Source organism: Arthrobacter stackebrandtii, from assembly GCF_017876675.1.
In the GTDB taxonomy this organism is placed as follows: domain Bacteria; phylum Actinomycetota; class Actinomycetes; order Actinomycetales; family Micrococcaceae; genus Specibacter; species Specibacter stackebrandtii.
The window spans coordinates 3036331-3093671 of sequence record NZ_JAGIOI010000001.1; the positions used below are offsets into that span (position 1 = coordinate 3036331).

General features: G+C 66.0%; 49 protein-coding genes, 1 tRNA gene and 2 pseudogenes (2 of these 52 only partly in view). 35 read left to right on the forward strand and 17 right to left on the reverse strand.

Annotated elements, in window-relative coordinates:
- From JOF48_RS13185 to JOF48_RS13195, 3 genes are all read left to right on the forward strand, one after another.
- Positions 1–1082, forward strand: the 3' portion of a protein-coding gene (locus tag JOF48_RS13185; RefSeq protein WP_209681390.1) for a mannitol dehydrogenase family protein. Its footprint begins 364 nt before the window's first position; 1082 of the gene's 1446 nt are visible here — the last part of the coding sequence; its start codon lies off the left edge, out of view; it ends in the stop codon at positions 1080–1082.
- Positions 1083–1169: 87 nt separating this feature from the next.
- Positions 1170–2399, forward strand: coding sequence for a D-mannonate dehydratase ManD (manD, locus tag JOF48_RS13190; protein WP_209681392.1), 1230 nt, complete (start codon positions 1170–1172; stop codon positions 2397–2399).
- Complete coding sequence (locus tag JOF48_RS13195) at positions 2396–2917, forward strand: gluconokinase (RefSeq protein ID WP_342591243.1); 522 nt, start codon at positions 2396–2398, stop codon at positions 2915–2917. Before manD (JOF48_RS13190) ends, JOF48_RS13195 begins: the two co-directional genes overlap by 4 nt.
- Before the next feature lie 76 nt (positions 2918–2993).
- On the opposite strand, the gene manD (JOF48_RS13200) is transcribed toward JOF48_RS13195, so the two are convergent.
- The 5 genes from manD (JOF48_RS13200) to JOF48_RS13220 all read right to left on the reverse strand — a co-directional run bounded on the left by manD (JOF48_RS13200) (position 2994) and on the right by JOF48_RS13220 (position 8555).
- Entirely contained in the window at positions 2994–4220 is a 1227-nt protein-coding gene (manD, locus tag JOF48_RS13200; protein ID WP_209681393.1) for a D-mannonate dehydratase ManD, read from the reverse strand.
- Positions 4221–4329: 109 nt separating this feature from the next.
- Positions 4330–5151 (reverse strand): carbohydrate ABC transporter permease, encoded by an 822-nt coding sequence (locus JOF48_RS13205; protein ID WP_209681395.1) that lies wholly within the window; start codon positions 5149–5151, stop codon positions 4330–4332.
- Positions 5151–6107 (reverse strand): carbohydrate ABC transporter permease, encoded by a 957-nt coding sequence (locus JOF48_RS13210; protein WP_209681397.1) that lies wholly within the window; start codon positions 6105–6107, stop codon positions 5151–5153. Before JOF48_RS13210 ends, JOF48_RS13205 begins: the two co-directional genes overlap by 1 nt.
- Positions 6097–7470: an ABC transporter substrate-binding protein gene (locus tag JOF48_RS13215; RefSeq protein WP_209681400.1), complete on the reverse strand. Its 1374-nt coding sequence runs from the start codon at positions 7468–7470 to the stop codon at positions 6097–6099. Before JOF48_RS13215 ends, JOF48_RS13210 begins: the two co-directional genes overlap by 11 nt.
- A 38-nt stretch (positions 7471–7508) precedes the next feature.
- The gene (locus JOF48_RS13220) at positions 7509–8555 is read right to left on the reverse strand and encodes a zinc-dependent alcohol dehydrogenase (protein WP_209681402.1); all 1047 of its coding nucleotides are present in this window, start codon (positions 8553–8555) and stop codon (positions 7509–7511) included.
- A 137-nt stretch (positions 8556–8692) separates the two neighbouring features.
- On the opposite strand from JOF48_RS13220, the gene JOF48_RS13225 reads away from it, so the two are divergent.
- From JOF48_RS13225 to soxR, 3 genes are read left to right on the forward strand one after another with little or no spacing between them, the layout of a single operon-like run.
- Entirely contained in the window at positions 8693–9439 is a 747-nt protein-coding gene (locus tag JOF48_RS13225; RefSeq protein WP_209681404.1) for a FadR/GntR family transcriptional regulator, read from the forward strand.
- 35 nt (positions 9440–9474) lie between these two features.
- On the forward strand, positions 9475–10011 hold the full coding sequence (locus tag JOF48_RS13230) for a gluconokinase (RefSeq protein WP_209681406.1): 537 nt from the start codon (positions 9475–9477) through the stop codon (positions 10009–10011).
- Entirely contained in the window at positions 9983–10489 is a 507-nt protein-coding gene (gene soxR / locus JOF48_RS13235) for a redox-sensitive transcriptional activator SoxR (RefSeq protein WP_245346535.1), read from the forward strand. The genes JOF48_RS13230 and soxR overlap by 29 nt, the downstream gene beginning before the upstream one ends.
- Positions 10490–10516: 27 nt before the next feature.
- Here soxR and JOF48_RS13240 read toward each other — a convergent pair whose 3' ends face one another.
- Entirely contained in the window at positions 10517–10930 is a 414-nt protein-coding gene (locus tag JOF48_RS13240; RefSeq protein WP_209681408.1) for a hypothetical protein, read from the reverse strand.
- 71 nt (positions 10931–11001) lie between these two features.
- Here JOF48_RS13240 and JOF48_RS13245 point away from each other — a divergent pair, with 71 nt between their 5' ends.
- The 8 genes from JOF48_RS13245 (at position 11002) to JOF48_RS13280 (ending at position 19288) form a co-directional block, all read left to right on the forward strand.
- Complete coding sequence (locus JOF48_RS13245) at positions 11002–11550, forward strand: TetR/AcrR family transcriptional regulator (protein ID WP_209681411.1); 549 nt, start codon at positions 11002–11004, stop codon at positions 11548–11550.
- Positions 11551–11671: 121 nt separating this feature from the next.
- On the forward strand, positions 11672–12190 hold the full coding sequence (locus JOF48_RS13250) for a flavin reductase family protein (protein ID WP_209681413.1): 519 nt from the start codon (positions 11672–11674) through the stop codon (positions 12188–12190).
- Between the two features lie 325 nt (positions 12191–12515).
- Positions 12516–13862, forward strand: coding sequence for a hemolysin family protein (locus tag JOF48_RS13255; RefSeq protein WP_209681415.1), 1347 nt, complete (start codon positions 12516–12518; stop codon positions 13860–13862).
- Complete coding sequence (locus tag JOF48_RS13260; RefSeq protein WP_209681417.1) at positions 13859–14917, forward strand: hemolysin family protein; 1059 nt, start codon at positions 13859–13861, stop codon at positions 14915–14917. Before JOF48_RS13255 ends, JOF48_RS13260 begins: the two co-directional genes overlap by 4 nt.
- 118 nt (positions 14918–15035) lie before the next feature.
- A complete protein-coding gene (locus JOF48_RS13265) occupies positions 15036–15974 on the forward strand; it encodes a metal ABC transporter solute-binding protein, Zn/Mn family (protein WP_209681419.1) in 939 nt (312 codons plus the stop codon).
- A complete protein-coding gene (locus JOF48_RS13270) occupies positions 15971–16777 on the forward strand; it encodes a metal ABC transporter ATP-binding protein (RefSeq protein WP_342591244.1) in 807 nt (268 codons plus the stop codon). The genes JOF48_RS13265 and JOF48_RS13270 overlap by 4 nt, the downstream gene beginning before the upstream one ends.
- Positions 16774–17649 (forward strand): metal ABC transporter permease, encoded by an 876-nt coding sequence (locus tag JOF48_RS13275; protein ID WP_209681421.1) that lies wholly within the window; start codon positions 16774–16776, stop codon positions 17647–17649. Before JOF48_RS13270 ends, JOF48_RS13275 begins: the two co-directional genes overlap by 4 nt.
- A 94-nt stretch (positions 17650–17743) precedes the next feature.
- The gene (locus JOF48_RS13280) at positions 17744–19288 is read left to right on the forward strand and encodes a lipase maturation factor family protein (RefSeq protein ID WP_209681423.1); all 1545 of its coding nucleotides are present in this window, start codon (positions 17744–17746) and stop codon (positions 19286–19288) included.
- Between the two features lie 3 nt (positions 19289–19291).
- On the opposite strand, the gene JOF48_RS13285 is transcribed toward JOF48_RS13280, so the two are convergent.
- The gene (locus JOF48_RS13285) at positions 19292–19699 is read right to left on the reverse strand and encodes a Fur family transcriptional regulator (protein ID WP_209681425.1); all 408 of its coding nucleotides are present in this window, start codon (positions 19697–19699) and stop codon (positions 19292–19294) included.
- A gap of 135 nt (positions 19700–19834) precedes the next feature.
- Between JOF48_RS13285 and JOF48_RS13290 the strand changes: the two genes are divergently transcribed.
- A complete protein-coding gene (locus JOF48_RS13290) occupies positions 19835–20491 on the forward strand; it encodes an MBL fold metallo-hydrolase (RefSeq protein WP_209681427.1) in 657 nt (218 codons plus the stop codon).
- An 86-nt stretch (positions 20492–20577) separates the two neighbouring features.
- Here the strand turns inward: JOF48_RS13290 and JOF48_RS13295 are convergent, their stop codons facing one another.
- The gene (locus tag JOF48_RS13295; protein WP_209681428.1) at positions 20578–21702 is read right to left on the reverse strand and encodes a PLP-dependent cysteine synthase family protein; all 1125 of its coding nucleotides are present in this window, start codon (positions 21700–21702) and stop codon (positions 20578–20580) included.
- Positions 21703–21790: 88 nt separating this feature from the next.
- Here JOF48_RS13295 and JOF48_RS13300 point away from each other — a divergent pair, with 88 nt between their 5' ends.
- The 3 genes from JOF48_RS13300 (at position 21791) to JOF48_RS13310 (ending at position 24221) form a co-directional block, all read left to right on the forward strand.
- Complete coding sequence (locus JOF48_RS13300) at positions 21791–22684, forward strand: sulfurtransferase (RefSeq protein ID WP_209681429.1); 894 nt, start codon at positions 21791–21793, stop codon at positions 22682–22684.
- Positions 22681–23730 (forward strand): NAD(P)-dependent alcohol dehydrogenase, encoded by a 1050-nt coding sequence (locus tag JOF48_RS13305; RefSeq protein WP_209681430.1) that lies wholly within the window; start codon positions 22681–22683, stop codon positions 23728–23730. Before JOF48_RS13300 ends, JOF48_RS13305 begins: the two co-directional genes overlap by 4 nt.
- Before the next feature lie 62 nt (positions 23731–23792).
- Positions 23793–24221, forward strand: a complete 429-nt coding sequence (locus tag JOF48_RS13310) for an HIT family protein (protein WP_209681431.1) — start codon at positions 23793–23795, stop codon at positions 24219–24221.
- A 762-nt stretch (positions 24222–24983) separates the two neighbouring features.
- On the opposite strand, the gene hrpA is transcribed toward JOF48_RS13310, so the two are convergent.
- The 3 genes from hrpA to JOF48_RS13325 form a co-directional block, all read right to left on the reverse strand.
- A complete protein-coding gene (gene hrpA, locus JOF48_RS13315) occupies positions 24984–29021 on the reverse strand; it encodes an ATP-dependent RNA helicase HrpA (protein WP_209681432.1) in 4038 nt (1345 codons plus the stop codon).
- A 13-nt stretch (positions 29022–29034) separates the two neighbouring features.
- Entirely contained in the window at positions 29035–29877 is an 843-nt protein-coding gene (locus JOF48_RS13320; protein WP_209681433.1) for a hypothetical protein, read from the reverse strand.
- A gap of 110 nt (positions 29878–29987) precedes the next feature.
- Positions 29988–30473 (reverse strand): MarR family winged helix-turn-helix transcriptional regulator, encoded by a 486-nt coding sequence (locus JOF48_RS13325; RefSeq protein ID WP_209681434.1) that lies wholly within the window; start codon positions 30471–30473, stop codon positions 29988–29990.
- Between the two features lie 45 nt (positions 30474–30518).
- On the opposite strand from JOF48_RS13325, the gene JOF48_RS13330 reads away from it, so the two are divergent.
- From JOF48_RS13330 to JOF48_RS13340, 3 genes are all read left to right on the forward strand, one after another.
- Positions 30519–31511, forward strand: coding sequence for an EamA family transporter (locus JOF48_RS13330; RefSeq protein WP_209681435.1), 993 nt, complete (start codon positions 30519–30521; stop codon positions 31509–31511).
- Entirely contained in the window at positions 31399–31920 is a 522-nt protein-coding gene (locus tag JOF48_RS13335; RefSeq protein ID WP_209681437.1) for a GNAT family N-acetyltransferase, read from the forward strand. Before JOF48_RS13330 ends, JOF48_RS13335 begins: the two co-directional genes overlap by 113 nt.
- A gap of 301 nt (positions 31921–32221) precedes the next feature.
- Positions 32222–34090, forward strand: a complete 1869-nt coding sequence (locus JOF48_RS13340) for an HNH endonuclease (RefSeq protein ID WP_209681439.1) — start codon at positions 32222–32224, stop codon at positions 34088–34090.
- A 1-nt stretch (position 34091) separates the two neighbouring features.
- On the opposite strand, the gene JOF48_RS13345 is transcribed toward JOF48_RS13340, so the two are convergent.
- On the reverse strand, positions 34092–34718 hold the full coding sequence (locus JOF48_RS13345) for a class I SAM-dependent methyltransferase (protein WP_209681441.1): 627 nt from the start codon (positions 34716–34718) through the stop codon (positions 34092–34094).
- 155 nt (positions 34719–34873) lie between these two features.
- Between JOF48_RS13345 and JOF48_RS20200 the strand changes: the two are divergent.
- Together JOF48_RS20200 and JOF48_RS13350 are read left to right on the forward strand one after the other, a co-directional pair.
- Positions 34874–35305: pseudogene (locus JOF48_RS20200) on the forward strand (ATP-binding protein); the annotation flags it as partial.
- Positions 35306–35485: 180 nt separating this feature from the next.
- The gene (locus JOF48_RS13350) at positions 35486–38215 is read left to right on the forward strand and encodes an ATP-binding protein (RefSeq protein ID WP_245346537.1); all 2730 of its coding nucleotides are present in this window, start codon (positions 35486–35488) and stop codon (positions 38213–38215) included.
- 21 nt (positions 38216–38236) lie between these two features.
- On the opposite strand, the gene JOF48_RS13355 is transcribed toward JOF48_RS13350, so the two are convergent.
- From JOF48_RS13355 to JOF48_RS13370, 4 genes are all read right to left on the reverse strand, one after another.
- Positions 38237–39706: a carboxylesterase/lipase family protein gene (locus tag JOF48_RS13355; RefSeq protein ID WP_209681445.1), complete on the reverse strand. Its 1470-nt coding sequence runs from the start codon at positions 39704–39706 to the stop codon at positions 38237–38239.
- A 71-nt stretch (positions 39707–39777) separates the two neighbouring features.
- Complete coding sequence (locus tag JOF48_RS13360; RefSeq protein ID WP_209681447.1) at positions 39778–40239, reverse strand: carboxymuconolactone decarboxylase family protein; 462 nt, start codon at positions 40237–40239, stop codon at positions 39778–39780.
- Positions 40240–40381: 142 nt separating this feature from the next.
- Positions 40382–41761 (reverse strand): GH1 family beta-glucosidase, encoded by a 1380-nt coding sequence (locus JOF48_RS13365; protein WP_209681449.1) that lies wholly within the window; start codon positions 41759–41761, stop codon positions 40382–40384.
- A 121-nt stretch (positions 41762–41882) separates the two neighbouring features.
- On the reverse strand, positions 41883–42845 hold the full coding sequence (locus JOF48_RS13370; protein ID WP_209681451.1) for an endonuclease/exonuclease/phosphatase family protein: 963 nt from the start codon (positions 42843–42845) through the stop codon (positions 41883–41885).
- Between the two features lie 216 nt (positions 42846–43061).
- On the opposite strand from JOF48_RS13370, the gene JOF48_RS13375 reads away from it, so the two are divergent.
- The 3 genes and pseudogenes from JOF48_RS13375 (at position 43062) to JOF48_RS13385 (ending at position 44911) form a co-directional block, all read left to right on the forward strand.
- Entirely contained in the window at positions 43062–43667 is a 606-nt protein-coding gene (locus tag JOF48_RS13375; RefSeq protein ID WP_209681453.1) for a PadR family transcriptional regulator, read from the forward strand.
- Positions 43664–44350 (forward strand): annotated as a pseudogene (locus tag JOF48_RS13380) (ABC transporter ATP-binding protein); the annotation flags it as partial. The gene JOF48_RS13375 and the pseudogene JOF48_RS13380, both read left to right, overlap by 4 nt.
- Positions 44351–44599: 249 nt before the next feature.
- On the forward strand, positions 44600–44911 hold the full coding sequence (locus JOF48_RS13385; RefSeq protein ID WP_209681457.1) for a hypothetical protein: 312 nt from the start codon (positions 44600–44602) through the stop codon (positions 44909–44911).
- A 68-nt stretch (positions 44912–44979) separates the two neighbouring features.
- Here the strand turns inward: JOF48_RS13385 and JOF48_RS13390 are convergent.
- Positions 44980–45052: transfer RNA gene (locus JOF48_RS13390), tRNA-Arg, on the reverse strand.
- 157 nt (positions 45053–45209) lie between these two features.
- Between JOF48_RS13390 and JOF48_RS13395 the strand changes: the two genes are divergently transcribed.
- The 9 genes from JOF48_RS13395 to prmC all read left to right on the forward strand — a co-directional run.
- A complete protein-coding gene (locus JOF48_RS13395) occupies positions 45210–46484 on the forward strand; it encodes an MFS transporter (protein WP_209681458.1) in 1275 nt (424 codons plus the stop codon).
- A 219-nt stretch (positions 46485–46703) separates the two neighbouring features.
- Positions 46704–48356 (forward strand): arginine--tRNA ligase, encoded by a 1653-nt coding sequence (argS, locus tag JOF48_RS13400; protein ID WP_209681460.1) that lies wholly within the window; start codon positions 46704–46706, stop codon positions 48354–48356.
- Positions 48357–48359: 3 nt separating this feature from the next.
- A complete protein-coding gene (gene lysA / locus JOF48_RS13405; RefSeq protein ID WP_209681462.1) occupies positions 48360–49808 on the forward strand; it encodes a diaminopimelate decarboxylase in 1449 nt (482 codons plus the stop codon).
- A gap of 36 nt (positions 49809–49844) precedes the next feature.
- The gene (locus JOF48_RS13410) at positions 49845–51179 is read left to right on the forward strand and encodes a homoserine dehydrogenase (RefSeq protein ID WP_209684539.1); all 1335 of its coding nucleotides are present in this window, start codon (positions 49845–49847) and stop codon (positions 51177–51179) included.
- Positions 51179–52282: a threonine synthase gene (gene thrC / locus JOF48_RS13415; RefSeq protein WP_209681464.1), complete on the forward strand. Its 1104-nt coding sequence runs from the start codon at positions 51179–51181 to the stop codon at positions 52280–52282. Before JOF48_RS13410 ends, thrC begins: the two co-directional genes overlap by 1 nt.
- Before the next feature lie 27 nt (positions 52283–52309).
- Positions 52310–53278 (forward strand): homoserine kinase, encoded by a 969-nt coding sequence (gene thrB / locus JOF48_RS13420; protein WP_245346539.1) that lies wholly within the window; start codon positions 52310–52312, stop codon positions 53276–53278.
- Positions 53279–53637: 359 nt separating this feature from the next.
- Positions 53638–55845 (forward strand): transcription termination factor Rho, encoded by a 2208-nt coding sequence (rho, locus tag JOF48_RS13425; protein WP_342591245.1) that lies wholly within the window; start codon positions 53638–53640, stop codon positions 55843–55845.
- 170 nt (positions 55846–56015) lie between these two features.
- Positions 56016–57089, forward strand: a complete 1074-nt coding sequence (gene prfA / locus JOF48_RS13430) for a peptide chain release factor 1 (protein WP_209681468.1) — start codon at positions 56016–56018, stop codon at positions 57087–57089.
- A 4-nt stretch (positions 57090–57093) separates the two neighbouring features.
- A protein-coding gene (gene prmC / locus JOF48_RS13435; RefSeq protein ID WP_425353719.1) for a peptide chain release factor N(5)-glutamine methyltransferase crosses the window boundary here: on the forward strand, positions 57094–57341 show its 5' portion. 622 nt of this gene lie beyond the right edge of the window; only the first 248 of its 870 coding nucleotides appear in the window; it begins with the start codon at positions 57094–57096; the stop codon falls past the right edge of the window.

Genomic DNA, 57341 nt, shown 5'->3' on the forward strand with positions numbered 1-57341 from the left:
AGGCCGCGTACAACCTGGCCGCAGACGGCACGCTGGATGCCGGCAACCCAGCCGTCCAGGCGGATATTGCGGCCTTGCGCGCCATTACCTCCAGTGCAGCCGTGAAGCACGACGGCGGGAACGCGCCTGCCGCTGCAACGGCGGCGGGGCGCCTGGTTCAGGCCCTGGCCGCGCGCCGCGATGCGGGCGCCGGTCCGATCGCGGTGGTCTCCTGCGACAACCTGTCCAACAACGCCATCGCGGCAAGGGCCGCCATCGGCGGGCTCGCCGACGTCGTGGACCCCGCGCTTGGTGCCTGGATCGACGCCAACGTCAGCTATGTGGGCACGTCAATCGACCGCATCACCCCCCGGACAACCGACGCCGAGATTGACCTGGTCGCGGCCGAATGCGGCTATGCGGATTCCTCCCCGGTTGTCACCGAACCCTTCAGCAGCTGGGTCCTGAGCGGGGAGTTCCCTGCCGGGCGCCCCGACTGGGCCAGTGCAGGTGCCGTTTTTGTTGACGACATAGAGGACTACGAGAACCGCAAACTCTGGCTGCTCAACGGAGCCCACTCCCTCATGGCCTATGCAGGCCAGCTGCGCGGCCACGAAACCGTGGCACAGGCGCTGGCGGACCCGGCCTGCGCCGACTGGGTTGAAGAGTTCTGGAATGAGGCCGAGGCCAACCTGCCTGCCGCAGGCCTGGACATCCCGGCCTACCGGGCAGCCTTGCGGGAGCGCTTCAGCAACGCCCGCATTGCCCACCATCTGGCACAGATTGCCCAGGACGGCTCCAACAAGCTGCGCATGCGGGCCGTGCCCGTGTATACGGAGGAAAGGGCAGCCGGCCGCTCCGGCACCGGGGCCCTGCGCATGGTCGCCGCGTGGGTGGCGTTTGTGCTGGCCCGCCATGCAGCCGGAAACGCGGTTGCCGACGCGGCAGCGGCAGCCGACATCGCTGCCGCGCTGGTTTTGCCTGGCGGACAACAGCTGGCCGCCCTGGTCGGCATCGTCGATGCCGGCATGGGCTCGGATGAGGGCACCCTGGCGGCGCTGACGGGTCTGCTTGAAGAGCTCACAAGCGCCCCCGCAAAATAAAACCGGCGAAGCCTGCCACCCGCGGCAACTCCACCACAGAACTTGCCAGTCCCCACGCCCACCCCATTCCCGAAAGGAATCCCCGAAGTGAAAATCGTTTCCGCAGAAGTATTCGTCACCAGCCCCAGCCGCAACTTCGTCACCCTGAAAGTCACCACCGATGAAGGCATCACCGGCATCGGCGACGCCACCCTGAACGGCCGCGAACTGGCCGTAGCCGCGTACCTGAAGGAGCACGTGGCCCAGCTGCTCATCGGCCGCGACCCCAACCGCATCGAGGACACCTGGCAGTTCATCTACCGCAGCTCCTACTGGCGCCGCGGCCCGGTCACGATGGCCGCCATCGCCGCCGTCGACATGGCCCTGTGGGACATCAAGGGCAAGCTGGCCGGCATGCCCGTCTACCAGCTGCTCGGCGGTGCTTCACGCAACGGGCTGCGCGCCTACGGCCACGCCTCAGGCTCCGACATTCCCCAGCTCTTTGACTCCGTCCGCGAACACCTGGAACTGGGCTACAAGTCCATCCGCATCCAGACCGCCGTCCCCGGCATCAAGGCCGTGTACGGTGTTGCCGCCCAGGCCCAGGCCTCGGGCGAGCGCTACGACTACGAGCCCGCCGGCCGCGGCTCCTACCCGCAGGAAGAGGACTGGGACACCCGCGCCTACCTGCGCCACCTGCCCACCGTCTTCGAGGCGGTCCGCAACGAGTTTGGCCCGGAAATCCCGCTGCTGCACGACGGCCACCACCGCATGACCCCCATGCAGGCCGCCAAGCTGGGCAAGTCCCTGGAACCGTATGACCTGTACTGGCTTGAAGACTGCACCCCGGCCGAAAACCAGGAGGGCCTGCGCCTGGTCCGCCAGCACACCACCACACCGCTGGCCATCGGCGAGGTCTTCAACACGGTCTTCGACTTCCAGACGCTCATCAAGGAACAGCTGATCGACTATGTCCGTGCCGCCTCCACACACTTCGGCGGCATCTCGCCGCTGAAGAAGGTTATGGACTACGCCGCCCAGTACCAGATCAAGTCCGGCTTCCACGGGCCCACCGACATTTCCCCCATCGGTTTCGCCGCCCAGCTGCACGTCGGCCTGGCCATCCACAACTACGGCATCCAGGAGTACATGCAGCACTCGGACGCCACCAACCAGGTCTTCGAGCAGTCGATGACGTTCAAGGACGGCTACCTGCACCCCGGCGACGCCCCGGGCATCGGCGTGGAATTCAACGAGGAGGCCGCCGCGGCCTACCCGTACCAGCAGGCCTACCTGCCGTACAACCGCCTGGTTGACGGAACGGTCCACGACTGGTGACTGACGCAACAACTGCTGCACCCGTGCAGCACATTGTGGTGATGGGAGTCTCCGGCTGCGGCAAGAGCACAATCGGCGCCCTCGTGGCGCACGAACTTGGCCTGCCGTTCACGGACGGAGACTCCCTCCACCCAATGGCGAACATTGCCAAGATGGCCGCCGGAACGCCCTTGAACGACGACGACCGGGAGCCTTGGCTGGAGATCGTTGGCAAGGAATTGGCTGGCTCCGCCAACGGATTGGTGGTGGCCTGCTCAGCATTGAAGCGCAGCTACCGGGACATGATCAGGGTGCAGGCACCGGACGTAGTGTTCTTGCACCTTGCCGGGACCCGCGAAGTCCTGGGGTCCCGGCTCGAGGGACGTTCGGGCCATTTCATGCCAACGGCGCTGCTCGATTCGCAGCTTGCCACGCTGGAAGCCCTCGACGCGGACGAGCGTTGCGTGGTGATTGACATTTCGGCGCCGGTCCCCGCACTAGTGAGTGACGCCGTCGTGCGCCTGAAGCACCGCGCCTGACCGGCGCACCGGGTACACAAAAGGCCGCCGGCGGCCCCTGGCAGGGACGGCCGGCGGCCTTTGCGGCGCGGGGAGCTTACCAGTCGTGGACGGTGCCGTCGAGCAGTCGGTTCACGGGCAGGTATGCGGTGGTGTACCCGTAGCTGGCGGCCAGCTCTTCGTTGTAGTCGACGCCCAGGCCCGGGTTGTTGCCGGGGTGGAGCAGGCCGTTCTCAAAGGTGTAGCTGGTCTGGAAGACCTCCAGGGTTTCGGGGGAGTGTTTCATGTACTCTTGGATGCCGAAGTTGTGGATCGCCATGCCGAGGTGCAGTTGCGCCGCCTGGCCCACGGGGGAGATGTCGGTGGGGCCGTGGAAGCCGGACTTGATCTGGTAGATCGCAGCGAAGTCCATGAGTTTCTTCAGCGCCGTGACGCCGCCGGTGTGCGTGACCGCGCTGCGCACATAGTCAATGAGCTGTTCAGTGATGAGCGTCTGGTAGTCGAAGACCGAGTTGAATACCTCGCCAATGGCCAGAGGCGTGGTGGTCTGGGACCGGACCCGGCGCAGTCCCTCCTGGTTCTCGCCGGGCGTGCAGTCCTCGAGCCAGAACAGGTCGTACGGTTCCAGCGACTTGCCAAGGGACGCCGCCTGGTTGGGCGTCATGCGGTGGTGGCCGTCGTGCAGCAGGATCAGTTCCGGACCGAATTCCTCGCGCACCGCGGCGAACACCGAGGGGATGTGGCGCAGATAGGCGCGGGTGTCCCACGTTTCTTCCGCGGGCAGCGGCAACCGCTTGGCGGGCTCGTAGTCGTAGCGCTCGCCGGGGCGCTGGTCGGTGGCCACGCCGTAGATCTGGCCCAGGCCGGGAACGCCGGTCTGGATGCGGATGGCCTTGAAACCCTGGTCCAGGTGGTTGCGGATGGAGCTGAACAAGGCGTCATTGTCGGATCCTGAGGCGTGCCCGTACGCGAGCGCGCCAACACGCGAGGCGCCGCCGAGCAGCTGGTATAGCGGCAGGCCGGCGATCTTGGCCTTGATGTCCCACAGGGCCACGTCGACGGCGGCGATGGCGGCCATGGTAATGGGACCGCGGCGCCAGTAGGCCCCGCGGTAGAGGAACTGCCACATGTCCTCGATGTTGTGCTCGTCCTTGCCGATCAGCAGCGGCACCACGTGCTCGCTCAGGTAGGCCGCGGTGGCAAGTTCGCGCCCGTTGACGGTGGCATCACCCAGGCCGACCACACCGTCGTCGGTGGTGATGCGCAGGGTGACAAAGTTGCGCCCGGGGCTGGTGACCAGCACCTCGGCATTGCGAATGGTCAAGGCAAACTCCTATGGGTTGATTGCAGTACCGGGGTTGATGCCGGTCGTTGGGTGGATGCAGGGGAGGGGCCGGCTGTTGCGGCCAGCCCCTCCGGGAGAAAACGCGGGCTCAGCCCTTGAAAGCACCTTCCGCAGCGCCCTGGACAACCCAGCGCTGGGAGATGTAGTAGACAACCAGCACGGGGATGGCTGAGAGGACGGCGCCCGCCATGATGGGCCCGTACTGCTGCACGTCGCCGGTGCTCATGTGCTGCAGCGCAACGGGCGCAGTCATGACACCCTGCCCCTTGACGAACGTCAGGGCAAGGAACAGCTCGCCCCACGCCATCATGAAGGCGAGGGAGGCTGCCGTCGCCAACGCCGGGGCGGAGACCGGCAACAGGATGCTGAAAAGAGTCCGCATCTTGGTCGCCCCGTCAATCGAGGCAGCCTCCTCCAAATCCACGGGGAAGTCCCGGAAGTGGCCCAGGATCAGCCACGTGCACAGGGGCACGGCGAACGTCAGGTACACCAGGATCAGGCCGGGCAGGGTGTCGGCCAGTCCCAGGTTTCCCACCACAACGCTCAACGGGATGAAGAGCAGCACCATTGGAGTCAGGTAGCTCATGAGGATGAGCTGGCTGGCCACGTTGCGGCCCGGGAACTTGAACCGGGCAATGGCGTAGGCCGCCAGAACGCCCAGGATCATGGCAAGCAGCGTGGTCATGAGAGCAACGATGAGGCTGTTGCCGATGTTGACCAGGAAATGGTCGTTGAACAGGACCTTGATGTAGTTGTCCAGGCTGGAGCGTTCCGGCAGCCAGGACGGGGTCCGATAGATGGCTGACCGGGGCTTCAGCGAGGCGATGATCATGTAATACACGGGCGGCACCACAAGGATGGCAAGGAATGCCATGCCCAGGATGGTGGCCAGGCGTCCACTCTTCTGCATCAGATTTCCTTCTTTCGCCGGCTGAGCAGCATGATGAACAGGGCCATGACGGGCAGGATGACCACGGCGTAGGCGGCGGCCTGGCCCAGTTGGCGGCTTTGCAGGCTCAGGAAGGACAGGACGGGGAATGTCATGGTGGTTGTTGACGGGCCGCCCTGGGTCATGAGCCAGATATTCTCAAAGCCGTTCGCGGTCCAGATGGCCGAGATGACGGCAATCACGGCCACTGTGGCGCGGATCTGCGGAATGGTGATGTTCACGAACTGCTGCCAGGCGGAGGCTCCGTCCATGCGGGCTGCCTCGTAGAGTTCCTTGGGGATGGTCTGCAAGGCGGCCAGGATGGAGATGGCCCAGAATGGGAAACCTCGCCAAACGGTGGCCAGGACCACCGAGATGCGGGCCCATGTGGGGTCGCTGAGGAACGGAACCGGGCTGGTGAACGTTTCCAGCGCCACGTTGATGGCGCCGTACGGTGATTCAAACATGAGCCGCAGGCCCATGAAGGCAACAAAACCGGGCATGGCCCACGGCAGCATGACCAGCAGCCGCCACAGGTTGCGGCCGGGCAGGGGCCGGTTGAGGATAACGGCAACCAGCGTGCCCAGGACCAGCTTTAGCAGGAGTGAGATGCCGACGATCAAGACCAGGTTTGCCGCCGCGGACAGGAATCCGGAGTCGGTGGCGAGCCGGGCGTAGTTGGCAAGACCGATGAACCGGCCGGGGGAGCCGACCATCCTGTCCGTAAAGCTGTACCAAATGGAGGAGATGGTGGGGTATCCAATAAGGATGACGATGACGGCCACTGCCGGAAGGACCAGCAGAAGGCCTAGCCGCGCTTCCCTGCTGGACGCAACAGGCTTCCTGGCGGAGCCGGAGCCGCGTGGTGAGATGCCCGCGGGCCCTGCCGGGGCGGGTGCCCCGGCAGGGGCCGCTGCCTTGCTGGTATTAGCCTGCATGCTGGTCGTAAATCGTCTGGCATGAGGCCTGGGCTTCAGCCATGGCCTTGTCGATTGAGATATTGTCCACCACCACGCGCTGGACCATCCGCGGCGTCGAGAACGCGTTCTGGTAGTCCGAGTAGGCGGCGTTGGCCGTGTCGGGGAAGGCCGGGGCCGTGCCCTTCTCCGCCTGCTCCAGCAGGCCGGCATGGACCGGGCTGTCGGTGAAGACGGGGTACTCCAGCTGTGACTTCAGGACGGGGCCGTACGTTGCGTTCTCCATGAAGCTGGCCATGTACGTGTCATCGGCGAGGGATTCGAAGAGGTCCTGGGCAAGAATCTTTCCGGCATCGGAGGTGCTCGTGGGCACAACGCGGTAGCGCGGGTCTACGGGGGCGACCTGCGCGGCCGGGCCTGCGGGCAGGGCGGAGTAGGCGCTGGCAGCTGCCAGGTCCGGGTCATCCGTCTTCATGGACTGGTACACGCTGCCGGTGTTGACGATGAAGATCGACTGGCCTGAGGTGTAGGAGTTGTTGTCACCGGCGCCGTCCCAGGTGACGGCGGAAGGCGGGAATTGTCCGTCGTCGAATGCACCCTTGATCCAGTTCAGGAAGGTGGCGGTCCCGGGGCTGTCGATGGTGCACTTCTTGCCGGCATCGTCGGCCACACGGCCGCCGAAGGACTGCATCATGGAGGTGGTCAGGTTGCCGTCCAGGACGTTGGAGAGGGCGAAGCCCATGCCATATGTTGTGGGCGGATCCTGGGTGGCTTTGGACTGGTCCAGCAGTTCGTCCCAGGTTTTGGGCGGGGAATCGAAGCCCTTTTCCTTCAACAGGTCTGCCCTGCTGAACAACACGTTGCCAAAGAAACCAAAGGGGACGCCATAGATCTCGTCACCAAAGCTCTTGGCCTTCGTGGCGGTGTCAATGGAATCAAGCCAGCCGCCGTGGGACTCGCCCACGGCCGTGTAGGCATCTGGAACAGGCGAGAGCTGGCCGCCGGTGGCCATGGTGGACATCAGGTCATAGGGCACCGTCATGGCGGTGGGAAGCGACTTCGCTTCAATGGCGCCGGAGGCCTGCTGGACCACCTCGTTCTGGTTGACCTTGATGACCTCTGTCTTGATGCCGAGGTTGTCGCCCCACGCCTTGATGCGGGCAGCTTCGAGGTCGTTGCTGGATTCGGGAAAAGTCAGCCCGATCCAGTAGGTGAAGGTGCCCTGGAAATCCTTGGCGGCCTGGGCCACCGCGGTGGACGCGGTGCCAAGGCCCTCGCCTGCAACTTCGTCGGTCTTGTCGAGGGTGCCGGTGCAGCCGGTGGCCAACAGCGCGACGGCCGCCAGGACGCCAAGTCCCTTGAATATCTTAGAGTGACGCATCATTGTGTCCTTTTGTTGATTGTGTTCTAAAGATTGGTTGGCTAGGAAAGTTGGATGTGGACCTTCAGGGGTGAATCGCCCGCAACAGGTGTTTCAAACACCTCCACGACCTTGTTGAAGGGAATTGTCTGTTCCACCAGCCAGGAGATGTCCAGCCGGTGCTCGTGGAGGAAGTCAAGGGCCGGTGCCAGGCCGCCGGCGAACCGCAGCGTGGACGTCACCCAAGACTCGGCTTGGGAAATGTATTTCACCGGCAGCCCCACACCCGCTGGAAGGTTGCCCACCAGGACCACGAGGCCGGTGCCGGGCCGGGCAGCCCGGAGCGCCGCCTCGACGCCTGCGGGGTGGCCGGAGGCGTCAAAGACAACATCGAAGCGCTCGCCCCGGGCCAGCAGGTCCTTGAGCTGGGCGGTTGTCAGGGCCGTGTCGGCACCATGCTCGACGGCGGTGCCGGCGCGGCGCCAGCTGACGTCGCTCACGGTGACGGAGGCCGCGCCCAGGGTCTTGGCGGCCAACGACGTGAGCTGGCCGATGGCACCCCCGCCGACCACCAGGACCGACTTGCCGGCAACGGAGGTCTTGCGGGCTGCATGCAGTGCAACGGCCATGGGTTCCAGCAGGGCGCCCTCGGTGAGGGAGAAACCCTCAGGCAGCGGCAGGACATGGGTGGCCGGGACGACAAGGTATTCCTGCAGGGCGCCGTCGCGGTGCGGAGTGACCGCGGCGGACCCGAGGTAGCGGGTGTGGGGGCAAAGGTTGTCGAAGCCGCTGCCGCACTGCTCGCACTCGCCGCAGGACAGGCTGGGAACCAGCGCAACCGCGGTTCCCGGCGCAAGCCCGGCGACGCCGTCGCCCGTTGCGGCAACGGTGCCGCTGGCCTCGTGGCCCATGACGAAAGGGGCGTTGACGGTGTAGGCGGCTGTGCCCTGGAAGTAAGCGGCATCTGATCCGCAGATGCCAACGGTGCTGATTTTGACCAGCACCTCGCCGGCTGCCGGCACGGGACGGCTGCGGCGGGTGAGCTGCAGGTTCCCGGGCCCGGTGAGCACCGCGGCTGTCTGGGTTTCGAATGGGGTGTTGAGTGGCATGAGTCACAACTTATACGAGACCTATAAGCCTGTCAACCTATCTGACAGCTTGAGTTTGTATGGCTATGATTGGCTAGTGAAAGTTGTTCCACATTCACCAGCGCCGCCGCCCTCGGGTGGATCCATAAGGGGGACGCGTGCAGACGCCATTGACTCGCACCAAGCTCAGCTTGCAAATTTTTGATGCCATGATGACCCACATCGTGGACAACGACCTGCAGCCTGGCTGCCCGCTGCCGTCCACGGCCGCCCTGTGTGAGCAATTTGCCACGAGCAGGCCCGTGGTCCGTGAGGCCCTCAGTGCGCTGGAAGCTGTCGGCATCGTCGAAGTGCACAATGGCCGCAATGCGGTGGTGAAGGAGCTTGACGGACACTTGATCAAGCTGTTCCTCTCGCGGGTGCTGCACAACAACCAGCGTCCGCTTACCGACATGATGGACGTGCGCATTCCCCTTGAAATCCAGGCTGCGCGCCTGGCTGCCGAGCGTGCAGGCGGCGAAGACTTTCGAGTCCTGGACGACCTGATCGCCAAGATGGATGCCGCCTTGCCGGATACCGTGGGCTACCCGGTCCTGGACATTGCCTTCCACATGGCCATCGCCAGGGCCACCGGCAACGGCGCACTCGAATGGTTTAGTGAAGCCCTTCGCATCGAGCTGACCACCGCCATGGTCGAGGTCCGGCGCTTCCGCGAAGTCAACGACCTTGTGGGAGACGAGCAGCACCAGCATCGCCGGATCGTGGCCGCCATCCGCGCCGGCGACGCGGAAGCTGCTGAAACGGCAATGCGCGAGCACATGCAGACTTCGGCGCAGTACGTGCGGATGATCGAGGATTCCGCCGCCGGCGGGCCCGGTGAGGGGTCCACGCCCCGCACCCGGTAACGTGATCCGGGTCATCCTTTGGTATACAAGAGAGTATGGAACTGCCCTTGAACACCCTGCACAACACTCCCAAAACACGGGTGGTGGTCATGGGCGTCTCCGGCGCCGGCAAGAGCACCATCGGTGCGCTGGTGGCCGACGCCCTGAACTACCCGTTCCTCGACGCCGATTCGCTGCACCCGCTGGAAAACATCCGAAAGATGGCTGACGGCATCCCGCTCGACGACGAGGACCGCTGGCCGTGGCTGGACCTGGTGGGCCACGAGCTGGCCACCACCCAGGCCGCCGGAATCGTCGTTGCCTGCTCCGCCCTCAAACGCCGCTACCGCGACGCCATCCGGGCCAAGGCGCCGGAAACCATTTTTCTCCACCTCGACGGCACGCTAGAAGTGCTCAGCGCCCGTCTCGAGGGCCGGTCCGGGCACTTCATGCCGCCCAAGCTGCTCGCGTCCCAGCTGGAGGCGCTGGAGCCCATGGAAGGCGACGAAGCCGCCGTCGTGGTTGACATTGCCGGGACCATGAACGAAATCCTGGAGCAGGCCGTTGCCGGGATCCGCGGGCTGGGCCGGTAAATCCATGCCCGACGCCGGAGCCTCCCTCCGCGCCCAGGAACTGTTGAGCGTCGGCCAGGTTGCGCAGCGCGGCGGGGTGAGCGTCTCGGCCCTGCATTTTTACGAACGCCAGGGGCTGATTTTCAGCCGCCGTACCTCGGGTAACCAGCGCCGCTTTGAACGCTCGGTGCTGAGGCGCGTGGCCGTGATCCGGGCGGCCCAGCGTGCGGGCATTCCGCTCTCGCTCGTGGTTGACGTCTTTGGTGAGTTGCCGGAGGAGGGGGTGCCCAGCAAGGCTGACTGGCAGCGCCTGTCCGAGCACTGGCAGACCGAACTTGACGCCCGTATTGCCGCGCTGGAGAAGCTGCGGGGGAGCCTGGGCGGCTGCATCGGCTGTGGCTGCCTGTCCCTGGAAGAGTGTGGCTTTGTGAATCCCGACGACGCCGTGGCGGGGCAGCGGCCGGGAGCGCGCGCCTTCGACGGGATTGACCCGGCCTGATTCCACGCCCGCCGGGTGGCCGGAGGCCTACGCCGCCGTCGCCAAGATCGCGGCTGCCAGCGAGCCGAACCACACCACGGGGCTGAACCAGGCGTGGAATATGGTGCGTTTGCCCAGCGCCCCGGACGTGGCCGCCCTGATCGCAGAGAAGTATCCGCGCAACCCCTCGTTGGCTCCGCCCTGCACCGCGCGTGCCCGGCGCACCATGGCCGCGTCCCCGAATCCGATGAAGACGGTGAGAACGCCGAACCCGACCCAGGCCCACAGTGCGGAGCCCGTCGTGAGGAATGCCGTCCAGGGTGCGAGGAACCCGACCATGGCGAGTATGTGCGGGAGGATGAGGCCGGCGTCCTGCCCGCCCGCATGGCGCGTCCAGCTCACCAGCAACGTCACGCCCACGGCCGCCTGGATCAGCCAGGCGGCAAGCACTGCATATCCCATATCGCAAATATTACTACGTTTGCAGTAGAAAAACACTATGGTTGCAGTATTTTTGTGTTAAGGTTGGCCTCATGGCTTCGACCCGTGACCGCGCGCTGACCGCCGCCATTCGCCTCGTTGGCGGGCAGGGCGTGCGTGCACTCACCCATGCCCGCGTTGACGCCGAGGCTGGACTTCCCAAGGGATCGACCTCGAACTGGTTCCGCACCAGGGACGCCCTTGTTGCCGGGGTGATCGTCACCATTGCCGAGCAGGAACGGGCCGAGTTGGCAGCGGTGTTGACGTTCGCCCGCACCGCAGACGAGGTCATTGACATCCTTTCCGCCCTGGTTGAGGATGCCACCGGCACTCACGTCTGCCGCACGCGTGCCAGATATGCCTTGTTTCTGGAAACGGCAGCAACGCCCGACGCCCGGGCGCCGATGCGCACCCAGCGCTCGATGTTCGAGGAATGGACGCGGGGCTTGATGTCCACGCTCGGCGCGCGGGACCCGGATGCCGCGGCCCGCGCCATGCTCGCAGTGTGCGCGGGACTTATCGTCAACCGGCTCACCGTCGCGCCGGAGGGCCCGATCCGCCCCGTAGTTGAGCTTGCCATGCGGGGATGCCTGTCCGCATAGCGGTGAGGCGCCTGTGAGCGGCGTCATGGCTGGGCAATTTGACCTCAACTATGGTTGAGGTTCCAGAGTCGGTTGAAGATCTTGCCATGCCGGCTGGATGTGGTGAGAGGAAGCAATTGTCATGACCGTGCAGCGGGGCGCACCCCAACTGACCTCGGATTTCAAGTCAGCGTTTGGCGGGCACCCTGCCGGAGTTGCCGTCATTACCGCAGGCTCTCCCACGGGCCCTGTGGGCATCACGGCATCCTCCGTGGCCTCCGTGTCTGCCGAGCCGCCGCTGCTGGCCTTTTCCCTCGCTGCACAGAGCGGATCTGCCGCCGCGCTGGCGGTCGCCGAAACCGTGGTGGTCCACCTGCTGACAACGGCGGACCTGGAACTGGCCCGGGTCTTTGCCGATTCCCGTTCCGAGCGCTTCACCGGCACCATGGCCTGGACACGGCTGCCGGGCGGAGAGCCGCTTCTGTCTCACCACGGATTCGCCCTGCGCTGCAAAATCCTCAGCCGCACGCCGGCCGGCGGTTCGCTCCTGCTCGCAGCCGAGGTGGTGGAGATCGTCACGCCCGAAGCCGCCGGTGAGCCGCTTGTCTACCACAGCCGCAACTTCCACGCGCTCGGCGGGCACAGCCTCCTGCTCCGCTGACGCTGTCCCGGGGCCATGGCATCTCCCAGCGGATTGCCAGCCTCTATTCATGTGGCAGCCACCGCGCTTCCGCATCCGGCTGCAGGTGCTCATGTACACTGAAAATCCTATGGAAAGTAAATCTAGGGGCCGGCGCAACGGCTTGCGGAACACCACGGTGTCCACCTGCAGCAGCGTTGCACATGCCGGCAAATCCCGCACACATGACCACAGTTCTTCAACCCCCGAAGTGGCCGGCCCCGGCGCCGACCACCCTCCGCCGGCGGCCAACCCCCGCTGCAGCCAGGCCGCCGACCGGCCCTGCAGCCCGACGGGGGTGTTGTAAATGGAATGGCTGCTCCTAGCCGCAGGCCTCCTGCTCATCCTTGGCACGGGATTCTTTGTTGCCGTTGAATTCGCCCTCGTGGCCCTGGACCAGTCAAAGGTCCAGCGCGCCGTCAACGAGGGTGACAAGGGCGCAGTTCCCCTCCTCCGCTGCCTGAAATCCCTCTCCACCCAGCTCTCCAGCTGCCAGCTTGGCATCACGTTGACCACGCTGCTTACCGGCTTCCTGATGGAACCGTCGCTGGGTGTCCTGCTGGCAGGACCGCTCAGCTCCCTGGGAGTGCCCGAGCCCGCAGTCGCCGGCATCGCCCTGGTCCTGGCCATGGTCATCGCCACCCTGCTGTCCATGCTGATCGGGGAACTCGTTCCCAAAAACATGGCGATCGCCAAGTCCTTTGAAATCGGCAAGGCGCTGGCCCGGCCGCAACTCATCTTCACCGCCGTTTTCAAGCCCGCCATTGTGGTGCTCAACGGCTTCTCCAACAAGGTGCTGCACCTGTTCGGCATGGAAGCCAAGGAAGAAATATCAGGCGCCCGCTCGCCGTCGGAATTGGCCTCACTGGTGCGCCGCTCAGCCGCCATGGGCACCTTGGACGAGGGGACCGCAACCTTTGTGGCCCGCACCCTGAGCTTTTCCGAGCGCACCGCGGCCGACGTCATGACGCCGCGAACCCGCGTGGAAACCATTGAAAGCACCAGGTCGGTCATGGAAATCATTGACGCCGCCCGGCGCACCGGATACTCGCGCTTCCCCGTCATTGGCGAATCGGCGGACCAGATCCTGGGCGTCGTGCACCTGAAGAAGGCCGTCTCCATCCCGTTCCACAAGCGGCAGGACATCGAGGTGGGCGCCATCATGACAGATGTGCTGCGCGTGCCCGAAACCGTCCACCTGGACGCACTGATCCTGGAATTGCGAGAAGGCAACTTGCAGATGGCCGTGGTCCAGGACGAATACGGCGGCACTGCCGGCGTCGCCACCCTGGAGGACCTTGTGGAGGAAATTGTGGGAGAAGTGGCCGACGAGCACGACCGCGCCAAGCCCGGCATCCTGCTGGCCGCCGACGGCACCTGGTTCTTCCCCGGCCTCATGCGTCCCGACGAGGTGTCCGAACGCATCGGCCCGCTCAACGTCCCCGACGAGGCAGGCTATGAAACGGTGGGCGGCTTCATGATGGCCGAACTGGGCCGCATCGCAGCGGTTGGTGACACGGTCGACGTCGAAGGTGGCACCCTGGTTGTTGACCGCGTGGACCGGCGCCGTATTGACCGGATCCACTTCATCGCGGCGCCGGCGGCCGATGCCGGCGATGCAGGCACACCTGCTGAAGGCGGTGATTCCCGATGAGCCCGTGGGCCGGAATTGCCTGGCTGGTGGTGCTGCTGTTGGGCAACGCGTTCTTTGTTGCCGCGGAATTTGCCGTCATGACGGCCCGGCGGAGCCAGATTGAACCCCTCGCCGACGCCGGATCCAAGCGTGCCAAGATCACTCTTGGCGCCATGGAAAACGTCTCCCTCATGCTGGCCTGTTCACAGCTGGGCATCACCGTGTGTTCGCTGCTGATCCTGAACGTGGCCGAACCTGCCATCCACCACCTGCTTTCGGCACCGCTGCACGCGGTGGGCGTCCAGGACAACGTGGCGGCACCGGTCGCCTTCGTGCTGACCCTGGCGCTCGTGACGTTCCTGCACGTGACCTTCGGCGAAATGGTGCCCAAGAACATGAGCGTCTCCGCGGCGGACAAGGCGGCGCTGCTGCTGGCCCCGCCGCTGGTGCTGGTCTCGAAGGTGGTGCGCCCCCTGATCGTGGCGCTGAACTGGAGTGCCAACCACATTGTGCGCCTGTTCGGCATCCAGCCCACGGACGAGGTCTCCTCAACGTTCACCCTCGAAGAGGTGCAGTCCATTGTGGAGGAATCGACCCGCAGCGGCCTGGTGGACGACCAGACGGGCCTCATCACCGGCGCCCTGGAGTTCTCCTCGCAAACCGCCAAGGGCATCATGGTGCCGCTGGCCGGGCTGGTCACGCTGCCGCCGGAGGCAACCCCCGTTGACTTCGAGCACATGGTGGGCAAGACCGGGTTTTCCCGGGTTGTCTTTGCCGACTCCGAAGGGACGCTGCTGGGGTACCTGCACCTGAAAGACGTGTTGCGGATCCCGCTGGACCGGTACCAGATGCCGATCGGCGAGGGGCGCGTGCGCTCCATGGTGAACCTGCATGCCGACGAGGAAATCGAGGATGTGCTGGCCACGATGCAGCAGACCGGAACCCACATGGCCCGGGTCATCGACGGCAATGAGGACACCCTGGGTGTCATCTTCCTGGAAGATGTCATTGAGCAGCTGGTGGGTGAGATCCGCGACGCCACCCAGACCAATGTGCAGGAGCGCCGCAAGGCCTGATGCTTCTTCAGGGGCCCCACTTCGGAGGGCGCCCCGGGGCTTGATGCGAATGATTCCCAATATGCGTTATGCTGGTTCTTATTAGAAACAGTTCTCAATAGCGCCACAAAGGAATCACATGTCACAATCCCGCCGTTCACTGCTCATTCTGGGCGCAAGCCTCGCCGCCACCCTGACCCTGGCGGCGTGCGGTGGCGGCGGGACTGCGGCAGGCTCCGGGCAGGGCGGTGCCGTGCAGGACGGCGCCGTCCCGGTCGTTGCCTCCACCAACGTCTATGGCGACATCGCCAAGGAAATCGGCGGAGAGCATGTCAGCGTCCACTCCATCATCAGCAAGGCCGGCGCCGACCCGCACGGCTACGAAGCCAACGCCCAGGACAAGCTGGCCGTGTCCAAGGCCGTGATCGGCATTGAAAACGGCGGCGGCTACGACGACTTCTTCAGCCAGCTGTCCAAGGGGCTGCTGACCGACGCGGAGATCGTGAACGTCAGCTCACTGTCGGGTCTTGACACTGGCGCGGACTTCAACGAACACGTCTGGTACTCCCTGCCCACCATGGCTAAGCTGGCCGACGAACTTGCCGCCCGCTTCAGCGCCGAACTGCCCGCAGAGAAGGCCTCCTTCACCGCCCAGGCTGAGTCGTTCAAGGCCAAGCTGGACGTCCTCGACACGCGCCTCGCAGCACTCCACAAGACCCCGCGCACCGTGGCCATGACCGAGCCCGCGCCCGCGTACCTGCTGGAGCAGGCCGGCTTCAGCAACACCACGCCGGAAGAGTTCACCCAGGCGGTGGAAAACGGCAGCGACGCCCCGGCCTCCGTGGTCACCGCACTCAAGGAGCAGCTGGCTTCCGGGACCGTGGACCTGCTCGCCTACAACCAGCAGACTGAGAGCCCGCAGACCGAGGAAGTCAAGGCTGCCGCCGAGGCAGCCGGGGTCCCCGTGGCCGACTTCTCTGAAACCCTTCCCCCGGGCTCAAGCTACCTCGACTGGATGGGCGCCAACATCTCGTCGCTGGAGAAGGCCGCCGCGCTGGTGAAGGCCGGCTCCCGGTGAACGCCCCGCCCATCATCAGCCTCAAGCGCGCCACCCTCAAATATGGCAGCCGCACGCTCTGGCAGGACTTGAACCTTGAGGTCCTCCCCGGCGAATTCCTGGCCGTCCTCGGTGCCAACGGCAGCGGCAAGACGAGCTTCCTGAAGATCCTGCTGGGCCAGGCCCCCCTGAGCGCAGGGCAGGTGATGCTCGACGGCGCACCCGCCGGGCGCGGCAGCCGCACCATCGGCTATGTCCCCCAGCAAAAAGGATTTCCCGCGGACACCGCCCTGCGGGCCCGCGACCTCGTGGGCCTGGGCGTGGACGGGCACAAGTGGGGCATCCGGCTGCGCGGCAAGGCCTACCGGCAGCGCGTGGACGAGCTGCTGGAACAGGTTGGCGCCGCCAGCTACGGCAAGATTCCCGTGGGCATGCTCTCCGGCGGCGAGCAGCAAAGGCTGCGGATCGCCCAGGCCATCGCCTCCCGCCCCAAGGTGCTCCTGTGCGACGAGCCGTTGCTTTCCCTGGACCTGAACCACCAAAAGGAAGTCAGCGCACTGGTGGGCCGGCAGGCCAAAGGCAACGGGACCGCCGTCGTCTTTGTCACACATGAGATCAACCCGATCCTGGACCATGTGGACAGGGTGCTGTATCTGGCCGGCGGGCGTTTCATGCTGGGCACGCCGTCGGAGGTCATGCGGACCGAGGTGCTCTCTGAACTGTACGGGACGCGGGTGGAAGTGCTGGAGATGGACGGCCGGCTGGTGGTCGTCGGCACGCCTGACGCGGTCTTCGACGGGCACGCCGGGGAGGTTGCGGCATGAACTGGGCCGACTTCGCCAACGCCGTCTTCAACTTTTCCAACTACGCCGAATTGCTGCCGCTGTTCCGCGACACGCTGCTGGCCGGGGCCATCCTGGGTGTTGTGGGCGGGCTGATCGGCACGTTCGTCATGATGCGCGACCTCGCCTTCGCCGTGCACGGCATCGCCGAGCTCTCCTTCGCAGGGGCCGCCTTTGCGCTGCTCATCGGCGCCGACGTCATCTTCGGCTCGCTCGTGGGCTCCATCCTGGCGGCGCTGCTGCTCGGCGCCATGGGGGTGCGGGCCCGGGAGAAAAACTCCGTCATTGGCGTCATCATGCCGTTTGGCCTGGGCTTGGGCATCCTGTTCCTCTCGCTCTATGAGGGGCGCTCCGCCAACAAGTTCGGGCTGCTAACGGGGCAGATCGTGTCCGTGGATTCCACGCAGCTTTCGGTGCTGGGCGGAACGGCGCTGGTGGTGGTCGCGGGGCTGGCACTGATCTGGCGGCCGCTGACCTTTGCCAGCGTCGACCCCGACATCGCCACGGCGCGCGGCGTCCCGGTGCGCACGCTGTCGCTCGCGTTCATGTTCCTGCTGGGCATTGCCGTGGCGCTGTCCATCCAGGTGGTGGGTGCGCTGCTGGTGCTGGCCCTGCTGATTACGCCCGCGGCCGCCGCCCTGCAGGTCACGGCCGCGCCCCGCATGGTGGTGCTGCTCAGCGTGGCGTTCGCCATGGTGGCCACCGTTGGCGGGATCATGCTGGCCCTGGGCGGCAGCATCCCGATCAGCCCCTACGTCACCACGCTGTCGTTCGCCATCTACGTGGTGTGCCGGGGCATCGGAGCGTGGCGCCGACGCCGCGGCTGGGCGCAGCGGCCCGCCCTGGCGGCGTAGCCGGCCGGTTCCGGACACGGGCGCACCACTCGTGCTGACTTCTGCGTATGGGTTCGGGGTTGGCCCGGCGCCCTTCCCGGTCTAGCGTTGAGGCATGGACTGGCTTCGCGCGGCCACACTACCGGGCGGCTGGCTGGACACTGCGTGGCTCGGCAGCGCCAACTACGACGCCGCCCGATTCATCCTGCAGCGCGGCATCGCGGCCGTGTTTGTCATCGCCTTTGCCTCCAGCGCCCGCCAGTTCCCTGCGCTGCTGGGGGAGCGCGGCCTGCTGCCCATGCCGCGCCGCCCCGCCAGCTGGCCCGGCCCCTCGCCCATCCGTTGGCCGGGCCCAACCCTCTTCCGCTGGCATTACTCCGACCGCCTGCTGCGCGCAGTGGCCTGGGCCGGTGCCGCCCTTGCCGCCTCCGTGGTGCTCGGGCTGCCCCAGTTGGGCCCGCCGTGGCTGCCCATGGTCGCTTTCCTGGCCCTGTGGCTGGGCTACATGTCGATCGTGAACGTGGGTCGGGTGTTCTACGGTTTCGGCTGGGAAATCCTGCTGCTGGAGGCCGGGTTCCTGGCCGCTTTCCTTGGCTCCAACCAAAGCACGACGCCGGTCATCACCATCTGGCTGTTCCGCTGGCTTGTGTTCCGGCTGGAGTTTGGCGCCGGCATGATCAAGATGCGCGGCGACCGCGTGTGGCGTGATTTGACAGCACTGTACTACCACCACGAAACCCAGCCCATGCCGAACCCGCTGAGCTGGTTCTTCCACCATTTGCCGAAGCCGCTGCACAAGGCGGAGGTGCTGGGAAACCACTTCGCCCAGCTGGTGGTGCCGTTCCTGTTGTTCGTGCCCCAGCCCGTGGCCGCCTGGGCCGCCGCGGTGGTGGTTGTGACGCAGCTGTGGCTGGTGCTGTCCGGCAACTTTGCCTGGCTGAACGCGCTGACGCTGGTGCTGGCGTTCAGTGCCGTGGGCGATGAAGCGGTGTCAGGTGCACTGCGGGCCCTGGGCCTGGGTTGGATGCTGCCCGCCGCGTGGGCCGGCCCGCTGCCGGCACCCCCGGCCGTCCCCTTCCCGCCCGGCACCTGGGTGCCGGGTGCTCCGGACTGGTTCTCCGCCGTCGTGCTGGCCATGGGCGGGCTCATGCTGGTGCTGGCGTGGTGGCCGCTGCGGAACCTGTTCTCGAGCCGGCAGCTCATGAACGCCAGCTTCAACCGGTGGCGGCTGGGCAATGCCTACGGCGCGTTTGGCTCGGTCACCCGGGTGCGGCGCGAGGTGGTGGTTGAGGGCTGGGACGGGGCGCGGTGGCTCGAGTACGGTTTTCACGGCAAGCCGGGGGAGACAGGGCGGATGCCGCGGCAGTTTGCGCCGTACCACCTGCGGCTGGACTGGATGATGTGGTTCTTGGCGCTGGGGCAGCCGGGCATGGAATGGTTCCTGCCGTTCCTGGACAGGCTGCTGGCAGCAGATCCGGCCTTGCTGAAGCTGCTGCGGCGGGACCCCTTTGGCGGGCGTGCGCCGGAGCTGGTGCGGGCGCGGGTGGAGATTTACCGCTTCACGACGTGGCGCGAATGGCGGGCCACAGGCACGTGGTGGGTGCGGGCGCCGCTGGGGGTGCTCGTGGCGCCGCGGGGGCTGCGGAACGGGCCGGCCTGAAGGCTATGCGGCCGAGCACTCCGGGCACAGGCCGTAGATTTCCACCGTGTGCTGGACCTGAGTGAAACCGTTGGCCCTGGCGATGGTGGCCGCCCAGCTCTCAACCTCGGGCGCCTCGATCTCCACGGTCTTCCCGCAGTTGCGGCAGAGGAGGTGGTGGTGGTGGCTGGTGGCCGAGCAGCGCCGGTAGACGGCCTCGCCCTCGCCGTTGCGCAGCGTGTCCACCAGGCCCTCCTCCGACATGGAGGCGAGGATCCGGTACGTGGTGGCCAGCGAGACGCGGGTGCCCTGTTCATGCAGCAGGCGGTGGAGTTCCTGGGTGCTGACGAAGTCGTCCAGCGTGTCCAGTGCGGCACTGATGGCAAGGCGCTGCTTGGTGACGCGCTGCTCCTTCACCGGTGCATCCGACATGCCAACAACCCTCTTTCATTCCACTTTCACTGCACGTGCCCTGCGGCGGGCTTTTCAATCAACCAGCCTATCGCACCGGGCACAAAGCGGGCCCGGAGCATGGCGGGCGCCACGTGCCGGGCATAGTCTTTAGCCATGTTGCTGACAAAATTCACCCACGCCTGTGTCCGGCTCGAACAGGACGGGCGCGTGCTGGTCATTGACCCCGGGGTCTTCTCCGAAACGGCCGCCGCGCTGGACGGGGCGCAGGCCGTCCTCATAACGCACGAGCACCCCGACCACATCGACGCACCGCCCGTCCTGGCTGCGCTGGCCGCCGATCCGCTGCTGGTGCTGCATGCGCCGGCAGGGGTTGCCGCGTCCCTGCGCTCCGCCGCCCCGGACCAGGCCGGGCAGGTGCACGACGCCGCGCCGGGGGAGCGGTTCACGGCCGCCGGGTTCGCCGTGCAGTGCTTCGGCGGCCAGCACGCGCTCATCCACCCCACGGTCCCCATGGTGGCCAATGTCGGCTACCTGATTGACGACGACGTCTACCACCCGGGCGATTCGCTGGTCGTTCCCGACGGGGTCGGCGTGGGCACCCTGCTGGTCCCCGTCCATGCGCCCTGGTCCAAGGTTTCAGAGGTCGTGGACTTTGTGGTCTCCGTCCGTGCGCCGCGGGCCTTCCCCATCCACGACGCGCTGCTCAATGAAAATGGGCTGGGTTTCACCGAGGGGCACATCTCCCGGATCGGCGGGGCCCACGGGGTGGTGTTCCGGCACCTTGATCCGGGGCAGTCCGTGGAGTTGTAGCAGCGGCCGGCGGCTTGCTCTCCGGGGGTGTGCCAAATTGGGCACGCCCCGGAGCGGGCCGGCCCCGGCCTGGCGGGTCGTTCCAGTCAGGCGTTCCAGGTGCCGGTGGCGAAGAAGTCCTCAATGGTTTCCAGGTGCGGTGCGGGATCCAGGCCCTGTGCAGCCAGCCACTGCGGGTTGTTGTAGCTGCCTGCGTAACGTTCACCGCCGTCGCACATCAAGGTCACAATGCTGCCCTTTTCACCGGCGGCAACCATCTGCGCCACCAACTGCCACACGCCCCACATGTTGGTGCCGGTGGACGGCCCGGCGTGCAGGCCCGTCAATCGTGCAAAGTGGACCATTGCGGCGACGGAGGCGGCGTCGGGCACCACCAGCATGGTGTCGATGACACCGGGCACGAAGCTGGGCTCCACGCGCGGGCGGCCAATGCCCTCGATCCGGGAGGAGTTGCTGGTGACCGTGGCGGGGTCGTGGTTCTTCCAGGCGGGGTAGAACGCGGAACCCTCGGGGTCCACCACGGCCAGCTGTGTGCCGTGGCCGTGGTAGCGGATGTAGCGGCCGATCGTGGCGGAGGTGCCGCCGGTTCCCGCGCCCACCACCACCCAGGCCGGCTCGGGGTGGGTCTCGTGCGAGATTTGGCTGAAGATGGACTCCGCGATGTTGTTGTTCCCGCGCCAGTCCGTGGCCCGTTCGGCATAGGTGAACTGGTCCATGTAGTGCCCGTTGCTTTCCCGGGCAATGTCGGCGGCTGCGGAGTAGACCTCGTCGGCGTGCCCCACAAGGTGGCAGCGGCCGCCGAACTGCTCAATGAGGGCGATCTTCTCCGGGCTGGTGGAGCGCGTCATGACGGCCACGAAGTCCAGGCCCAGGAGCTGCGCGAAGTAGGCCTCGGAGACGGCCGTGCTGCCGGAGCTGGCCTCCACCACCGTGGTGCCCTCATTGATCCAGCCGTTGACCAGCGCGAAGAGGAACAGTGAGCGGGCCAGCCGGTGCTTCAGGCTCCCGGTGCGGTGGCAGGACTCGTCCTTGACATAGAGGTCCACGCCCCAGTGCCCGGGCAGTTCGACCTTGTGGAGGTGTGTGTCCGCGGAGCGGTTGTTCTCGGCCTGGACCGTGGCCAGCGCCTTGCGGGTCCAGGACCAGTTGGCGGGCTGGGTGCCGGCGGCAGGTGTGCTCGCGGCGGCTGGGGACTGTGCGGCGGGGTTCATAAACCAAGTGTAGGCATTGGCGTAGATTTGACGGTGATGGCCGCGGCCCGGCAATGGGCCCGCCGCGAAACCCACAGAGGAGCCCGCCATGAGTGTCTTGACCAGTGTTGCCCAGTTGCAAGAGCGCCTCGCGGCGGGGGAGCACACCGTCCTGCTGGACGTCCGCTGGGTGCTGGGGGACCCGCACGGGCGCGAACACTACCTGGCCGGCCACATTCCCGGCGCCGTCTTTGTGGACATGAACAACGAGCTTGCCGCCCACGGGGAGCCCGCCGACGGCCGCCATCCGCTGCCGTCCGAGCCTGACTTTGCCGCGACCGTGCGCCGCTGGGGCATCAACACCGGGGACACAGTGGTGGTCTATGACGACGCCGGAGCTGCCGCGGCCGCCCGCGCCTGGTGGCTGCTGGGCCATGCCGGGATCCCCAATGTATCCCTGCTCGACGGCGGACTAGGAGCCTGGCGGGCCGCCCACCTTCCCCTCGCCCAAGGTGAGGAGACTGCGGAGCCGGGCAACGCCGTCGTACATTTTGGGGCGAGGGAAACCATTGACGGGGATGGGGCCGCCGCCTGGGACGGGATCCTGCTCGATGCCCGGGCGGGGGAGCGGTACCGGGGTGAGACGGAGCCTGTTGACCCGCGGGCCGGGCACATTCCGGGGGCCGTGAGCGCGCCGACCAGTGAGAATTTGGCGGACGGGGCGTTCCTGCCGGCGGACGCGCTGCGCGAGCGTTTTGCTGCTTTGGGCGTGGGGCCGGGTACACCGGTTGCGGTGTACTGCGGGTCCGGCGTGACGGCGGCGCACCAGATTGCGGCGCTGGAGATTGCCGGGTTCACGGCGGCGCTGTATCCGGGGTCGTGGTCCGCATGGTCCAACCAGCCTGGGCGGCCCGTGGCGACCGGTGCCGAGCCGGGCGGGGCTGGCGGAGGCGGCGGCGCTTCTGGCGACGGCGGCGGCAACGGCGATAGGGTTGGGGCATGACCACCGTAAAGGCTTATGCCGCTGAATCTGCCACGTCCGGGCTGCGCGCCGGCACCATTGAACGCCGCGAACCCGGCGCCCACGACGTTGAAATCGCGATCGAATTTTGCGGACTGTGCCACTCCGATGTGCACACCATCCGCTCCGAATGGGGCCCGGCCAAGTACCCGCTGGTTCCGGGCCACGAAATCGTGGGCCTGGTGTCACGGGTGGGCGATTCCGTTGAGGGTTTCGCGGTGGGCGAGCGTGTCGGCGTCGGCTGCATGGTGGACTCCTGCCGGGAATGCGATTCCTGCCTGGAAGGCTTTGAGCAGTACTGCGAAGCCGGCAACATCGGCACCTACAACGTTGAGGACCGGCGCAACGGCGGGGTGGTGACACAGGGCGGCTACTCACAGTCGATCGTGGTGGATGAAAACTACGTGCTGCACATTCCCGAGGGCATGGACCCGGCTGCCACGGCGCCGCTGCTGTGCGCCGGTGTCACCACGTACTCGCCCCTGCGCTACTTGGACGTGCAGGACGGGGACAAGGTGGGCGTGATCGGCCTCGGCGGGCTGGGCCACATGGCCGTCAAGATCGCCAAGGCCCTCGGCGCCACCGTCACGGTGTTCACCACCTCGCCGGGCAAAACGGCCGACGCGATGGGGCTGGGCGCGGACAACGTTGTGGTCTCCACCGACCCCGAGGCCATGGCCTCCGCCAAGGGCACGTTGAATGCCATCCTCGACACCGTAGCCGCCGTCCACGACCTCAACCCGTACCTGCGCACCCTGGCGCGCGACGGAGCGTTGATCCAGCTGGGCCTGCCGTCGGACGAGATGCCGCCGGTGGATCCGGGGCTGCTGATCCGCAAGCGCCTGGCCTACGGCGGTTCGGTGATTGGCGGCATTGCGGAGACGCAGGAAATGCTGGACTTCTGCGCGGAGCACGGCATAGTTTCCGACATTGAAATGGTCTCCGCCGCGGATTTGGATGTTGCGTACGACCGCATGGTTGCCGGGGACGTCAAGTACCGCTTTGTACTGGACACCTCCACGCTTTAGTTTGAGTTGGTTTGTTTGCATGCGACCCCATGCAGTTCGTTCTGTGGAATAAGGAGCATTTCTTGAGCACGTTGTTTACCAAAATCATCAATGGCGACATCCCCGGCCGGTTCATCTGGAAGGAGGAGGACTGCGTCTCCTTTCTGACCATCGGGCCCCTTACGGACGGGCACGTGCTGGTGGTGCCCCGCGAGGAAGTGGACAAGTGGACCGACGCCTCGCCTGAGCTGGTCTCGAAGTTGATGGCGGTTTCGCAGACCATCGGCCAGGCGCAGGTGGCTGCCTTTGGTGCCCCCCGCGCCGGGGTGATCATTGCCGGCTTCGAGGTTGAGCACCTGCACATCCATGTGTTCCCTGCCTACGGGCTGGACAACTTCAGCTTCGCTGCCGTGAACAACAACCCTGACCCGGACGTCATGGATGCCAGCGCCGAGAAACTGCGCGTTGCCCTGCGCGACGCCGGCCACGGGGAGTTCGTCCCCGAGTCCTAGCTACTGACGTTCCGTCACCTCTCGGGGTGCCTATGCGGACACCCCGGCTGCCTGGCGGCAGCTCACCATTTGTGCTCTTTGTGCTCTTTGTGTTCCTTGCCCAAGGCCCCTTCAAGGCCCCTTCAAGGACCACTCAAGAACCCTGTCGCAGCAATGGCGGGAATTTCGGAAACGCCATCGCAGTTGGCACGGAAACCCCCACAGCAAGATCGCCACTTGCTCCCCGGCGTCTCGGTGTTTTGTGTGACGGTCCGGCCAAGGCGGGAGCCGTGATCGGCCATGAGGCCGGCCATGTCCGGGGCTGGGAAACATCGACGACACCACCAAGCTCTTGCAAGAGGGACGCATTCAAGTCCCGGGGGCTACGCCGACGCCGACCCGACCGGCCCGGCAAAGCTGGGTGGGGGAATTCTTCCCCAGCCGTTGACGCGGCGGTCCATCAAGTAGGCGCGGAGTGGCGCAATGCCACTGCGCAGGTCTTGGCTCGCTGGGCTGTGCCGCGTTCTGACTGTTGCACCGAGATGCATGGCTGTAACCACTCATGTCGGTGCGACGGTCAGAATGCGTGGGCTGGGGGCTTAGCCCTGTCCACGCAGGACTAAACCCAGTGATCTGCGACATGGTTCGCCGAAAACACGCCGTTGCTGCGACATCGTCGTTCGAAAACACGCCATTGCTGCGACAGCGTCGTTGGGCAGGCAGGCAGGAGGGCAGGCAGCCGGGTGGCAGTCGCGTGGGCTGGAGGAGGGGCCGGGCGGCGGGCTACGCCATGGCCTTGCCCAGGGCCACCCTGATCCGCTTTTCCGACACCGAGTAAGCCGTGCCCAGCTCCACCGCAAACAGGCTGACGCGCAGTTCCTCGATCATCCAGCGCACATGCTCCAGGCCCGCCGTGGACCGCTGCCCGGGCAACAGGGCCGCCATGGCGTCGTCGTATTCGTCCTCGAGGCGCTGCACAATGGCCATCGACTGACCGTCGCGAGCCACGTTCGAGGGCAGCTTCTCCAACCGCCGCTCAATCGCGGTGAGGTAGCGGGGCAGTTGGCTGAGCTGGGCAAAACCCGTTTTCGCCACGAACCCCGGGTAAACGAGCAGTTCGAGCTGCTGCTTGATGTCGTTCAGCGCGCTGATAAGCGGCAGGCTCGTGGTGGCCCGCAGCGCCTTCTGGACCCGCATGTTCGACGCCAACACCTTCTCCACAATGGCCGTCACCGTGAACACCGTGTCGATCAGTTCCGCGCGCACCGTCTCGTAGAGCGCGTCGAAGTCCTTTTGGTTCCAGGGCAGCGCGGCCGGGGTGAGTTTGTCGATCGTGGCGAGCGTGCAGTCCGCAATCAGCTCCGTGACGGAGCCGTGCGGGTTCTGGCTGAATGTGAGCTTCTCGGTGTTGCTCAGGTGGTCCAGCACGTACCTGTCTGGCGACGGCACGCGCAGGGCGAGCAGCCGGATGACGCCGGCGCGCATGGCCGATTCCTGCACGTCCTGGCGCTGGAACACGCGGATGCCGGCCGTGGCGCCCTCGTCCACCAGCGCCGGATAGCCGGTGACGGTGTGCCCGGCCACGAGGCGCTTGACCTCGCGGGGCAGCGTGCCCACATCCCAAGTGGTGATTCCGGAGCGTTCCTGGATGCCGGTGTTGTCTGCGCCGGAGTTGCCGGGGATGCCCGACGCCGGGCCCTTTCCTCCCGCTGCCGCCCCGCCGGCCGCCGTGGTTCCGTTCCCGTTGGCAGGTGGCTGCCCGCCCTTGCCGTTGCGTGCGTTCTTTCCGGCAGGGGCGCCGAGCGGGGCCCGCCCGGCCTGCGTGGTCTTCGGCGTGGCTCCCAGTGACTCGGCGATGGCGCGGCGGGTGGCGCCGGCCAGTTTGGCCTGCAGCTCGGAGAGGTCCTGGCCCTCCTCCAAGATTTTCCCGTTCTTGTCCACCACGGAGAACGTCATGCGCAAATGCGACGGCACTGCGTCCCAGTTCCAGGAACCCGGCGGGATGACGTGGCCCTTGATCCGGCGCAGCGCCAACTCAAGGGACGGCTCCAGCTCGTCCACGGCAGGGTCAAAGTCCGCAGCCAGTGCGGCGGCGGCCTGACGGCCAACGTCCGGCGCCGGGATGAAGTTCTTGCGGATGGCCTTGGGTAGGGACTTGATGAGCGCAGCCACGAGTTCGGCGCGCAGCCCCGGAATCTGCCAGCGGAACTGGGGCTCGCTGAGCTGGTTGAGGAACAACAGCGGCACCTGGACCGTCACGCCGTCGGACGGGTTCGGGGCGGCACCGGGGGCGGTGGGATGGAACTCGTAGGACAGCGGCAGCTCAAACTCGCCCTGCACCCAGGTCTTGGGGAAGGCGGCCTCGTCGAGCTCCGGCTCCTCGGCCATGACCACCTGCGTGTCAAAGTCCAGCAGGGCCGGGTTCTCGTGCCGGGCGCCCTTCCACCACTTGTCGAAGTGCCGCTCCGACACCACTTCCGCGCCCACTCGCTCGTCGTAGAACTCGAACAGCGTCTCGTCGTCCACGCGCAGGTCGCGGCGGCGCATGCGCGTCTCCAGCTCCTCCACCTCGGCCAGCAGCGCCTGGTTGCGGTGGAAGAACTTGTGGTGCGTGTTCCAGTCGCCCTCCACGAGGGCGTGGCGGATGAACATCTCACGGCACAGTTCAGGGTCGATCCGGCTGTACTGGATACGGCGGTCCGGGACAATGGGCACGCCGTAGAGTGTGACCTTCTCGTGCGCCATGACGGAGCCGTTGCGCTTGGACCAGTGCGGCTCGCTGTACGTGCGCTTGACCAGGTCCGGCGCCACCTGCTCGGCCCACAGCGGGTCAAACTTGGCGGCAACGCGCGCCCAGAGCCGGGACGTTTCCACGAGCTCGGCGGCCATGACCCAGTCCGGCGTTTTCTTGAACAACGCAGAGCCCGGGAACACCATGAACTTGGTGCCTCGCGCGCCGGCGTATTCGCGCTTGCGCTGGTCGTACAGGCCAATATGACTCAGCAAGCCTGACAGCAGGGACATGTGGATGGCGTCGTGGTTGGCCACGGGGTCAATGTCGTTGCCGGATACCTTGATGTCCAGCGACTTGCCCATCTGCTTGAGCTGGGTGAACAGGTCCTGCCATTCCCGCACGCGCAGGTAGTTGATGAACTCGGCCTTGCACAGGCGGCGGAACGCGCTGGAGGACAGCTCGTCCTGCTTCTCCTTGATGTAACGCCACAAGTTCAAAAAGCCCGTGAAGTCGGAGTGCTCGTCCACAAAGCGCTTGTGCTTTTCCTGCGCAAGCTGCTGCTTGTCGGTGGGGCGTTCACGCGGGTCCTGGATGGTCAGCGCGGCAGCGAGCACCATGACCTCGGCGGCCACGCCGCGCTTGGCGGCCTCAACGATCATGCGGCCCAGCCGGGGGTCCACAGGGAGCTGCGATAACTGGCGTCCGACGCCGGTGATCCCGCCTTGGGGGTTCACCGCACCAAGTTCGCGCAGCAGGGTCACGCCGTCCGTGATGGCGCGGGAGTCCGGGGCCTGCACGAACGGGAACTTCTCCACGTCCTTGGGGCCCTTGGCCACGCCCATCGCGGTCATCTGCAGGATGACGGCGGCCAGGTTGGTGCGCAGGATTTCCGGGTCGGTGAACTCGCTGCGGGCGTTGAAGTCCTCCTCCGAGTAGAGGCGGATGCAGATGCCGTCTGAGACGCGGCCGCAACGTCCCGAGCGCTGGTTGGCGCTGGCCTGGGACACCCGCTCAATGGGCAGCCGCTGGACCTTGGTGCGGTGAGAGTAGCGGGAGATGCGGGCCGTGCCGGGGTCGATCACGTACTTGATGCCGGGCACCGTCAGCGAGGTCTCGGCCACGTTGGTGGCCAGCACAATGCGCTTGCGGCTGCCGGGGGTGAACACTGCGTGCTGCTCGGCCAGTGACAGGCGCGCAAACAGCGGCAGGATCTGGACGTCGCGCAGCCGCGGGTTTGTATTAACACGGCCGTGCAGTGCGTCGGCTGCGTCGCGGATCTCGCGCTCGCCGGAGAAGAAGATCAAGATGTCCCCGGGTGCCTCCTTGGACAGTTCGTCCACGGCGTCGCACACGGCATCCAGCGGGTCACGGTCTTCCTCGCTGTTGCCGCCGTCCTCCCGGTTCCCACCGTGTCGGTTCCGGTCCGCGCCCGGGCCAAGTTCGTCGTCGTCCATCCCATCATCACCACCATTTGCAGGCCCGCTCAGGGGGCGGTAGCGGATCTCCACGGGGAAGGTGCGGCCGGAGACCTCCACGATGGGGGCGGGGCCCTCGGGGGAGGCGAAGTGGGCGGCGAAGCGCTCGGGGTCGATCGTGGCCGAGGTGATGATGACCTTCAAATCCGGGCGCTTGGGCAGGATTTGCCGCAGGTAGCCGAGGATGAAGTCGATGTTCAGGGAGCGCTCGTGGGCCTCGTCGATGATGATGACGGAGTATTTGCGCAGCAGGCGGTCGCGCTGGATTTCCGCGAGCAGGATGCCGTCGGTCATGAGCTTGATCTTGGTTTGCGGGCCCACATGGCCGGTGAAGCGGACCTGGAAGCCCACCTCCTCGCCGATTTTGACGTCGAGTTCGCTGGCAATGCGTTCCGCGACGGTGCGGGCGGCGAGGCGGCGCGGCTGGGTGTGGCCGATCAGGCCCTTCTCGGCCAGGCCCAGTTCCACGCACATCTTGGGGATCTGGGTGGTCTTTCCGGAACCGGTTTCTCCGGCGATGATGGTGACCTGGTTGGCAGCGATGGCGGCCATGATGTCCTCGCGGCGTTCCGAGACGGGAAGCGCGGCGGGGTAGGAGATAGTCAAAGTCATGGTGCCACCCAGTTTATGCGGTTATTGGCGCCGGGGCCCCTTCGCGCACCTTTGTGCGGATTGTGAGCGCGCCCCGTGCGGCCAGGACCAGAAGTACGACGCCGGCCCCTGCCGATGCGCCCGACGCGACCAGCACCGCCGTGGCCAGGATCGGAACGCCGGCTTGGGCGGCTCCGCCAGGTGCCGTTCCCATGAGTGCCGCAGCGGCTCCGAAGCAGGCCATGAGTGCGCCGGTGCCGAACCTCACCATGTTGGCAGCAGAAATTTCCCGCCAGCGCCGGTCAAGCGCGGCCATGCGAGGATCCTGCAGGGAAACCGTGGTCCGCAGCCGGTGGAGGACCAAACCCGTTGCTCCCAACAAGGCGAGAGACAGGGCAAGGAGCGCAACGCCGTCGTTCCTGTCTGGGAAGTACTGGGGGAGGGCAAAGCCAGCCACCACAAAAACGACGAACACCGTGAACACTGCGGCGGGCAGGATGCCGGCACGCCTGGACAGCAGCGGACGTGCTGCAGCCGCCTCGGGGAGTTGGGCCGCGGGCAGGGCCGAATAGAGCAGCAGGCCGCCGCTTGCCGAGAGCCCTGCCGTCAAGGCGATGGGAAGCACCTGCTGCTCCGACATGCCAATGGTGACCCTGAGCAGGGCTGCGAACATAACGACGGCAAACACTGCCCCGGCCACCGTGCGCAGCAGCGCCCGGAACATGACCTTGGATTCCTCGGACTGGGTGATCGCTGCAGGTGTGCGCCCGGCGGCCAGGGCAAGCGGTGCCTTCTTCTTGGTGATCCAGGAAGCAGCCGCGGTGATGGCCAGGGCCACAACGAGGAAAACGGCAAGCAGGGCAATCAACTTGGTCATGGGGAAAGTCTTTCATGAAACAGGGTTGCAGCCGTCGTGGGGGCTTCCGCCGTTGACAGGCGGTTGGAGCCGGTCCGCAGGCCGCGCCGCCTGCGAATATCTCCTTAGTTTCAGCCCGCCGCGTCGGTGACTTTTTGCAGCAGCGCCGCCAGCTGGGCCTGTTCCTTTTTGCTCAGGACACCCGTGATGGCGTGTTCGGTGGCCAGGTGGTCTGGCAGGGCTGCCTCCACGAGGTTCCGCCCGGCGGGCGTCAGCGAGACCAAGGTGCCGCGGCCGTCGTCGGGATTGGCCTTTCTGGCCACCAGGCCGCGGGCCTCCAGCTTGTTCAGGCGCTGGGCCACGGCACTGGAGGAGATCATGGCGTCACGGGCCAGTGCTGCGGGCGTCAGGCTGTAGGGCGGGCCGCTGCGCAGGAGGGTGGCCAGGACGTCAAAGGTGGATGAATCCAGCCCATGCCCCGCGAAGGTGGTGGCAAGCCGCGCCTCCACAACTGATGCGGCGCGGCTGAGCCGGCCCACCACGGCCATGGGTGAGACGTCCAGCCCGGGTTTTTCGGTATGCCACTGGGCAAGAATGCGGTCTAGTTGGTCTGCCATTCCACCATCCTAGCAATTCGCTAAGCGCTTAGTTATACTAGCTAAGTGCTTAGTAAAAAACTTGTCCTCGTCCTGGTGACGGCCCTGGCCCCGGCCGTGTGGGGTTCCACCTACCTGGCCACCACGATGTTTCTGCCCGAGGGCCGCCCCTTGCTGGCCGCGGTGCTGCGTGCGCTGCCGGCCGGGCTGCTGCTCCTGGCGCTCTCGCGGAAACTGCCGCGCGGGTCCTGGTGGTGGAAGTCGTGGGTCCTGGGGATGCTCAACATTGGGGTGTTCTTCGCCCTGTTGTTTGTGGCCGCGTACCGGCTGCCCGGGGGAGTCGCGGCCATTGTGGGTGGGGCGCAGCCGCTACTGGTTGCCCTGTTGGCCAGCCGGGTGCTCCAGGAGAGATTGACGGCCGTCCGGCTGGCGGCCGGTATGGCCGGCGTGTTCGGGGTGGCGCTGATTGTGCTGCAGTCGCAGGGGCGGTTGGACATGCTGGGTCTCACCGCGGCGTTCGGCGGAACGGTGTCCATGGCGGCCGGAACAGTGCTGGCGAAGAAATGGGGCCAGCCCCGCGGGGCGTCCGGACAGCCGGTGTCGCCGCTGGCCACCACGGCGTGGCAGTTGATCGCTGGCGGGGCGTCGCTGGCCGTGCTGCTGGCTTTGGTGGAGGGGCTTCCGGATCAGCCGTTGACCGGCCCGAATGTTTTGGCCTACGCATATCTGTCCGTGGCCGGCACCGCCCTGGCTTACTGGTGCTGGTTCAGGGGACTCGCCCGGCTGCCTGCGGGTGCCGCGGCGTTCCTTGGCCTGCTCAGTCCCGTGGTGGCCATCGTTCTTGGCTGGGCCGCCATGGGGCAGGTGCTCGGGCCATGGCAATTGGTGGGCGTGGCCGTGGTCCTGGCATCAGTCATTGCCGGCGTGGGCATGAAAGGCTGGGGCCATGACACAGGAAAAGAACACTCAGGGCCAGCCGGTGCTGGCGACGCTTGCGCTCGCAGGCCGGAACTTTGCGCTGCGCCGGGCGGAGGCGTCCGACGTCGGGCCCATCGTTGAGCTGACGGCGCGCGATCAGCTGAGGGCCTCCGTTGATTCCGCGGCCCCGGAGAAAAGGGAGCCTTACGTCGCTGCCTTCAGTGCAATTGATGCAGATCCGGCCCATCTGCTTTGCGTGGTGGACTCGCCCGAGGGAACCTTGGCGGGGACTATGCAGCTGACGTTTTTGCCGGGACTTGCGCGCGGGGGCGCGACGAGGATGCAGATTGAGGCTGTCCGCGTGGACGAGACGTTGCGCGGCATCGGACTCGGCTCGGCCATGATGCGGTGGGCTGTTGAAGAGGCCCGGCGGCGGGGCGCCGCGCTGGTGCAGCTGACCAGCGACAATGCGCGTCCGGACGCCCATCGATTCTATGACCGGCTGGGGTTTGTCCAATCCCATGCCGGGTTCAAGCTGCTGCTGGACTGAGGATCGGGGCCACCTGCGTCGCAGAGCGGCTTTGGCACGTGGCTGGCCGGGCCGTTTTCGGGCCGGTTCGGCGTTTTGAGGGCATTCATTCCTCCACAAGTGGAGCCAGCCCTGGGGTTGTCCACAGATTTCCGCAGGAGGGCCTGGCGGGCTGCAAAATGTCCGTGGCTGCCCGTACGGTTGATGTATTGGCAGGGTACGGACAGGTCCGAATATGGGTTCCATATTGGACGGCTCCAGGCCTGCAGGGAATGCATCGGTGCGTCAGGGCCGGCGCTGGACTGGCAAGGTGGTGAACGGCATGGCGGCACCGGAATGGCATGATCCCACGGACCGCGATGCCGCCCGCCCGGCATCCGCGGGCCAGGATGTTGCCGGTCCCGGTGCCGCGGCAGCGCTGCCCGGCATGGATTCGCAGGCCAGGACATGGGCTTCTGACAACGACTGTCCCATGCCCGTGCAGGATCCCTCAGGGCGGGGCGCCGCCGCCATGGTCCGGTGCCAGGACATGCTCGACTTGGGCCGTGCGGCACAGGAAACGTGCGGGGCGTTCTTTGACCCGGTGGTGCTGGCGCAGCTGGATGCGGCATTGGCCCATGAGTTGGCCATGCGGGACCAGCAAAGCGCCGTGGAAGCTGCTGCGGACTTGGATGCGGCAGTCCGCAACGACCGTGACGGCGTGGCACTGGCGCAACTCAGGAGGCGCGTGGCCTCGACCGGTGCCTCTGCCGAAAAGTCCCAGGGGCAGGCCCAGCTCGCCTTGGAGGTTGTAACGGCACTTGACGATTCCGCTGGTGGGGCCTTTGATCCAGAGACGGTCGGCCAGCTCTCCGGTGCGGGCCTGGTGGATGTGATCGACATGGTGGAAAAGGTGAAGAATTCGTTGTCTGCGGTCCAGGCGCATGCGCAGGCATTGTTTGTTGCCGAGCAGCGCCTGGCGCAGGCGCGTGCGGGGATGCCGAAGGAAAGGTTGGGTCGCGGCGTTGCCCACCAGGTTGCGCTGGCCAGGCACGAGGCGCCCCATCGCGGCAGGTACCTGTGCGAGCTCTCAGAAGTGGTGGTGCGGGAAATGCCATGCACCATGGAGGCTTTTGCGCAGGGCCGGATCAGTGAATACAAGGCAGGGCTTCTGGCCAAGGAAACCGCCTTTCTGTCCTACGAGCACCGTGCCGCGGTTGACCAGGAGATCTGCGGGGACCTTGATGCTGTTGAGCTGATGGGCAACCGCGAGTTGGCTTCCGCAGCCCGGAAGGCGGCCTGCGCCCTGGACCCGCAGTCGTTCATCAAACGCCACGAGAAGGCAGTCGGGGACAGGTTTGTTTCACTTCGCCCGGCGGCGGACGGCATGACGTACCTGACTGCCTTGATTCCACTGAAACAAGGAGTTCGCATTATTGCCACCCTGACCAAGGTGGCGGACAGCCGCAAGGCAGCAGGTGACGAGCGGGGCAAGGGGCAGGTCATGGCGGATGCGCTCATGCACCGGCTGATCAACCATGCCCCTTGCGCTGACGGTGCCGGGACCATCAGCGACCACAGGGGTGTTCCAGCCGGCAGTCCTGTCAATACCGGGGCAATCCTGCAGCCCACGGCCGCCGAATCGCAATTGTGTACCACGGTGGACGAGGCCAATATTGCCTTGGAACTGGTCATGACAGACCGTTCACTCTTTGGCGGGGACAACGACCCCGCAATTCTGGTTGGCCATGAACCCATCCCGGCACCCATGGCGCGCAACATGGTCCTCGATGAAGGACCTCAACAAGTTTGGCTTAAACGCTTGTTCACCCATCCCTCCACCAACCAGCTCATGGCAATGGACTCCCAAGCCAGGCTGTTCCCGGAAGGAATGAAACAGTTTCTTCGGGCGCAGGACCAGCGGTGCCGGGAACCTTACTGTGACGCGCCCATTCGGGAATATGATCACATCAAGGCCTTCGCGGCCGGCGGTTGCACCTCCATCGACAATGGGCAGGGGCTGTGCGCTGACTGCAACCAGGCGAAAGAGGCGCCGGGCTGGTCGACAACGCGAAGTCCGGCCGGCGTGGAGGGCGGCGGAAGCCCGCGCGCCACCGAAATCACGACACCTACAGGCCATCGATACGTGTCTGTCGCGCCTCCGCTGTCAGGACCGGCGGCACCGCCCGGACCGCGCAGGAAGCCGCGATAGGCTACGCCAGCCGTACGGCCCGCAGCACCTCGTCATGGATCGTGATGCTGTGGCCGTCTGCGTCGAGTCCGCCCCGTGGCCGGGCCTCAGCGACGCAAATGCGCCACATGTCCTGAGGCAGGGAGGCGGCAATGTCGATGGCACTGAAATAGAGTCCGTCACCCTGCGGTCTCCGGGCGCCGGCTTGGATGTCAGCCGCCGAATGGCCCACGATCAGCAGGGAGCCGCCTCTGGCGACCGACGTGGCGAGCCGCAGGAACAAGGGCTCCCGATCTTCACTCGGCAGGTGAATGAACTGGGCGGTGACCAGGTCGAAAGACGAAGCCGGAGGCGTCCATTGCAGGAGGTTGCGGTGCTCCCAGGCGATGGAGCCGGGGAATGCCTGCGACGATGAGTGCTGCCGGGCCCGGCGGAGTGCCACATTCGAGAAGTCAACGGCAGTGACCTGCCAGCCCTGTCGGGCCAGCCACATGGAGTCTGCACCCTCGCCGCATCCCACGTCCAGGGCACGGCCAGGGGGCATCCCTGAAATTTCGGACACCAGCTGAGGGTTGGGTTGGCCACTCCAGACGGCCTCGCTGCCGCTGTACCGCTCATCCCAAAATGACTCGCCAAAACTCTGCACCATGTGAAAAGCCTATACCGCCGGGTGCTCCCGGACGGCGTGGATGCACCGCAGTTAACATTTCTATCTGCCGGACCGCATTTTCAAAGGAATTGGCTACCATGGAGGCATGGCGGGAAAGTCCATGTTTTATTGGGTCTCGGGGAAAGAATAATTCCATGGGTGATGCGGGGAAATCATTTTTTGGACGTGAAAAAGAACTGCTTTTCTTTGAACGACTTTTGGCGGCACGTCCTGCTGACAGGTCATCCGTTGTAGTTGTCCGCGGGGGCAGCGGCCTGGGGAAGACTCGTATGTTGCAAGAATTTGGCGAGGTGGCCAGGCGAAATGGCGTTGTTGCTGTTTATGGTTCAGCGTTCCGGGCGGTGCGGGGCAGGGCTTACGGAATTTGGGAACAAATTGTCGGCGAGCTGGCTTCTGTAATTCTTCCGGTCGCTGATAATGGAGACCTGGAACTCTCGTTTCGTTCCGGCACTCAATCCGTGGACCGTGCCGAGTTTTTTGGTGAAGCTGCCGATCATCTGCGGGATGCAGCTGGCGCACGCCCGCTGGTTGTTCTCTTGGACAACCTGGAACAGGCAGATGCTGAATCGCTTCTCATGCTGCGCTACCTCGGGGCGGAACTGGCCCAGGAACCATGCATTTTTATCGGTGCCCTGGGAACGGGCGTGACTGGCATCGGCACGACCCCGGCAAAACAGTTGGAAAAACTGCTGGGAGCCGCTCACGTCATTGAATTGGAGGGTCTGGGCCACGAGGCAATTGACTCCATGGTGGGCCGCGCTGAGGCGGTGGCCTTCCTCCAAGAAGTCAGTGGAGGCAACCCGTTGATGATCACGGAGCTGCTGGCCTCGGGGCAGATGCTCCGAGGCAGGCTTCCGATGGAGCAGCATGCGGACTTCCTCGCCCTTGCCGAGGTAAGGCTGGCCGCATTGGATCCAGATGTGGTTGGAATGCTCGTGGCACTGGCCGTGTTCGAACGTCCGCCCACGTTGGCGGAGCTGGCCGGGTGCGCCGCGCAGCCGGTTCATGAAACAGCCGGGGCCTTGGACCTGGCCGTCGCCGGCGGAATTGTGGCCAAGATTTCCCGAGGGCCCTATTCCGGTCATTTCGAGCTGGTCCACGCCATGATGCGCGCAGCCGTCTTGGATTGGGCTGCACTGTCCCAAATCGAGGCTGCCCGGCAGAGACGGGTGGCGGACCCTTCTCTGAACCCGGCCGAGCGTGCCCGGCACCTGTTGTTGATGCAAGGGTCGGTGACGGAGCGCCTGCAAGCCGTCCTTGATGCTGCCAACGAGTCATTGGAATCGTTCGCCTTTGAGGAGGCCGTGGAATTGGGGGAACTTGCCTTGGCATCGCTTCCTGACCACGGGCCCGGCGGAGGGCCGACGGCGGCGAGGATCGCTTTGGCCGTTGGACAGGCGTACTGGCGCATTGGGAGCCACGCCCGTGCCGAAGAAAGTTACCGCCGGGCGTCCCAATTGCTGGGCCGCTCGGGCTACATTGAGGTCGACTACCTGATTGCCTTGGGCCCGCACCTGGAATTTGACTTGTCGGGACTCGCCGCGACCCAAAGGGCGCAACAGTGCCTGGCCGCCCTGTCAGACGGTCGCCTGGTGGACGGCGTGCAAAGGGTCAAGCTGTTGGCCACGCTGGCGCTCGCCCAAGATTCACTGGATCCCGAACAGGCCATGGTGGCCGCCGCCGAAGCCATGGCCGCCTCAGCGTTGGTGGACGATCCGGTGGCGAGGGCGTATGCAATGGCCGCCACGGCCATGACCGACATGTCGCCCCATACTGTGGGCATGCGGCACGACGCCGCCCGGCACATCCTGGCCGTCGTTGAGCAGCACAACGAATTCCGTCTGGCCTCCGTGGGATATTTCCTGCTGCTCAGGTCATTGCTGGAAAAGGGGGACATACAGGAGCTGGATCTGCAGCTGACCCACCGCAGCGACGTCCTGGACAGGTTTCCCGAACTGCATCAAAGCAAGCAGGCCCACTGGTTCAGGTGCCTGCGCGCAATTTTGGATGGCGACACAGTCCTGGCGGAGCAGCTGGTGTTGGCAGCACATGCCGAGGCCTCGGCGACGCAGGAGGCCAGTGCAGATGCGGTGCTTCGTGGCCAGATGGGCATCATCCGCTGGATGCAGGGCCAGATCGGTGACGTTGAAGGAAGTTTCCTGCGCGCCCGCCGGGAGAACCCGGAAGAACGGATATGGGCGGCGTCTCTGGTGTGGCTGTGGCACAAGCAGGGCCGGGACGATGCCGCCGTCCGATTGCTGGAGACGCTGACAGACCTTGACGCCATTCCCCGGAACCGGATGTGGCTTTCCACCATGACTGCCCTGGCGGAGATTGCCAGTGAGATGGGGAGTGAACAATTCGCCCGTGGTATCCGCGACGCACTGCTTCCGTATGCCCAGCAGGTGATCCCGCTCGGCGTAGGTGTGGCCTTTTGGGGCACGGTGGGGCGCAGCCTGGGCCTGCTTGCTGAACGGCTCGGCCTGGTGGACGAGGCCCGGGAACATTTGCGCACGGCCATGGAAATCAGTGCCCGTTCGGGTGCACAGGCGTGGCTGGCGGAGGCCCAGATCGAGTATGCGGAATTCAGCCTGCGGCATGCGGAGAGCCGGAACTATTGCCCGGCAGAGGCCAGGCAGCTGCTGGAGCAGGCACTGGTGTCTGCCAATCGGCGTAGTTTTCGCCTGCTGCAGGTTAGGGCGGAGTCGGTGCTGTCCAGGCTGGAGGCAGATCCCGCTGCTGGAGGGCCGCAGGTGATCACCGCAGCTCCCTCGCAGGGGCACGTACCCGCGGACGGGCGGGCCCGGGTCCGTGTCATGGGTGCGTTCGACGTTGTTTCCCACCAGGGGCAGCGGGCCCGCTGGACATCCCGGAAGGCGCGGGAGCTGCTGAAGATTCTGGTGAGTATGCGCGGGGTCCCCACATCCCGGGAAGTTTTCATGGATGCGTTGTGGCCGGGGCAGGCGCCGGAGGCGCTGGCCAACCGTTTTGCCGTGGCCATCAACACGGTCAGGCGGGCCATGGATCCGGCCCGTGATTTCCCGCCCCATCATTTCCTGGTGGTCGATGCGGAGTCGGTCCGGCTGCAGCTGGACCATGTGGACGTCGATGTTGAGGTGTTCATGGCGTTGGCGCGCGGTACATCGGAATCTCAGCTGCGCCGTGCTGCACAGCTCTACGTAGGTGACGTGTTTGCCGAGGAGCCCTATGCGGACTGGGCCGGCGCGTTGCGGCATGAGGCGCAGCTGACTTATTGCCAGTTGGCTCTGGTGCTGGCCCGGCAGGACGCCGGGGCGGGGGACCTGCTTTCCGCCAGCCAGCTGTATCGGGCAGTGCTGGATATTGAACCGGAAAACCGCGACGCCGGGCAGGGCCTGCTGGAAGCCTTGACGGCAATGGGCGCCCACGGCCAGGCGCGGGAAGTTGCCGGTCGGATGGGTGCGTGGGAGCAGGAGGCTGCGGCCGCCACGCTCTGAGCGGCCTGCGGCCGGGCCCAGCTACGTCGTGAGCGCCGCCCGCTCGTCATCCCGCGGGGCATGGACCACGGGATTGGTGCCGCCGTCAAACGTCTTGACCGGGCGCAGGGCATTCCATGCCTCCCAGCCCGGGCTGCCGGACGTGGCGAAATCGACCCAGGCACGGTGCATCTGGGCGGCCAGTTCCTGAGGTGCGGTGCTGCCGGCCAGGCCCAGGGAGTCAGGGGAGGCCAGGTCGTCAAAGACAAAGCCAAGTTCGACGGCGTGTGCCGCCCGCAGGTGCCCCACCGGGCTCTCCCACGCGAATTCGTAGACGTAGGTGGGGGCGGGGCCGGACAGCCGGGCATCCGCGAGCTGGTTCATGGGCACCCGCAGAAGCTTGTCCGTGGCGAGGGCGCCCAGAATTTCACCGGTCACGGAGTAGGGGCGGTTGCGCTTGAACAGCTTGACGGCGGCAGCGGTGATGCCGACTTTGCGGCGGGCAACGGCCAGATGCAGGGACTTCAGCTTCATGACCAGCCCGGACGGCACCAGCCAGAGCCTTGCCTCATCGGTGGTGGTGCCAATCAGCAGCGGGATCCCGGAACCGGCACCGGAGGCAAGCGCCTCGGCGGGGCCGGCCGGCACCAGTGAGTCATCCAGGGCCAGGGCATAGGAGGGGCCGCCTGTGAGCGGTGTGGATCCGGCCGTCACCCGTTCCTGTGCCGCAAGCAGTTCGGCAGGGGTGTGTGCTGCAAAGGCTTCCCGGGTGGCGGGGATCTTTAGGTCCCTGGCGATCTTCTTGGTGATTCGCCCCGCCTTGTCCGCAGGATCGGCTGTCAGGGGCCCGCTTTGGATGATGGCACGGCTGAACAACAATTCCGCGTTGGGGTGGGCCAGCAGGGCTGCCACTGTATTGCCGCCGGCGGACTGGCCAAATACCGTCACCCGGCCGGGGTCGCCGCCAAACGCCGTGATTTCCCGCTGCACCCAGTGCAGCGCGGCCAGCTGGTCCGCGAGGCCAAGGTTCAGCGGCGCACCCGCCAGCACGGAGAAGCCCTCTGCGCCCAGCCGGTAGTTCACCGCGACGTAGACGATCCCATCCCGGGCAAAGGATCCGCCGCGATATCCTGCCAGGGAGTTCGAGCCGTGCTGCAGGGAGCCGCCGTGGAACCAGACCATGACAGGGCGCAACTGCTGATCCTGTCTTGCCGGTGCCACGATGTTCAGGTTCAGGAACTTGTCGCCGCTGACAATGACGGTGGGCAGCACCCGTGCGATCGCGCCGGCGTAGGGGTTCTGCGGCGCGGTGGGGCCAAGCTCCGTGGCATCGAGGACGCCGTCCCATGCCGGCGCCGGCGCCGGCCTGGCGAACCGCAGGTGGCCAACAGGTGCGGCAGCGTAGGGAATGCCCAAATAGTGCTCGACGCCGTCTCTCGCCACCCCTCGAACCTTGCCACAGGAGGTGGAGGCGATGGGGCCCACGGCCGGGCCTGCGTCGTGCTTTAGCATGGGGACTCCTTGGGGCCGGTGACGATGGCTTCACCCTAACAGGGCTGCCGGATCCGGCGGGAGATGTGCGGCTACACCTCGGCCGGCATGTTCGGCAGCGGCTGGTGGGTGGTGACGGCCAAACGGTTCCAGACGTTGATGGCTGAAATCGCCATGAGCAGCATCGGCAATTCCTTGCCGGGGAACTGGGTCGCGGCGTCGTTCCACACCTTGTCGGGGACACCGCCGTCGTGGATCAAGGTGACGGCCTCGGTCAGTGCGATGGCCGCCTGCTCCCGTGCGGAAAACAGGTCCGTGGCTTCGCGCCAGCCGGCCAGGACATCGAGGCGGCGGTTGTCCACACCGGCTTCGCGGGCTTCCCGCCCGTGCATGTCGAGGCAGTAGGCGCATCCGTTGATTTGGGAAGCGCGCATCTTCACCAAGCCCAGCAAATCCTCGCCGAGGGTGCCGCTGTGGATGTACTTTTCCATGGCATACATGGATTGGTAGGCCTGGGGATCGATCTCATTGACGTTCAGGCGTTCGGTGGCCATGACGGATCCTTCTTTCTTGTGAAAAGTTTCCTTTGGTACCTTTCAGCCAACTCCCCGTCCGCCCGGCTGGCAAGGGCAGGCGCGGGCATGGTGTGCCGTCGCCGAGACAGCTGCCCTGCGCCCGGTCCCGGAAACGGGAGGCCTACCCGCCGGGCCCTTTCGTGCTGCGGATCAGCTCCTGGTACCAGTAGTAGGAGTCCTTGGGAGTGCGCTTCTGTGTCTCGTAGTCGATGTGGATGAGTCCGAAGCGCTGGGAGAAGCCCACGGCCCATTCAAAGTTGTCCATGAGCGACCAGTGGAAGTAGCCGCGCACGTCCACTCCGGCGTCCATGGCGGACTTCAGCGCCCGCAGGTGGGCGTCCGTGTATTCGATGCGGCGCAGGTCCCGCACCCGCCCTTCGCTGTCCGGTCCGTCATTGATGGCGGCGCCGTTCTCCGTGATGTAGATGGGCGGCAGCTTCTCGCCATAGCGTTCCTTGAAGCCCAACAGCAGTTCGGTGAAGGCCTCGGGGACCACTGGCCAGTCGAAATCGGTGCGGGGGTAGCCCTCCAGCTCCCGCAGGGAGAACGGCAGGGAGTCGTCGAGCTCGTGCCCGTCGACCAGCGCGGCCTCGCCGGACGTTGGCGCACCCACCAGCGTGGGGTTGTAGGTGTTGATGCCGTACCAGTCGATCGGTGTGGAAATGATGTCCAGGTCGCCTTCGGGGATCGGCGGCAGGAAAGGTGCCAGTTCCTCCGGGTAGGCGCCCTTGAGGATGGGGTCGGCGAAGACCCAGTTGGCGATGTTGTCGTAGAGCCCGGCTGCCTGGAGGTCTTCCTCATGCTCGCTGGCCGGCCACGTGACGGCGTGGTTGTTGGCGATGCCAATGTTGGAAGCACCCGCCGAGCGCAGCGCCTGCACGCCCAGCCCGTGGGCCAGCAGCAGGTGGTGGGCTGCGGGCAGTGCATCAAAGCCGAGGGAGAGCCCGGGGGCCTGGATGCCGGCGCCGTAGCCCAGCATGGTCAGCACCACCGGCTCGTTGATGGTGATCCAGCGCGGAATCCTGTCCGCAAAGTGTCCGCCCACAATCTGCGCATATTCCGCAAAGCGTTCGGCCGTGTCCCGGCTCAGCCAGCCGCCGGCCTGCTCCAGCTCCAAGGGCGTGTCCCAGTGGAACAATGTGGGGCTGGGCGTGATGCCGGCTTCCAGCAGGCCGTCCACCAGCTTGTCGTAAAAGCCAAGCCCGACGGCGTTCACCGCACCTTTGCCGCCCGGCTGGATGCGAGACCAGGAGAAACTGAACCGGTATGCGTCAACACCCAATTCCTTCATCAGGGCGGTGTCTTCGGGGTAGCGGTGGTAATGGTCGCAGGCAATCTCACCGGTGTCGCCGTTGACGATCCGGCCGGGCTCTGCCACGAATGCGTCCCAGGTGGAGGGGCCCCGGCCCCCTTCCCTGACTGCGCCTTCAATCTGGTAGGAGGCAGTGGACACGCCCCAGACAAAGTCGGACGGGAACTGTGGGAAAGCAGGCTTGTTCATGGAGACCTTTCAGAGCGGCAGTCGGCATTGGCATGCGTGGCCTGAGCTTTTCGAATGCTGCCTGGAAAGTCAAGGGCCTGCTGCCACAGGTCGAGGCTTTGACAGCCGGCTGAAGGCCCGCCTAAAGGTTCAGCGTCGTTCGGATGGCCAGGTGGTCGCTGGCACCGGCCTGAAACACTTCGTTGGACGTTGCGGCCATGCCCCGCTGCAGCAGGTGGTCCAACCTTGCTACGGGAAAAGGCGAGACCGGCCACGTGAAGCCGGCCAGTCCGCCGTCGATGTCGGGTTCGCTCAGCAGCTGGGTGAGCGGGGCGAAGTTGCGGTCTGTGGTTGCTGCGTTGAAGTCGCCCACGGCGATGATCCGCTCGCTGGTGTCTGCCGCAACGATCTCGGCAAGGGCCGCCAGCATGGTGTCCCGTTCGGCGTGCTGGGATGGGCGTGCTGATGCTGCATGGACTACGTAGATGCGGACCAGCCCGGCGGGAGTTTCGAGGTCGGCGGAAAGTGCCCGGTTCCAGCCCAGGCCCAGGTCCTGCGGTTGTGCATTGCTGATGGGGTAGATGCTCCACAGGCCCACCGTGCCGATGCGATAGGAGTATTGGTAGGCGGGGTCGAGCACGGCGCCAACTGAGTTGCGGGAGGCGCCGTCGATTTCCTGCAGCGCCACCACCTGGGCACCTGAAGCGGCCAGTGCGCCTGCCGATTCGGCGGCGGTTCCGGCCTGTGCCCGGAGGTTTTGGCTGGCCACCGTCACGGAGTGTCCCGAAGCCGCGGGTGCGGTCCACTCCAGCGGAATCATTCCGGGGACAAAAAGCAGCGACCACACCACCGCCGGCACCAGAACCGCGGCGGCAGCACGCTTCTGCCGGACCGCGAGCGCGGCACCTGCCAGCAGGGGGATGAGGGCGCCCAGCCATATCAATCCGGAATCGATGATCAGGCCCAGCCCTGCAATGTCGGGCAGCCACGAGTGCGCCAACAGCAGGAGTGCCAAGCCGAGGGAGCATGCGACGACGAACAGGCCCGCCCGGGTGCGGGGCCGGGGTGCGGCGGTTGCCGCGTGCCGTTCGTGAAGCAATGTCATCGGTGCAACCTTGCCACGAGTCCTTGGGTGAAAGCTGGCAGGGATCGGGGAGAAAGCTGGATCAGGCGGCGGCTCGGTCCGGTGGGGCGGCGAGCTTCGCCACGACACGTTGCGCCTTGGCTTTGTATCGCGACCCGGTAGTGGTTACTCTGTAACCATTACCGAGTAACTATCTGAAGTTGCGCCACAGACCCCGCCAAACTGAGGAGACCCGCCATGTCCGTCAAGCACGCACTGCTTGCCCTGCTGTCGTGGAAGCCGTCCACCATGTACCAGCTGCGGAAGGACTTTGATGCTTCCACTGGTGAAACCTGGCCGCTGAATATTGGCCAGGTGTCCACCACGCTCCAGAGGCTTGAACGCGACGGGCTGGTTGAGCAGGTTGCCGCTCTGGAGGGGGAGCCGGAGCCGTGGCGGCTGACGGCCGGCGGCCTCCGTGAGGTTCAGGAGTGGTGGCACAGCCCAGTGCCCAGGGAGACTCCGGGACGTGATGAGCTGGTGATCAAGCTGGCGCTCGCCGTCACCGTTCCCGGCGTCGATGTTGCCGAGCTGGTCCAGCGCCAGCGATCGGCCACCCTGCGTGTCCTGCACGACATCACCAAGGTGCGGCGCGGCGTGGATGAAGGAGACATTGCTGTTCGGCTGGTCCTGGACAACCACATCTTCACCACCGAGGCGGAACTGCGCTGGCTCGACGACGTTGAAGGGACTCTCCTGAGTGCACAAGCCCGAGCGACTGCGGATGGCACGGTCGCACAAGTGCCTGCCGAGCCCCAAGCCCAGGTTTCCGCCAAGACGGTGAAGGCGGGCGGCAAGCGATGAACGCAGCAAACAGCCCGGTGCTGGAGATCCGCAACGTCTTCCGGGTTCACGGGCAGGGGGAGCGGGCGGTGCAGGCGCTCGCAGACGCAAACATGAAAATCCACGCGGGCGAGTTTGTCGCCATCATGGGGCCTTCGGGATCCGGCAAGTCCACCCTGCTGCACCTGGCTGGCGGCCTCGACACGCCCACTGAGGGACAGGTGCTGGTGGAGGGCACCGACCTTGCCAGCCTCAGCATTGCCCAGCGGGCCGTGATCCGCCGCCAGAGCGTGGGCTACGTCTTCCAGGATTTCAACCTGTTGCCGGCCCTGACTGCCGCCGAGAATGTAGCCTTCCCCCTGGAACTGGACGGCTGGTCCCGGAAAAGGGTACGGCAGGCGGCACTGGTCAGCCTGGAAGAGACGGGTGTGGCACAGCTGGCTGACCGGCGCCCCGAGGACATGTCAGGCGGGCAGGCGCAGCGGGTGGCCATTGCCTGCGCCCTGGTGGGGCCCCGGCGCCTGCTGCTGGCGGACGGGCCCACGGGTGCCCTGGATTCCACCAATGGCACCGCAATCCTTCGCCTGCTGCGGGAGAAGGCGGACAATGGTGCGGCGGTCCTCATGGTCACCCACGAGGCCCGTTTTGCTGCCTGGACGGACAGGACGTTGTTTCTGCGGGACGGGCGGATCATTGACCAGTCAGGTCCCTCGGACGCTTCCGTGCCGCGTTCTTCATCGGCCGGCCGCCCAAGAAGATCGTGCGCCGGTCCATCGATTGAGCCGGTGGGGACGTCGTCGGGCATGAGGAGAGAGGACATGAAAAGTAATGGGCAGTGCTGCCCATGGCAGTCAGTGGCGTGCGGCACTATCGTTGTCCACGAATCCCCGCCGCCATGAATCCCCATGGGTGGGCGAGGGCCTACCCGTGAGGAATAATCAGTGCACGCTCCCGTGACCAAGACCATTACATTGCCGCAGTCCGCAGAGGAGGTTTTCGCCGCCGTCGTCAAGACCGTGGAAGCCGGAAAGTACAGCATGGCGGAATCCGATCCGGCCACCCTGCGTGCAGCATTCTCCAGCGGCAAGACCCCGTTGTCATGGGGAAACCTGTACCTCGCCTCGGTGCGGTCTGAGCCCAAGGGGGCGGCCCTGGAACTGGTCTGCGGCGGCTTGCCGGACGCTCCCAAGGCACTCATGGACAAGTGGAAGCATGGCAAGACGGCCACCAAGACCCTCGACGCGATTGTGGCGAACCTGGGTTAAGGACCTGCCCCGGGCATGAAGAAACCCCCTGCAGAAGCAATTTCTGCAGGGGGTTCACTTTTCAAAAGTGCCCTCGATAGGATTCGAACCTACGACCTTCCGCTCCGGAGGCGGACGCTCTATCCCCTGAGCTACGAAGGCGTGGCAACCGTGGCTGCCTTAGGGAACGAGAAAGAGCTTAGCAGGTGCAGGGCCTGCAATGAAAACGGGAAGCAGCACCCGCCCCCGCGCCACGCCGCCGCTGCGCCCCGGCCGCACAAACCACCGGTATTGTTGGGGCAATGGTGATCTCATGGGCATGAAAATGCATCAAAAGGCGTGGCTTTTCGCGCTGGCCATCATTCTCACGGCGCTGACATTGCGCGCCGCCGTAACGGTCGTGCCGCCGCTGATCTCCACCATCAACAACGACCTTCCGCTCACCGCCGCCACCATCGGCATCCTCGGCATGCTCCCCACCGCGGCATTTGGCCTGTTCGGTTTCCTGACCCCGTACGTCATCCGCTGGGCGTCGCTGGAAAAGCTGGTCGTCATCGCCATCCTGGTCGGCATCGTCGGACAGGTTGCCCGGGTCCTGGCACCCAACACGCCGCTGTTCCTCATTTTCTCCGTGATCGCCTTTGGCGGCCTTGGCGCCGGCAACGTCCTGCTGCCGCCGCTGGTGAAGAAGTACTTCCCCGGCAAGATCGGCCTCATGACGGCGCTCTACGTCACCGCCATCTCCATCGGCACAGCACTGCCCGCGCAGCTCGCGGTCCCCGTCGCCGACGCCACGAGCTGGCAATTCTCCCTCGCCTCCTGGGCAGGCTTGAGCGCACTGGCGCTCATTCCGTGGCTTGTCGCTCTCTTCTCCCCTCGCACGACGGCGGACCCCGCCGCCGCGCCCGGCCCGCCTGCCGCTGTGGCCGGGCAGGGCGCTGCCGCCGGGGAACCGCAGCTGCAGGTGGTTTCCACTCCGCCCGCCCCGGCGCCAAAAATGAACCTGTGGAAGTCGCCCACGGCCTGGGGTCTGACGTTCATGTTTGGCTGCACGTCGCTAAACACCTATGCGCTTTTTGCCTGGCTGCCGGAAATCCTCACCGAGGCCGGGCTCGACCGCGCCCATGCCGGATCCATGCTGGCGTTGTTTGCCGCACTCGGCCTGCCGCTGAGCCTGGGCATCCCCCTCATTGCGGCAAAGATGCGCAACCCGTTCCCGGCCGTGCTGGTCATGCTGGGCTGCTTCGTTGCGGGCTACCTGGGGCTGCTCCTGTCTCCGGCCGAGGGGACATGGCTGTGGGTGTCACTGGCGGGGCTGGGCCCCGGCACCTTCCCGCTGTCCCTGCTGCTGATCAACCACCGCACGCGCACGCAGCTGGGAGCCGGCGCCCTGTCGGGGTTCAGCCAGGGCATGGGCTACACGCTGGCTTGCACGGGGCCGCTGTTCTTTGGCCTGCTCCGCCAGTGGACCGGCTCGTGGACGGTGCCGTTCCTGTTCCTTTTCGCCACGCTGGCACTCCTCGGCACCGGGGCTTGGATCATTTGCCGGCCCAAGATGCTCGAGGACGACTTCGCCCCGCACCCGGCAGCCTGACCTGCTGCCTGCCCCGAAGCACGCCTGAAAATTTCGATGACGCAGTTGTTGGACCGGACAACGCTTTCCACGTCCATCAACTGCGTTATCGAATTCGGTGAGGGGCTCCGGGAGGAAACCTCCGGGGAAGAAAAGTGGGTGTCCCGACGGGCGGCCGAATGGTGGGCACTCGTTTCATGGATTGGGGGAGGGGATGGCCGGAACCGTACACTTAGAGGCGTGACTCCTGAAGAACTTTCTGCCGCCATTGCCACCTGCCTAAAAGATGCCGTCGACGCCGGTGACCTCACCGTCCCCGCCGAGGCGCTTCCCAACGATGTGCGGGTGGAACGCCCCAAGAGCCGCGAGCACGGAGACTGGGCCACCAACATCGCCCTGCAGCTGGCCAAGCCGGCCGGCGTGCCGCCGCGCAAGATCGCCGAGGTGCTGCAGAACCGCCTCAGCGAAATCCCCGGCGTCTCGAAAGTGGACATTGCCGGCCCGGGCTTCCTGAACATCACCGTGGACGCCGCCGCCGCAGGTGAACTCGCCAAGGCCATCGTTGAGGCCGGCGAAGGCTACGGCAGCAACACCCAAATGGCCGGCACCAAGATCAACCTCGAGTTCGTCTCCGCCAACCCCACGGGCCCCATCCACCTGGGCGGCACCCGCTGGGCCGCCGTTGGCGACTCCCTGGCGCGCATCTTCCAATCGCAGGGCGCCGATGTCACCCGCGAGTACTACTTCAACGACCACGGCAACCAGATCGACAAATTTGCCCGCTCACTCCTGGCCAGTGCCAAGGGCGAGCCCGCCCCGGAGGACGGCTACGGCGGCGCGTACATCGAGGACATCGCCAAGGAAGTCATGGCGAACAACCCGGGCATCCTCGACAGCGAAGACCCGCAGGAAGAGTTCCGCGCCCAGGGCGTCGAGCTCATGTTCGCCGCCATCCGCGCGTCGCTGCACGAGTTTGGCGTGGACTTTGACGTCTACTTCCACGAGAACTCCCTCTTTGAGGACGGCGCCGTGGACAAGCTCCTCGAGCAGCTCAAGGGTTCCGGCAACATGTACCTCAAGGACGGCGCCTGGTGGCTGAACTCCACCGACTACGGCGACGACAAGGACCGCGTGGTCATCAAGTCGGACGGCAACGCCGCCTACATTGCCGGTGACATCGCCTACTTCAAGAACAAGCGCGACCGCGGCTTTGACCTGTGCATCTACATGCTCGGCGCCGACCACCACGGTTACGTGGCCCGTCTAAAGGCAGCAGCGGCAGCCATGGGCGACGACGCCGACCGCGTCGAGGTGCTCATCGGCCAGATGGTCAACCTGGTCCGGGACGGCAAGCCGATCCGCATGTCCAAGCGCGCCGGCACCGTTGTCACCATGGAAGACCTCGTTGAGGTTGTGGGCACCGACGCCGCCCGCTACTCCCTGGCCCGCTTCTCCAGCGACTCCAACATTGACATCGACCTGGACGTGCTGACCAAGAAGTCCAACGAGAACCCCGTGTTCTATGTCCAGTACGCGCACGCCCGCACCAGCGCCGTGGGCCGCAACGCCGCAGCCGCCGGCGTGGAGCGCACCGCCTTCGACGCCGCCGCCCTGAGCCACGCAACCGAGTCCGAGCTCCTCGCCGTCCTCGGCCAGTACCCCGGCGTGCTGGCCCAGGCCGCCGGCTTCCGCGAACCGCACCGCGTGGCCCGCCACCTGGAAGTCATCGCCGGCGCCTACCACCGCTGGTACGACGCCTGCCGCGTCACCCCCATGGGCGAGGAAGCCGTCACGGACACCAACCGCACGCGCCTCTGGCTCAACGACGCCGTGGGCCAGGTCCTCGCCAACGGCCTGTCACTGCTGGGCGTCTCCGCACCGGAACGGATGTAATCCATGAGCAACAACGTCGCCGGCGTCGAGCTGGCCCCCGAATGGCTGCCTGCCGCCGGAAACCTGAATGAGCTGGCCGCCGCTGTTTGGTCGCACGACGTCGAACGCGGCCAGGGCGGTGAGCTCACCATCAGCGGTGTTCCGGTCAGCGCTCTAAAGGCGCAGTATGGCACGCCCCTGTTTGTCATGAGCGAGGACGACTTCCGCCGGCGCGCCCGCATGTTCAAGGACGCCTTCGACGAGGCGTTCGCCGACATCTGCGGCGGCGTGGACGTCTACTACGCCGGCAAGGCGTTCCTGTCCACTGAGGTCGCGCGCTGGGTCGACTCCGAGGGGCTGCGCCTGGACACCTGCTCCGGCGGCGAACTGGCAGTTGCCGCCCGTGCCGGGCTGAAGGGCGAAAACCTGGGCCTGCACGGCAACAACAAGTCCGCGGCAGAGATCAACCGCGCATTGGACATGGGGCTGGGCCGCATCGTTGTGGACAGCCTGCACGAGCTCAAGCGCGTCGCGGACATCGCGGCGGCACGCGGGGAAAAGGCCAACGTCATGCTGCGCCTGACCCCCGGCGTGCACGCCCACACCCACGAATCCATCGCCACGGCGCACGAGGACCAGAAGTTCGGCCTGAGCTTCATCGCCGAGGACCCGGAAGCCCCGGGCATCAGCGCAGCGGAGGCTGCCGCCAAGCTGGCGGTGGAAGCCGAAAGCATCAACTTCCTGGGCTTCCACGCCCACATCGGCTCGCAGATATTTGAGGCCGAGGGCTTCGAGATTGCAGCCCGCAAGCTGCTGGCCTTCACCCACGAGATCCAGGAAAAGTACGGCGTCACGCTGCCGGAACTGGACCTGGGCGGCGGCTACGGCATCGCCTACACCGCGGTGGACACCCCCCGCCCGGCGGCAGAAGTCGCCCAGGCGATGGCCGCCGTCGTCCGCGAAACGTGCGCGGAACTGGGGATGAACGCCCCGAAGATTTCCATCGAACCGGGCCGCGCAATCGTCGGTTCCACCACGTTCACCCTCTATGAGACCGGCACGCTGAAAACCGTCCAGGTTGAGGTGGACGGCCAGGAAAGTGTGACGGCGCCGCGGCGTTATGTGTCGGTGGACGGCGGCATGAGCGACAACGCCCGCCCGGTGCTCTACGACGCGGATTACACGGCAGTTTTGGCCGGCCGCAGCGCCGATGCCGCCCCCGCGCTGTCCCGAGTGGTGGGCAAGCATTGCGAGAGTGGTGACATTGTTGTTAGAGATGTATATCTGCCCAACGACGTGGCGGCCGGGGATTTGCTTGCAGTCCCCGGAACGGGCGCGTACTGCTGGGCACTGGCCAGCAACTACAACTACGTGCCCCGTCCGCCCGTTGTCGCCGTCTCAAACGGCGCCGCACGCTTGATCGTGCGGGGCGAAACAGAAGACGATTTGCTGGCACGCGATTTAGGGGCCTAGAGACCTTTGACAGAGCGCAACACCGCGGACACCGACGTGTCCGCCACCAAGACCTTGAAAGTGGCGCTGCTTGGCGCCGGCAACGTGGGTTCGCAGGTTGCCCGCATCCTGCTCGACGACGCCGACACCCTGGCAGCCCGCACGGGCGCCCGGCTGGAGCTCGCCGGCATTGCCGTGCGCAACGTGGATGCGCCCCGCGAGGTGGAGCTGCCGCGGGAGCTCTACACCACCGACGCCTCGGCGCTGGTGCGCGGCGCCGACATCGTGATTGAGCTGATGGGCGGCCTGGAACCGGCCAGGACGCTGATCCTGGAAGCAATTGAGCACGGGGCCACCGTGGTCACCGGCAACAAGGCGCTGCTGGCAGTTGACGGCCCGGCCCTCTACGAGAAGGCCGACGCCGCCGGCGTCCAGCTCTCCTACGAGGCCGCCGTGGCCGGTGCCATCCCCATCCTGCGCCCCATCACGGATTCGCTGGCCGGGGACAAGATCACCCGTGTCATGGGCATCGTCAACGGCACCACCAACTTCATCCTCGACGCCATGGACTCCACTGGCGCCGAGTTCTCCGACGCCCTGGCCGAGGCCACGCGCCTGGGCTACGCCGAGGCCGATCCCACCGCAGACATCGAGGGCCACGACGCCGCCGCCAAGGGCGCCATCCTCGCCTCACTTGCCTTCCACACGCGCTTCGCGCTGGAAGACGTGCACTGCGAGGGCATCACCGGGGTCACCGCCGGCGACATCGCCTCCGCCAAGGAGGCCGGCTACGTCATCAAGCTCCTCGCGATCGCCGAGAAGATCCAAAAGACTGACGACGCCGGTCTGCCCACCTCGGGCGTGAGCGTGCGCGTGCACCCCACCCTGATTCCCCGCGAGCACCCGCTGGGTGCCGTGCGCGGCGCGTTCAACGCCGTGTTTGTCGAAGCCGAAAACGCCGGGGAACTCATGTTCTACGGCGCCGGCGCGGGCGGCTCGCCCACGGCGTCGGCCATCATGGGCGACGTTGTCTCGGCGGCCCGCCGCCTGGTCCTGGGCGGCCCGGGCCGCACCGATTCCACCATTGAGGTGTTGCCGGTGCTGCCGATCAAGGCAGTGGCCACGCGCTACTACATCGGCATGGATGCGGCCGACGAGCCCGGCGTGCTGTCCAAGATTGCGGCACTGTTTGCCGAGAACGGCGTCTCGATCGAGACGATGCGCCAGACGGTGCACCGTGAACCCGGGGAGGTTGAGGGCCCCGGCTCCGCCGAACTGCGCATTGTTACGCACCGAGCCGGCGAAGCTGCACTGGCAGCAACGGTTGAGGCCATCAACGGCCTTGACATCATTAATTCAATTACAAGTGTCTTGAGGGTGGAGGGAGTCTGATGGCTCACCAGTGGCGCGGGGTTGTCCGCGAATATGCAGAGCGTTTGCCGGTAACGGCAGAAACCAGGATCATCACCCTGGGCGAGGGCGGCACACCGCTCGTGTACGCCCAGCAGCTGTCGGCCCTGACCGGGTCCAAGGTGTACCTGAAGGTGGAGGGCATGAACCCCACCGGATCGTTCAAGGACCGCGGCATGACCATGGCCATGACGGCCGCCGTTGCAGCCGGTGCCAAGGCTGTTGTGTGCGCCTCCACCGGCAACACCTCGGCCTCGGCCGCAGCCTACGCCAAGGCCGCCGGACTGACGTGCGCCGTGCTGGTTCCCGAGGGCAAGATCTCCATGGGCAAGCTGAGCCAGGCCGTGGCGCACGGCGCCACCATCCTGCAGGTCGACGGCAACTTCGACAACTGCCTGGACGTGGCCCGCAAGCTGGCCGATTCCTACCCGGTGTTCCTGGTCAACTCGGTCAACCCGGCCCGCATCGAGGGCCAGAAGACCGGTGCCTTTGAAGTGGTCGACGCCCTCGGCGACGCCCCCGACTACCACGTGCTGCCCGTGGGCAACGCAGGCAACATCAGCGCCTACTGGCGCGGGTACAAGGAATACTGCGCACCGTACGAGTCCGCCGAGAACGGCACGCTTCCCGCCGTCTCCACGCACACTCCCATCATGTGGGGCTTCCAGGCCGCCGGTGCCGCACCGTTCGTTGCCGGCCATCCGATCACCGAGCCCGACACGATCGCCACGGCCATCCGCATCGGCAACCCGGCGTCCTGGGACATGGCCATTGCCGCGCGCGACGAGTCCGGCGGAGTCATCGAGGCCGTCACCGACGAGGAAATCCTTGCCGCACACCGCTGGCTCTCGGCGAAGGAAGGCGTGTTTGTTGAGCCCGGCTCCGCAGCAGGCGTCGCCGGCATCATCAAGAAGCACGCTGCCGGCGAGGTTCCTGCCGGCAAGACGATCGTCATCACCGTCACCGGCCACGGCCTGAAGGACCCCGACTGGGCCCTGAAGAACGCCGACGGCAGCGCGGCACAGCCCCAGTCCGTGCCGTTCGACGTCGTCACGGTCGCCAATGCGCTCGGCCTGACGGACTAGCACCACACGCTCATGACAGGGTCAACCATGACTGCACCGCTTCTGAAAACACCGTCCGCCGGGGCCGCCGCCACAGTGCGCGTCCCCGGCACCAGCGCCAACCTCGGCCCGGGGTTTGACTCGCTGGGCCTGGCGGTGTCGCTGTACGACACCCTCACCGTCACGGCGCTGGATGTCCCGCAGCTCGAGTTCGAGCTCAGCGGGGAGGGGGTGGCTGAGCTGCCCCGCGACGCCAGCCACCTCGTGGTGAAGACCATGGACCTGGCATGGGCGCGCCTGGGCTACGCCCGGGTGGGCCTGCGGATCGCCGCGGACAACGTCCTCCCGCACGGCCGCGGACTGGGCTCATCGGCCTCCGCCATCGTGGCTGCCGTCATGGCTGCCAATGCGCTGGTGGCCCCGGAAGACCGCCAGGACAGCAGCTGGGTGCTGCAGCTCGCCTCGGAGCTGGAGGGGCACCCGGACAATGTCGCCCCGGCAATCTTTGGGGCAGTGGCCATTTCCTGGGAGGAAGGCGGACGGTACGCCAGTGCCCGGCTCGCGCCGTCGGAGCAGGTCATACCCGTGGTGGCCATTCCCGATGTTGAACTGAAGACCGAGCGTGCCCGCGGCATGCTGCCGGCCGCCGTGCCCCATGCCGATGCCGCAGCAAACTCCGGCCGGGCGGCGCTGCTGATGCATGCCCTGACGGCGGAGCCGTCGCTGCTGCTGGCCGGCACGCGCGACTACCTCCACCAGGACTACCGGGCGGAAGCCATGCCCGGCAGCGCCGCGCTCGTGACGCAACTGCGGGCCGAAGGCTTCGCAGCCTTCATTTCCGGGGCCGGCCCCACTGTCATGGTGCTGGCCAACGGAGCTGCAGCCGCCGACGCGGCGGTGGCCCGCATCACAGAATGGGGGAGCGGGACGGAAAGCGCCGAGAATTCCGGCGTGTCTTGGCGGGTTTCGCGGCTCCAGGTGGACCGTGAAGGTGCTAAAGTGGAAGTGCATCCGTAGCTTGTAGACACTTTCCCGGCAAACCTGCACCAATTTGGCCTTGCGTGGAAATGGACAATGTTTATGGACCTCATGATGCCGCTCTTACGGCCTGTTCTTATCTTGCACAGTGACCGGCGGATCAACACATGGCAGCCGCCGGTGTGATTCCAGAATCGCTCCCATTTGAGACTTGATTCAAAGAGTGAACTCCACCATTGCCCGGGCCCGCCGTTTGCGGCACGTGGCAGTGGAACCTCAGAAACATCTCATTGCAGTTCACGCCCGGTGCACCACAGGGCGGGTGCAAAAGGGAGCTTCTGACACTAATCATCGCGGCCCCAAGAATTGGGCCCGCCATCGAGGGGGAAGGATCCTTCGTGACCGAAACCGTAACTTCAGCCGCTGCTCCCAAGTCAGCAGGGTTGGCTGGATTGAAATTGGCACAGCTGCAGGTTCTTGCCGGACAGCTGGGCATCACCGGTGGTTCCAGGATGCGCAAGGGCGACCTTGTGGACGCCATCTCGGCGCACCAGCGAGGCTCATCCGTGGCAGACCGCCCGGCTGGCAAGGCTGACGAGAAGGCCAAGGCCGGGAAAGCTCCCGCCAAGGCTGCCGACAGCAAGGAAGCACCGGCGAAGGCCGCTGCAACCAAGACCACCACCAAGAGCGCACCGGCCGCCAAGGCTGCCGAGACCGCAACTGAGACGGCTGCCGAAGCGCCGAAGGCAGCCGAGCGCCCTGCCCGCGGCCGCACCCGCCGTGCCGCCAGCAGCGACGGCATCATCACGACCGGCACGCCGGCCGTCACAGAGGAAGCCCCCGCAAAGGCGCCGGCTGCCACTGTGGAGACCCCCGCCGTCGAGCCTGCAGAAGGTTCAGTCCGCGAGAACGACGGCGAAAACCGCCGCCAGCCGCGCACCCGCAACCGCCGGGCCCAGGGCGGCGGCCGCAGCCAGGCCGCAGAGTCGGACGAGGCAGCAGTAGAGGCCCCGGCAGCACCTGAGACCGCCACCGAATCGCACTCTGCCGAGCAATCCGCACAGGATTCCGGCAACGGCGAGCACGGCGACGGTTCGGACCGCGGCAACCGCAACCAGCGCGGCAACCGCAACCAGCGCAACAACGACCGCAACGACCGCGGCAACAACGAGCGCTCCACCAGCGACCGTGGCAACCAGGGCAACAACTCTGGCGCCAACGCCGGCCACGACGACGAGGACGGCTCGCGCAACAACCGCAACCGCCGCAACCGCCGTGACCGCAACTCGAACGACTCCAACGACCGCAGCGATCGCAACGACCGCGGCAACAACCGCAACGATCGCAACGATCGCAACGACCGTTTCCGGGACCGCAACGAACGCCGCCGCGGCCGCAGCCAGGGACCAGACTTCGACGACACCGAGCTGACCGAGGACGACGTCCTCCTGCCCGTGGCCGGCATCCTGGACATCCTGGACAACTACGCTTTTGTGCGCACCTCCGGCTACCTGCCGGGTGCAAACGACGTATACGTGTCCCTGTCGCAGGTGAAGAAGTACAACCTGCGCAAGGGCGACGCCGTTGTTGGCGCCATCCGCGCGCCGCGTGAAGGCGAAGACCGCAGCAACGCCCAGAGCGCACGCCAGAAGTTCAACGCCCTGGTGCGCGTCACCAGCGTGAACGGCAAGACCCCGGAAGAGCTCAAGGACCGCGTGGACTTTGCCAAGCTGGTTCCGCTGTACCCGTCCGAGCGCCTGCGCCTGGAGACCGACCCCAAGAAGGTCGGGCCCCGCGTCATCGACCTCGTCGCCCCCATCGGCAAGGGCCAGCGCGGCCTCATCGTCTCCCCGCCGAAGGCTGGAAAGACGCTGATCCTGCAGTCGATCGCCAACGCCATCACCATCAACAACCCCGAGGTCCACCTCATGATGGTCCTGGTTGACGAACGCCCTGAAGAAGTCACCGACATGCAGCGCACCGTCAAGGGTGAGGTCATTGCCTCCACCTTCGACCGCCCGGCAGATGACCACACGCAGGTTGCCGAGCTCTCCATCGAGCGCGCCAAGCGCCTCGTGGAAATGGGCATGGACGTTGTTGTGCTCCTGGACTCCATGACCCGCCTGGGCCGTGCCTACAACAACTCCGCGCCGTCCTCCGGACGCATCCTCTCCGGTGGTGTGGACTCCGCAGCCCTGTACCCGCCGAAGCGCTTCTTCGGTGCCGCACGAAACATTGAAAACGGCGGCTCGCTGACCATCCTGGCCACGGCACTGGTGGAAACCGGTTCCAAGGCTGACGAGGTCATCTTCGAGGAGTTCAAGGGCACCGGCAACATGGAGCTCCGCCTGTCGCGCCAGCTGGCCGACAAGCGCATCTTCCCGGCTGTTGACGTCAACGCCTCCGGCACGCGCCGCGAAGAGAACCTGCTCTCTCCGGAAGAGGTCAAGATCATGTGGCGCCTGCGCCGCGTGCTCTCCGGCCTGGAAATGCAGCAGTCGCTGGAACTGCTGACCTCCAAGATCCGTGAGACCCAGTCCAACGTCGAGTTCCTCATGCAGATCCAGAAGACCACCCTGGGCTCCAAGGCCGAACACGACAAGTAGCTGTTTACACTAGTCCGCCTCCGTGATGATGGGGCCCGCCCGCTTCGCGGGCGCCCGAAGCCGCTCCCGGCCCCCATCATCACTTTGGCGGACTAGTGCGTTAAAGCTGAGTGTGTTTGGCCCTTGCGGAAGTAATTAGACTTGACTTACGTCGAGAGAGGTTTTTACAAATGTTTGAATCCATCCATGGCTTGCTTGATGAGCATGCCGAGCTGCAGATGCGCTTGAGCGAGCCCGAGGTGCACGCCGACCAGGCGCTGGCCCGCAAGCTTGGCCGCCGGTACGCGGAACTGAGCAACGTGGTTGAGGGCTACCATCAGGTGGAGTCGCTGGGCGACGACCTCGAGGCGGCCCGTGAAATGGCCTCCGAGGATGCTGAATTTGCGGCCGAGGTTCCTGTCCTTGAAGAGCAGCTGGCCGCTGCGCAGGAGAAGCTGCGCCGCCTGCTGATCCCACGCGACCCCGACGACGCCCGAGACGTCATCCTGGAGGTCAAGGCTGGCGAAGGCGGCGACGAGGCAGCGCTCTTTGCCGCCGACCTGGTCCGCATGTACACCCGCTACGCGGACTCGCGCGGCTGGAAGACGGAAATCATCTCCGCCACCGAGTCCGACCTTGGCGGCTACAAGGACATCTCCATCGCCGTCAAGGGCCGTTCCAACGACCCCGCCGAGGGTGTCTTTGCCCGCCTCAAGTTTGAAGGCGGCGTGCACCGTGTGCAGCGCGTGCCGGCCACCGAAAGCCAAGGGCGCATCCACACCTCGGCCGCCGGTGTGCTGGTCCTGCCCGAAGTGGATGAGCCGGAGGAGGTTGACATCAGCCAGAACGACCTCAAGATTGACGTCTACCGCTCCTCGGGACCGGGCGGGCAGTCGGTCAACACCACCGACTCCGCCGTGCGCATCACGCACCTTCCCACGGGCATCGTGGTGGCCATGCAGAACGAGAAATCGCAGCTGCAAAACCGTGAAGCCGGCATGCGCGTGCTCCGTGCCCGCATCCTGGCCCACCAGCAGGCCATCATTGACGCGGAAAACTCCGCCACCCGCAAGTCGCAGATCCGCACCATGGACCGCTCGGAGCGCATCCGCACCTACAACTACCCGGAAAACCGGATCGCCGACCACCGCACTGGCTACAAGGCCTACAACCTTGACGCCGTCATGAACGGTGACCTGGAACCTGTGGTGCAGTCGGCCATTGAGATGGACGAGCAGGCCCGATTGGACGCCATTGGCGACTAACGACGTGTCCTTGGACTCGCCTGTTTCCCTGGCTGACGCAGTGAAGGGCGCGACGGCGGTTCTTGCGGACGCCGGGGTGCCCTCGCCGGCGGTGGATGCGCAGCTTTTGGCGGCGCACCTGTTGGGCGTTGGCCGTGGCGAGCTGGCGGCCATGCTGTTCGGCTCGGCCGCGGCGCCGGCGGGCTACGATGCACTCGTCGCCCGCCGCGCCGCCCGCGAACCGCTGCAGCACATCACCGGAGTGGCGTATTT

Excerpts from the sequence above, each read along its gene's own strand:
- lysA (WP_209681462.1), top strand. The coding sequence starts at position 48,360 with ATGAGCAACAACGTCGCCGGCGTCGAGCTGGCCCCCGAATGGCTGCCT.
- JOF48_RS13355 (WP_209681445.1), bottom strand. The coding sequence starts at position 39,706 with ATGCTAAAGCACGACGCAGGCCCGGCCGTGGGCCCCATCGCCTCCACC.
- JOF48_RS13395 (WP_209681458.1), top strand. The coding sequence starts at position 45,210 with ATGAAAATGCATCAAAAGGCGTGGCTTTTCGCGCTGGCCATCATTCTC.
- JOF48_RS13205 (WP_209681395.1), bottom strand. The coding sequence starts at position 5,151 with ATGCAGAAGAGTGGACGCCTGGCCACCATCCTGGGCATGGCATTCCTT.
- JOF48_RS13320 (WP_209681433.1), bottom strand. The coding sequence starts at position 29,877 with ATGACCAAGTTGATTGCCCTGCTTGCCGTTTTCCTCGTTGTGGCCCTG.
- hrpA (WP_209681432.1), bottom strand. The coding sequence starts at position 29,021 with ATGACTTTGACTATCTCCTACCCCGCCGCGCTTCCCGTCTCGGAACGC.
- JOF48_RS13325 (WP_209681434.1), bottom strand. The coding sequence starts at position 30,473 with ATGGCAGACCAACTAGACCGCATTCTTGCCCAGTGGCATACCGAAAAA.
- JOF48_RS13245 (WP_209681411.1), top strand. The coding sequence starts at position 11,002 with ATGGCTTCGACCCGTGACCGCGCGCTGACCGCCGCCATTCGCCTCGTT.
- JOF48_RS13335 (WP_209681437.1), top strand. The coding sequence starts at position 31,399 with ATGACACAGGAAAAGAACACTCAGGGCCAGCCGGTGCTGGCGACGCTT.
- JOF48_RS13360 (WP_209681447.1), bottom strand. The coding sequence starts at position 40,239 with ATGGCCACCGAACGCCTGAACGTCAATGAGATCGATCCCCAGGCCTAC.
- JOF48_RS13265 (WP_209681419.1), top strand. The coding sequence starts at position 15,036 with ATGTCACAATCCCGCCGTTCACTGCTCATTCTGGGCGCAAGCCTCGCC.
- JOF48_RS13295 (WP_209681428.1), bottom strand. The coding sequence starts at position 21,702 with ATGAACCCCGCCGCACAGTCCCCAGCCGCCGCGAGCACACCTGCCGCC.
- JOF48_RS13365 (WP_209681449.1), bottom strand. The coding sequence starts at position 41,761 with ATGAACAAGCCTGCTTTCCCACAGTTCCCGTCCGACTTTGTCTGGGGC.
- JOF48_RS13300 (WP_209681429.1), top strand. The coding sequence starts at position 21,791 with ATGAGTGTCTTGACCAGTGTTGCCCAGTTGCAAGAGCGCCTCGCGGCG.
- JOF48_RS13275 (WP_209681421.1), top strand. The coding sequence starts at position 16,774 with ATGAACTGGGCCGACTTCGCCAACGCCGTCTTCAACTTTTCCAACTAC.
- prfA (WP_209681468.1), top strand. The coding sequence starts at position 56,016 with ATGTTTGAATCCATCCATGGCTTGCTTGATGAGCATGCCGAGCTGCAG.
- JOF48_RS13240 (WP_209681408.1), bottom strand. The coding sequence starts at position 10,930 with ATGGGATATGCAGTGCTTGCCGCCTGGCTGATCCAGGCGGCCGTGGGC.
- JOF48_RS13210 (WP_209681397.1), bottom strand. The coding sequence starts at position 6,107 with ATGCAGGCTAATACCAGCAAGGCAGCGGCCCCTGCCGGGGCACCCGCC.
- JOF48_RS13260 (WP_209681417.1), top strand. The coding sequence starts at position 13,859 with ATGAGCCCGTGGGCCGGAATTGCCTGGCTGGTGGTGCTGCTGTTGGGC.
- JOF48_RS13290 (WP_209681427.1), top strand. The coding sequence starts at position 19,835 with ATGTTGCTGACAAAATTCACCCACGCCTGTGTCCGGCTCGAACAGGAC.
- JOF48_RS13280 (WP_209681423.1), top strand. The coding sequence starts at position 17,744 with ATGGACTGGCTTCGCGCGGCCACACTACCGGGCGGCTGGCTGGACACT.
- JOF48_RS13340 (WP_209681439.1), top strand. The coding sequence starts at position 32,222 with ATGGCGGCACCGGAATGGCATGATCCCACGGACCGCGATGCCGCCCGC.
- JOF48_RS13230 (WP_209681406.1), top strand. The coding sequence starts at position 9,475 with ATGGAACTGCCCTTGAACACCCTGCACAACACTCCCAAAACACGGGTG.
- JOF48_RS13220 (WP_209681402.1), bottom strand. The coding sequence starts at position 8,555 with ATGCCACTCAACACCCCATTCGAAACCCAGACAGCCGCGGTGCTCACC.
- JOF48_RS13350 (WP_245346537.1), top strand. The coding sequence starts at position 35,486 with ATGGTGGGCCGCGCTGAGGCGGTGGCCTTCCTCCAAGAAGTCAGTGGA.
- JOF48_RS13255 (WP_209681415.1), top strand. The coding sequence starts at position 12,516 with ATGGAATGGCTGCTCCTAGCCGCAGGCCTCCTGCTCATCCTTGGCACG.
- thrB (WP_245346539.1), top strand. The coding sequence starts at position 52,310 with ATGACTGCACCGCTTCTGAAAACACCGTCCGCCGGGGCCGCCGCCACA.
- JOF48_RS13375 (WP_209681453.1), top strand. The coding sequence starts at position 43,062 with ATGTCCGTCAAGCACGCACTGCTTGCCCTGCTGTCGTGGAAGCCGTCC.
- thrC (WP_209681464.1), top strand. The coding sequence starts at position 51,179 with ATGGCTCACCAGTGGCGCGGGGTTGTCCGCGAATATGCAGAGCGTTTG.
- JOF48_RS13345 (WP_209681441.1), bottom strand. The coding sequence starts at position 34,718 with ATGGTGCAGAGTTTTGGCGAGTCATTTTGGGATGAGCGGTACAGCGGC.
- JOF48_RS13215 (WP_209681400.1), bottom strand. The coding sequence starts at position 7,470 with ATGATGCGTCACTCTAAGATATTCAAGGGACTTGGCGTCCTGGCGGCC.
- JOF48_RS13285 (WP_209681425.1), bottom strand. The coding sequence starts at position 19,699 with ATGTCGGATGCACCGGTGAAGGAGCAGCGCGTCACCAAGCAGCGCCTT.
- JOF48_RS13370 (WP_209681451.1), bottom strand. The coding sequence starts at position 42,845 with ATGACATTGCTTCACGAACGGCACGCGGCAACCGCCGCACCCCGGCCC.
- JOF48_RS13305 (WP_209681430.1), top strand. The coding sequence starts at position 22,681 with ATGACCACCGTAAAGGCTTATGCCGCTGAATCTGCCACGTCCGGGCTG.
- JOF48_RS13250 (WP_209681413.1), top strand. The coding sequence starts at position 11,672 with ATGACCGTGCAGCGGGGCGCACCCCAACTGACCTCGGATTTCAAGTCA.